A 52898-nucleotide genomic window follows, 5' to 3' on the forward strand; every position below is an offset into this window, starting at 1 on the left:
GCCTCACGCTGTTTCCTGCCTGTGGCCTGGGCGTCTATCAACCCCAAACGACGAAGCGGGCTTCGAGCCCGCCTCTCGTCCATCAACCCCGAATGACGAATGACCGAGATGTTCACGCTCGTCCGGACCCTCAACCAGGAAGGACTGCCGATCATGCTGGTGGAACAGAACGTGGTGCAGTCGCTCGACCTCGCGACCCGCGCCTACATCCTGGAGAACGGCACCGTCGCGCTCGAAGGCGAGGCCGCGACGCTCGCCGCCGACCCGGCCCTGCGCCGCACCTATCTGGGGCTCTGAGCCATGGGCATCGTCACCCCCGGCATCGTGCCGGCCACCACGCTGATGGCCGAGCCCGTCCCCGCCTGGCTCGGGCGCTGGACCGCCTTCGCGGCCGACCTCCGATTCTCCGACCTGCCCGAGGCGGCTCTCGACCGCGCCCGCCTCGTCCTCCTCGATTCGCTCGGCGTCATCGCCGCCGGGATGCGCGAGCCGGAGTGCCTGGCACTCGCCGAGCGGCTGGCCGCCCGCCGCACGGGCGCGGCCCCGGCGATCGGCAGCGGCCTGTCGCTCGATCCGCGCGACGCGGCCTTGGTCAATGGCGCGGCGGGCACGACGCTGGAGCTCGACGAGGGCAACCAGTACGCCCGCGGCCACCCGGCGATCCACGTCCTCCCGGCCGCCCTCGCGGTCGCCCAGGAGATCAAGGCCTCCGGCGCCGACCTGATCGCGGCGCTGGTCCTCGGCTACGAGATCGGCGCGCGGATCGGCATCGCCTCGAAGCTGCGGGTGACGATGCACCCGCACGGCACCTGGGGCACCGTCGGCGCGGCGCTCGCGGTGGCGAAGCTGCATGGCGCCGATGCCGCGATGATCGGCCGGGCGATCGGGCTCGCCTCGTCGCTGGGTCTGAGCACCAGCCGGCGCACGATGCTGGAGGGAGCGACCGTCCGCAACACCTATGCGGGCTTCTCCAACCAGCTCGGGCTCACCGCCTGGGACCTCGCCGAGAGCGGCTTCCTGCCCGAGCGCGACGGGATCGGCACGGTCTATGGCGGCATCCTCGCCGACGATTTCTCCGCCGACGCGATGGTGGAGGAGCTGGGCACGCGCTGGGAGATCGCCCGCAACTACTTCAAGCGCCACGCCGCCTGCCGCTACACCCACGGCGCCCTCGACGCCCTGGCGCAGATCCGCGCCGAATCCGGTCCGCTCGACCCGGATTCCGTCCGCTCGGTCGAGGTCGCCACCTACGTCTGGGCGGCGCAGCTCGACCACCCGGCGCCCGAGACGATGCTGGCGGCGAAGTTCTCCCTGCCCTTCGCCCTCGCGGCGGCCCTGGTGCGGGGCGAGGCGAACACCGACGCCTTCCGGGACGAGGCGCGGGCCGACCGCCGCATCCTCGCGCTCGCCCGCCGGGTGATGGTGCGGGAGGACCCGGCGATGACGGCGCAGCTGCCGTCCCTGCGGCCCGCCACCGTCACCCTGACGCTGGCCGACGGCCGCAAGCTCTCGGCGAAGGCGCTCACCAACCGCGGCGACACCGAGGACCCGTACTCGGCCGACGACGTGCGGGACAAGTTCCGGGCGCTCGCCGGGCCGGTCTGGGGAGCGGAGCGGAGCGAAGACATCATCCGCGCGGTCGCCGGGATCGAGAAGGCGGAGAGGGTCGGGGCGTTGCTGGCGCTGGTGGCGTGAGACGCGCCATCTGGATACCTAAATAATATTACATTTTTGGCAAATATATCCCGCCGATAAATTCGGAAAACTCTCTACTGCATTCAGAACGGCAATAGCATACGCGCTCCCCTCCCCCTTGTGGGGAGGGGCTATGGGGATCGAAGATCCCACGTGGGGGTGGTGCCGCGTAGAGCGCGCGCTTCATCCGGCACCACCCCCACCTCCGGCTCCTCCCCACACGGGGGAGGAGAGGTGCCCCGCCTGCGGGAAGAGGGGAAGCGCGCACCACGAACGTGATGAAACCGAACGAGGAACACCCCGCGTCATGTCCCTGAAGTCCCGCCTCGCCGAGGACCGCGTCCTCGTCGCTCCGGGCGTCTACGACGCCCTCACGGCCTCGCTCGCCACGGATGCGGGATTCGAGGCCTTGTACCTCTCGGGCGCGGCCATCGCCTATACGCGGCTGGGCCGGCCCGATATCGGCCTCGTCGCGATGACCGAGGTCGCCGAGACGATCACGCTGGTGCGCGACCGGGTGGCGACGCCCCTCGTGGTCGATGCCGACAACGGCTACGGCAACGCGCTCAACGTCGAGCGCACCGTGCGTCTGTTCGAGCGGGCCGGCGCCAGCGCGATCCAGCTCGAGGACCAGAGCTACCCCAAGCGCTGCGGCCACCTCCAGGACAAGACCTTGATCGGCCAGGGCGACATGGTCGGCAAGATCAAGGCGGCGCTCGACGCCCGCGTCAGCGCCGAAACCCTGATCGTCGCCCGTACCGATGCGGTGGCGGTCGAGGGCTTCGAGCGCGCCATCGAGCGGGCGCAAGCCTATGCGGAGGCCGGTGCCGACGTGCTGTTCGTCGAGGCGCCCCGCTCGGCCAACCAGCTCGCCGAGGTCACGAAGGCCCTCGGCCACACCCGCCCGCTGCTCGCCAACATGGTCGAGGGCGGCGACACGCCGCTGGCCTCGGCCGCCGATCTCGGGGCGCTCGGCTTCCGGCTGGTGATCTTCCCCGGCGGCATCGTCCGGGCGCTCGCCCGCACCGCCCAGGCCTATTACGGCTCGCTCGCCAAGGCCGGCACCAACACGCCGTTCGCCGACCGGATGTTCGATTTCGGCGAACTGAACGCACTCATCGGCACGCCCGAGATGCTGGCCCGCGGCCGCGCTTACGAGGGGGCAGAACGCGCCCCTGCGGGCGCTATGGAGGGAAGCGCCCAATGACCCCGATCGATCCCGTCACCCTGGCGGTGCTGAAGGGCCGCCTCGAGCAGATCGCCGACGAGATGGACGCGACGCTCTACCGTTCGGCCTTCAACCCGATCATCGCCGAGGCCCGCGACGCCTGCCACGGACTCTACCACGCCACCACCGGCGACACCCTGGTCCAGGGCACCAAGGGCCTGCCGATCTTCGTCGGCGCCATGGCGTTCGCGGTGAAGGCGGTGATCGCCAAGGTCGAGCGCGAGGGCGGCCTGGAGCCCGGCGACACCTTCCTGTTCAACGACCCCTATAGCGGCGGCACCCACCTCAACGACTTCCGCCTCGTCCGCCCGGTCTTTCGCGATGGGCAGCTCTTCTGCTGGCTCGCCTCGGTCGGCCACTGGCTCGACATCGGCGGCAACGTGCCGGGCGGCTACAACCCGAAGGCGACCGAGAGCTTCCAGGAGGGCGTGCGCTTCCCGCCGGTGAAGCTCTTCTCCGCCGGGCGCCTCAACCAGGACATCGTCGATATCCTGGCCGCCAACACCCGCGTCCCGACCTCGAACTGGGGCGACCTCAACGGCCAGCTCAACGCCCTCGATCTCGGCGAGCGCCGCTTCACCGCGCTCCTCGACGAGTACGGCGACGCCACGGTCGATGCCGCCTTCGCGGCCTTCTCCGACCGGGCCGAGGCCCTGATGCGCGCCGCGATCCGGGCCCTGCCGGACGGCCATTACGGCTTCTCGGACGTGCTCGACAACGACGGCATCATCGACGAACCGCTGACCATCGCCCTCGACCTCACCATCGAGGGCGACAGCATGGTGCTGGACTTCTCGCGCTCCTCGGCGCCGGCGCAAGGCCCGATCAACATCTCGCACGCGACGACCGTGGCGGCCTGCTACGTCGCGTTGAAGCACGTCTTCACCGAGGTGCCGGCCAATGCCGGCTGCCTGCGTCCGATCACCTTCACGGTGCCGGAGACGACCCTGCTGGGGGCCGGCGCCCCGAAGCCGATGGCGGGCTACACCGAGACGATCCTGCGGCTGATCGGCGTGGTGCTGGGCGCGCTGGCCGCCGCCGATCCGGACCGGGCGACCGCCGCGCCCTTCGGAACCATCAACGCGCTCTCGCTCGCCGGCCACCGGGCCGACGGCTCGCGCTGGGTGATGTTCTCGTTCTTCGGCGGTGGCCTCGGGGGCAACCCCGAGACCGACGGCCTGAGCCACGCCAACAACCCGATCTCGACCGCGACGATTCCCCCGGTCGAGATCCTGGAGGCAGCCTATCCCGTGGTCTTCACCCAGTGGGCCTTGCGGCCCGACAGCGCCGGGGCCGGCGCCCATCGCGGCGGGCTCGGCGCGGTCTACGAGATCGAGACCCTGACCGATGCCGACGTGTTCCTGCTCGGCGAGCGCGGCAAGGTGGCGCCGTTCGGCGTCAAGGGCGGGCAATCCGCGGCGCTCAACCGCTTCGGCTGGCAGACGCAAGACGGCTGGGCGAGCCCGCCGATGGTCTCGAAGGTGACGGATGTCCGCATCAAGGCCGGCGAGCGGGTGCGGCTCGAGACCCCCGGCGGCGGCGGCTTCGGCCACCCGGCCGAGCGGAACCGCGACGCCCTGCAGCGCGACCTGCGTCTCGGCTACGTGAGCCCGGAGGCCGCCGCCCGCGACTACGCCCTGACGACCGGAGACGAGCAATGACCCCCCGTGCCATCGTCGGCGTCGATGTCGGCGGCACCTTCACCGACCTGTTCTACTACGACGAGGCCGCCGGCCGCTTCCAGACCGGCAAGGTCCCGTCGAACCGCGGCGACGAGGCGGTGGGCTTCCTCGCCGGCCTGAAAGGCTTCGGCCCGGTCGCCGGCCTCGCCTCGATCGTCCACGGCACCACGGTCGGCACCAACGCGCTCCTGGAGCGGAAAGGAGCCCGGATCGGCCTCATCACCACGCGCGGTTTTCGCGACGTGCTGGAGATGCGCCGGCGCGACCGGCGCCACACCTGGGGCCTGTGGGGCGATTTCGTCCCCGTGGTCGACCGCGACCTGCGGCTGGAGGTCGACGAGCGCACGCTCGCCGACGGCACGATCCGGGAGGCGGTGAACCCGGATCAGGTGGCCGAGGCCGCCCGCGCGCTGATCGCCAACGGCGCCGAGGCCCTGGCGATCTGCTTCGTCAACGCCTACGCCAACCCGGAGAACGAGCGGGTCGCGATGGAGGCGGCCTCCGCCGTGTGGCCGAACGCCAACGTGGAGCGCTCGTCCGGCATCCTGCCGGAGATCCGCGAGTTCGAGCGCACTTCGACGACGGTGCTCAACGCCTACCTGCAGCCGGTGGTCGGCAGCTATCTCGGCAAGCTCGACCGGGCGCTGGAATCCGAGGGGTTCGAGGGCCGCTTCCACATCGTCCAGTCGAACGGCGGCGTGATGTCGACCGCCACCGCCCGGCGTCTTCCCGTCCGCACCGCCCTGTCGGGGCCGGCGGCCGGGGTGATCGCGGCCGCCGCCATCGCCAAGGAGGCCGGCTTCCCGAACGTGATCACGGGCGACCTCGGCGGTACCTCCTTCGACGTGTCGCTGGTGGTCGAGGGCGAGACGGCGCTCGCCGCCCAGACCACCATCGATTTCGGTCTCGTCATCCGCACGCCGATGATCGAGATCAGCACGATCGGCGCCGGCGGCGGCTCGATCGCCCATGTCGATGCCGGCGGCCTGCTCCAGGTCGGGCCGGAAAGCGCCGGCTCGCGGCCGGGCCCGGTCTGCTACGGCCAGGGCAACACCCGCCCGACGCTCACCGACGCCAACGTGGTGCTCGGCCGGATCAACGCCGAGCGGCCGATCGGCGGGGCGCTGAAGCGCCTCGACGTGGAAGCCGCCAAGGCCGCGATCCGGGAGCGCGTCGCAGGCCCCCTCGGCCTCGACGTGATGGCGGCGGCCGAAGCCATCGTGCGGGTGGCCGACGGCAAGATGGCCGGCGCGATCCGCCTCGTCTCGATCGAGCGCGGGCACGACCCGCAAAAGTTCGCCGCGGTGCCGTTCGGCGGCGGCGGGGCGCTGCATGTCGGCGCGCTCATCAAGGATGTGGGCCTGCGCGGGGCGCTGGTGCCGCGCTATCCCGGCGTCACCTCGGCCCTCGGCTGCGTCATCGCCGATATCCGGCACGACCAGGTCCAGACCCTCAACCTGTTGCTGGCCGGCCTCGACGCCGCCGCCCTCGACCGGCGGATGGTGGCGGAAGCGCAAGCCGCCCGGGAGGTCGTCGAGGCCGCCGGCCTCACGGTGTCGCGCATCGACACGGTGTTCGAGCTCGACATGCACTATGTCGGGCAGACCCACACCGTGGCGGTGGCCCTCCCCGTGACGGTCGAGAACGGCACCACCGGCGTCACGGTGGCGATCATCCAGGAGGCGTTTGAGGCGGCCTACCGCACCTCGTTCAGCCGCCTGCTCCCGGGGTTGGGCACCCGGATCGTCAACCTGCGCACCGCCGCGATCGGCCGGCGGCCGCATTTCGACCTCGCCGCGCTCGCGCCGGGGGCGGATGCGTCGCTGGAGGCCGCCCGCACCGGCAGCCGGCCGGTCTGGTTCGCCGGCGCCTGGCACGAGGCGGCGGTCTATGCCCGCCTCTCGCTTCCCGTCGGCGCCGAGATCCGCGGCCCGGCGATCCTGGAGCAGCCGGACGCCACCACGGTGGTCGATCCCGACCTGACGGCGCGGGTCGACCGGCTCGGCAACGTGGTCGTCACCCGCACGGGAGCTCCCGCATGAGCCATGCCCCGATCCCGATGGAGCGCACCGCGCTGCTGATCTGCGATCTGCAGAACGACTTCCTGCATCCGGACGGCGCCTATGGCCGGGCCGGTCAGGCGGCACCCGAGATCGCGGCCGTGCCGGCGACGGTGCGCCCGCTCGCCGAGCTGATCCGGGCGCGGGGCGGCTTCATCGTCTCGACCCACTTCACGCTGGTGCCGGGCAAGGGCGGCGAGCCGATGATCTCGCCCCATCTGCGCGAGCTGCGGCCGTTCCTGCGCAAGGGCGATTTTCTGCCCGGAGCCTGGGGCCACGCGCTGGTGGACGAACTCCAGCCCGCCGACCTCACGGTCGAGAAGGTCGCCTACTCGGCCTTCTACATGACCCGGCTCGAATGGGTGTTGCGCAAGGCGGGAATCGAGCGGCTGCTGGTCTCGGGCATCGTCACCAACGGCGGCGTCGCCTCGACGGTGCGCGACGCCCATGTCCGCGACTTCTCCGTGACCGTGCTGTCGGATGCCTGCGCGGCCTTCTCGCCCGCCGTGCACCGGACCGCGATCGACGCGCTCAAACCCGTCTGCCGAGTGGCGGAGGTCGCCGAGATCCTGGCGGAGCTGTCCGCATGACGATCGAAGCCGCCAAGGGAGTCGCCTTCGACATCGAGGTCCCGGTCGCGGTGATCGGCGCCGGCGCCGCCGGGCTGGTGGCGGCACTCGCCGCGCACGAGGCCGGGGCCGAGGTGCTGGTGATCGAGCGCGATCCCGTGCCCCGCGGCTCCACCGCCCTCTCGGCCGGGCTGGTCCCGGCCCCCGGCACCCGCTGGCAGCGGGAGGCTGGCCTGGAGGACAGCCCGGCCTTGTTCTCCGCCGACATCATGGCGAAGGCCAAGGACGAGCCCGATCCGGCCCTCGTCGCGCGCCTCGCCGGCAGCGTCGGCCCCGCCCTCGAATGGCTCGCCGATCGCCACGGCCTCCCCTTCTCGGTCATCACCGATTTCCGCTATCCGGGCCACTCGGCGAACCGCATGCACGGCCTGCCGAGCCGGTCCGGCGAGGAGCTGGTCGACCGTCTCGCCCGCGCCGTCGAGGAATCCGGCATCCCGATCCTGTGCGAGGCCGCGGTCGACACCCTCTACGCCGAGGACGGCGCCATCCGGGGCCTCGGCCTCGTGCGGCCCGACGGCTCGCGCGAGCGCGTCGCCTGCCGGGCGCTGGTGCTGGCCTGCAACGGCTACGGCGGCAACAAGGCCCTGGTGGCCAAGCACGTCCCGGACCTCTCCGGTGCGCTGTATTTCGGCCACGAGGGTAACCAGGGCGACGCGCTGCTCTGGGGCGCGGCGCTCGGTGCCGCCACCCGCCACCTCTCGGGCCACCAGGGCCACGGCTCGGTGGCGCATCCGCACGGCATCCTGATCACCTGGGCGACGGTCACGGAGGGCGGGTTCCAGGTGAACGCGGAGGGGCGACGGTTCTCGAACGAGAGCAAGGGCTATTCCGAGCAGGCGGCGGAAGTGTTGCGCCAGCCCGGCGGGAGCGTCGTCACGGTGTTCGACGCGCGCATCGCCGGGATCGCCCGCCAGTTCGAGGATTTTCGGAAGGCCGAGAGCGCCGGGGCGATCGTCGAGGCGGAGACCATCGCCGAGCTCGCCGCGCGCCTGCACCTGCCGGAGGATGCCCTGGCGGCGACCCTGGCCGAGGTCGAGGCGCTGAAGCGCGACGGGGGGCGGGATGGCTTCGGGCGCTCCTTCGCGGGCGTGCCGGCGCTCGGGGCGCCCTACCGGGCGGTGCGGGTGACGGGGGCGCTGTTCCACACCCAGGGCGGCCTCGTGGTCGATGACGACGCGCGGGTTCTCACGGAGAACGGCGCCGCGATCCCGAACCTGTTCGCCGCGGGCGGGGCGGCCTGCGGCGTCTCCGGGACGGGGCCGGGCGGGTATCTCTCGGGCAACGGGCTGCTGGCGGCGGTGGCGCTCGGGCGCATCGCGGGCCAGGCGGCGGGGGCGATGGGGGTTTGTTAGCTCCTAGATCCTCACCATCTCTTTAGTCCCGCGTCATGAAACCCTCCCCTTTCCCGGACGACTGCAGCGAAGCGGAAGGAGATCCGGGATCCAGCGAAAGAAGTGCCGCGAAGCGGCTCTGCCTACTGCACCGTTGCAGACAAGAGGACGCTTCGCGACTTTTCGTGCTGGATCCCGGATCTCCTTCCGCTGACGCTTCAGTCGTCCGGGAAAGGGGCGGAGTTCGATGATCCAATTCCCCATGAACACGGCGGAGGACGCCCGATGACCTCGCAACCCCGCACCCTCTTCGACAAGGTCTGGGACGCCCACGTCATGGCGACCCGCCCCGACGGCCAGGCGCTCCTCGCCATCGACCGGCACCTGCTGCACGAGGGCTCGTTCCACGCCTTCGGCATGCTCGACCATGCCGGCCGCCAGATCCGCCGGCCGGAGCTGACCTTCGCGGTGGCCGACCACTACGTCCCCTCCCGCGACCGCGACGGGCCGATCCCCGATCCCGAGATCGCCAACATGGTCTCGACGCTCGCCGACAATGCCGGCCGGCACCGCATCCGGCATTTCGGCCTCGACGACCGCCAGCAGGGCATCGTCCACGTTCTCGCCCCCGAGCAGGGCCTGACGCTGCCGGGCCTCACGATCGTCTGCGGCGATTCCCACACCTCGACCCACGGCGCCTTCGGAGCGCTGGGCTTCGGCATCGGGGCGACGGAAGTGGCGCACGTGCTGGCGACGCAGGCCCTGTGGCAGCGCCGGCCCAAGACCCTGCGGGTCACCATCGACGGGGTGCTCGGCCCCCACGTCACCGCCAAGGACGTGATTTTGGCGATCATCGCGGTCATCGGGGCCGGCGGCGCGGTCGGGCACGTGCTCGAATATGCCGGCAGCGCCATCCGCGGCCTGTCGATGGAGGGGCGGCTCACCATCTGCAACATGTCGATCGAGGCCGGGGCGCGAGCCGGGATGATCGCGCCGGACGACACCACCTTCGCGTTCCTGGAGGAGCGCCCCTACGCCCCGAAGGGCGCGCTGTTCGATCAGGCGGTGGCGGCCTGGCGGCAGCTGCCGAGCGACGCGGGCGCCCGGTTCGACCGCGAGGTGACGCTCGATGCGGGCGCCATCGCCCCGACCGTGACCTGGGGGACCAGCCCCGAGACCGCCCTTCCCGTCACCGCCGCGGTGCCGGATCCGGGCCTCGAACCCAACTCTACCAAGGCCGGGCAGATGCGGGCGATGCTCGACTATATGGGCCTCACCCCCGGCATGCCCCTCGAAGAGGTCGCGATCGACCGGGTGTTCATCGGCTCCTGCACCAATTCGCGCATCGAGGATCTGCGCGCCGCGGCCGGTGTGCTGCGCGGCCACAAGGCCGCGGTGCCGGGCCTCGTCGTGCCGGGCTCCGGCCCGGTGCGGCGCCAGGCCGAATCGGAAGGGCTCGACCGGGTGTTTCGCGACGCCGGCCTCGAATGGGGCGAGCCGGGCTGCTCGATGTGCGTCGGCATCAACGGCGACCTCGTGCCGGCGGGCGAGCGCTGCGCCTCGACCACCAACCGCAACTTCCCGGGCCGCCAGGGCCCGAACGCCCGTACCCACCTGATGAGCCCGGCCATGGCGGCGGCGGCCGCCGTCACCGGCCGCCTCACCGATATCCGCCGCCTCGGGAGAAGCTGAGATGCAGCCCTTCACGACCCTCCAGGCCGTCGCGGTGCCCCTCGACGTCGCCAACGTCGACACCGACCAGATCCTGCCGGCCCGCTTCCTCAAGAAGCCGAGGAGCGCCGGCTACGGCAATTTCCTGTTCCACGACGAGCGCCGCCGCAGCGAGGCCTATCCCCTCGACGCGCCCGCCTATGCCGGGGCGGGAATCCTGGTCGCCGACCGCAACTTCGGCTGCGGCTCCTCGCGCGAGGGCGCGGTCTACGCACTGGTCGATGGCGGCATCCGCTGCGTGATCGCCCCGAGCTTCGGCGACATCTTCGCATCGAACGCGGCCAAGAACGGCCTCCTGACCGTGACCCTGCCCGAGGCCGCGGTCGCGGCCTTGCGCGCGCGCCTCGCGACGGCGCCGGGCGCGGCGCTCACGGTCGACCTGCCGGCCCAGACCGTGACCGACCCGGACGGCGCGGCGGTATCGTTCGAGATCGATCCGTTCAAGAAGCGCTGTCTCGTCGAGGGGCTCGACGACGTGGCGCTGACGCTCGAACACGCCGAGGCCATCGCGGCCTTCGAGGCCCGGGTGGCGGCCGAGCAGCCGTGGCGGGTGCCGTCCATCGCCGGATGATCCGGCCAGGGAGCAAGCCATGCACCCACGCGATGGCTCGCTCGCGCTTTGATGCAATATTCGATCAGCATCTTGTGATCGAAGTCTCTCCCGCTACACTACCCCTCCGAGCCGCGACGCCATCAATCAAACAGCGGCCCGAAGAGGGAACGTCATGCTGGAATGCGCATCCGTCGCCAGGCGGCGGCTCGTCCGCGCGTTGCTTGGCTCAACGGTTCTGTTGGCCGCCAATGCCTCGCTCTCGACCGTTCAAGCCGCCGACCCGATCCGCATCGCGGTGATCGCGGAGGCGCAGGCCATCGCCGGGGCCTCGATTCCCCAGGCTGCCCAGCTCGCCGCCGACGAGATCAACGCCAAGGGCGGGAGGGACGGCCGCAAGATCGAGATCATCACCTACGACAACAAGAGCTCGGCCGCGGATTCCGTCCGCGCCTTCCAGCGCGCGGCGAGCGAGGACAAGGCCCACGTGGTCATCGCCAGCTACATCAGCGAGGTGGTGCTGGCGCTCCAGCCCTGGTCGGCCCGGCTGAAGCTGCCCTTCGTCACCCCCGGCGCGGCCTCGAACGAGATCCCGCTCAACGTCCACAAGGACTACGCCCGTAACAAGTATTCCTTCCACGGCTACCTGACCTCGAAGGCGCAGTCCCAGGCCGTCTGCGACGCCGCCAAGGCGATCCTGGTCGAGGGGCGGCAGATGAAGACCGCAATCATCATGAGCGAGGACGCGGCGTGGACGAAGCCGCTCGACGAGGGCTACAAGGAATGCCTGCCGAAGGTCGGCCTCAAGGTGCTCGACCATATCCGGTTCTCGCCGAGCACCACCGACTTCAACCCGATTTTCAGCCGCATCGAGGGCGCCAAGCCCGACGTGATCGTCACCGGCATCTCGCATGTCGGCGTGCAGCCGACGGTGCAGTGGCGCAGCCAGCAGGTGCCGATCCCGATGGTCGGCATCGCCTCGCAGGCGACCAACGCCACCTTCTGGAAGGAGACGAACGGCGCGACGGAAGGCGTGCTGTTCGAGATGTTCGCCGCGCCCGGCACCAACGTGACGCCGAAGACCGCCCCCTTCGCGGAAGCCTTCAAGGCGAAGTACGGCAACTATCCGGGCTATGCCGGCTACACGGCGTATGACGAGGTCTACTACATCGCCGATGCGGTGAAGCGGGCGGGCTCGACCGACCCCGACAAGCTCGTCGATGCGCTCGAGAAGACCGACTGGGAGGGTACCCTCGGGCGCATCCAGTTCTACGGCAAGGACGACGAGTTCACCCACTCGATCAAGTATGGCGCCGGCCTCGTGTCGGGCATGATGATGCAGTGGCAGGACGGCAAGCAGCTGGCGGTCTGGCCTCCGACCGTCGCCAATGGAAAGATGACCTTTCCGAGCTTCGTCAAGGCCGGGACGGCGGCGAACTGAGGTCGATCCAGCCGACGTCGGACTGCTTCACCGCCTGATCTGGCAGATTGGCGCTCCAGGTTGCGAGCATCTCCCCTCTCCCCGCGGGCGGGGAGAGGGCTGTGTCCCCGTTCAGGGGACGCAGCGAGGCGGCAGCCGACGGTGAGGGGGTGGTGCCGGAGGAGCCACCTCCGGAAACACCCCCTCACCCTCGCTTCGGCTTCGCCTCCGCTTGCCGTGTCTCTTGAACAGAGACACGGCCCTCTCCCCGCCCGCGGGGAGAGGAGAAGTCCCGCGCCTCAGAAGTCCCGCGCCTCGCTCGGCGATGCGTGGATGCGTCAGCCTGCTCGGGAGTGGCGCCCCTCGCCCCCCCCACATTTTCCCCGCGAGCCCCATGACCGCGATCCAGATCCTCATCGACGGCTTCGCCATCTCGGCGCTCTACGCGCTCGGCGCCACCGGCTTCACCCTCATCTTTGGCGTCTCGGGGGTGCTGAACCTCTCGCACGGAGCGCTGATGGTCACCGCCGCCGTGATCGCCTGGGCGGCCTCCAGCGAGTTCGGCCTCGGATCTTACGCGGGTGCGGCCGCCGGCATCGTCGTCTGCACCGGGCTCACCCTCGCCACCTACGGCGTCGTGGTGCGCCCCATCGACAAGTCCCGGGCGATCCCGCCGGAGGAGAAGGAGATCTTCATCCTCACCGGCACCCTGCTCTGGGGCATCATGATCCAGGAGTTCATCGCCTACCTGTTCACCAGCAACGCCAAGACGGTGATGCCGATCGTCGAGGGCGTGGTGACCATCGCGGGCGTGCGCACGCCGTGGAACCAGGTCTTCACCGCGGTGGTGTGCTGGGCGACGATCGGACTGCTGTGGCTGCTCGTGAACCGCACCCGCACCGGCAAGGTGCTGCTCGCGGCCTCCATGAACCCGCGCGGCGTGACGCTCCTCGGATTCGAGCTGTCGAAGATCTACGTGGCGATCTGGCTCATCTACGGCGTGCTCGCGGGCATCGCCGGGGTGCTGCTCGGCCAGTTCCTCGGCGTGTCGAGCTACAGCGTCGGCCCGCTCACCGCGAGCGCCTTCTCGATCGTCGTTCTGGGGGGCTTAGGCAGCGTCTCGGGCTCGCTGATCGCGGCCTACGTCGTCGGCTACCTCGAGACGCTGACCGCCTATCTCGTCTCCCCGGCCTACCGGACCATCCCCGCGCTGCTGCTCCTCGTCGCCGTGATGTATGTCCGGCCGCAAGGCCTCCTCGGGCGCCGCTGACCCCGGCCCCCCGCGTCATCCGAAGAAGAGGCCTGAATGTTCGCCAAGACTCTTCGCAATCCGCTGTTCTGGCTCTGCCTGATCGGCCTCGCGCTCGCCAGCGTGCTGCCGCTCTGGGTCTCGGGCTACATCCTCGGGCTCCTCACCGTCGCGTACTATTTCGGCGTGTTCTCGATGGCCTGGGACCTGCTGTTCGGCTTTGCCGGCGAGGTCAATTTCGGCCCGACCTTCCTGATCGGGCTCGGGGCCTACACCGCCGGCATCCTCAACGGCCACGGGGTCGGCATCCCGCTCTGCCTCTTGGCCGGCACGGTCGCGGCGGTGATCGGCGGCCTCGTCCTGGCCCTTCCCGCGCTCCGGGTGCGGGGCCCGTATTTCGGCCTCACCACCGTGGTGGCGGTGTTGATCCTGCAGAACCTGATCGTGGTCTTCGCCGACACCACCGGCGGCGAGATCGGCCTCACCGTGCCCGACGTCATCAGCATCGACGCCGCGACGAATTACTGGATCGCGCTCGGCTTCATGGGGGTGAGCGGGCTCGTCCTCTACGCCATCGCGGTCTCGCCGGTGGGGCTGATCCTCCAGGCGAGCGGGCAGGACCCGGTCGAGGCCGGCGCGCTCGGCTTCAACGTCGCCAAGCACAAGCTCGCGGCGTTCTGCGTGAGCGCGGTCTTCTCGGGGCTCGCGGGCGCGTTGTTCGTCTTCTACATGGGCACCGCCTCGGTTGGCACGCTGGTCGACGTCTCGGTCGGCGTCCAGGTCATCATCGGGGCGGTGCTCGGCGGGCGGCGCACCATCGTGGGCGGCGTGCTCGGCGCGGTGTTCCTGATCGCCGCCGGCGAGTTGCTGCGGCCGCTCGGCTCGCTCTCGACCTTCGTGGTCTCGGCCGCCGCGCTCGCCGTCATCCTGTTCGTGCCGTCGGGCCTCCTCGGGATCCTCACCCGGCAGGGACGCCACGCCTGATGGCCTCCGCTCCTCGCGTCACAAGGGTTGCGTCATGAGCGTTGCGTCCACGAGTGCTGCGTCCATAGGTGCGGCCGGCCCCGCCCCATCCCCCCTGCCCTCCGCCGCGGGCGCCGTGCCCGACGGAGCTCCGCCGCTCCTCGCGGTCGAGGGGCTGACCAAGCGCTACGGCGGCCTCGTCGCGGCGAAATCGATCGGCTTCACGGTGCGGGCCGGCGAGATCGTCGGGCTGATCGGGCCGAACGGCTCGGGCAAGTCGACGGTGATGAAGCTGATCATGGGGCTGGAGCGCCCGAACGGCGGCAGCATCCGGCTCGACGGCACCGAGATCGCCGGCTGGCCCTCGCACAAGGTGGCGCGGGCCGGCATCGGCCTCGTCTTCCAGCATTCGCGGCCGCTGCACCGCCAGACCGTCTTGGAAAACATCAAGCTCGCGCTCCTGCCCGACAGCCTGGTGCGGCTCTTCGCCGATGCCGGCGTCGAGAAACGGGCGCGCGCCATCGCCGAGCGGGTGGGTCTCGGGGCCGTCATGGACCGGCGCCCCGGTACCCTGCCCTTCGCCGACCTCCGCCGGATGGAACTCGCCAAGGCGATCGCCCGCGACCCCAAGGTGGTGCTGGTCGACGAGCCCTTCGCCGGCCTCACCTCCGGCGAGGTGGCGGATTTCTCCGCCCTGATCCGCGGTTTTCGCGACGAGGGCAAGGCGGTGCTCCTCGTCGACCACAATGTGAAGAGCGTCTCGGCCCTCGTCGACCGGGTCTTCGCGATGTATCTCGGCGAGCGCGTCGCCGAGGGCAGTGCCGCCGAAGTGATGCGCAACGAGACCGTGCGCCGGGTCTATCTCGGCGGCAGCATCGAGACCGCGTCGCGGCCCGAGGCGCGCTTTGCCGGCCGGCCCCTGCTCACCGTCGAGGGCCTCGACGTGCTCTACGGCAAGGCGCAGGCGCTGCGGCAGGTGAGCCTCCACGTCCACGAGGGCGAGTTCGTCTCGGTGGTCGGCCTCAACGGCGCCGGCAAGACCACCCTGTTCAACGCGATCTCCGGCCTCGTCCCGCATTCCGGACAGATCAGCTTCGCGGGGGAATCACTGGCGAAGCGCACGCCGGCGAGCATCGCCAAGGGCGGCATCGTCCAGGTGCCGGAGACCCGCGAATTGTTCGGCGAGATGAGCGTGCGCGAAAACCTCGATCTCGGCGGCCAGCACCTGCCCAAGGCGGAGAGCGCACGCCAGCTCGACTGGCTGTTCGAGCTGTTTCCGATCCTCAAGAGCCGCGGCGGCCAGATGGCCCGCACCCTCTCGGGGGGAGAGCAGCAGATGCTCACCATCGCACGCGCCCTGATGATGAAGCCGCGCCTGCTGATCCTCGACGAGCCGACGCTCGGCCTCGCCCCGGTGATCCTCGAACAGCTCTCGAAGGCGCTGGAGCGCCTGCGCCAGACCACGCCGATCACGGTGCTGCTCGGCGAGCAGAACGTCACCTTCGCCCTGCCCCATGCCGACCGGGTCTACGTGCTGGAGCATGCCCGCGTCGTCTGGGAGGGCCCGCCCGACCGCTTCGCCGCCGAGGCGGGGGCCGGCTACCTGTAGGGGGCCGGGACGGCCCGCGCTGGGCAATCCGAAAACCCTTGACTCGGGTTAAGGCGGCCGGAGACGAGCCATCGTATTCAAAGCAGAACAACCACCTCATGGAGGCGCGGGATGTCCTGCTACTACTTTCACTTTCAGGTGGGCAGCCGCCTCATCCGCGACACGCGCGGCGTCGAGCTCGCCGAGCCGGGCGAGATCATCAACTGCTCGGAGCATATCGCGGTCCTGCTGCGGCGGCGGGCCTGCCGCGAGCCGGAGTGGAAGGAGGCGATCATCCACGTCGAGGACAAGGAGCGCCGCTTCAGCCTGTTCCTGCCGATCGCGCGGTTCGCCGGGGCGATCCCGCGCCTGCAGGCCTGAGGGGAGAACGTCGCGCAACCTCGGCGGCGGGCCTCCCACCGCTGCCTGGATCTGCGCCGGCGCCGCGCGGCCGTCCCGACGATGGCGGGCGGCCCCCCGGACGGTTCCCCGAGCGCCGCCCGGGGCGAACCCGCCTCAGCCGTAGGCCGCCAGCATCCGGGTCTGGCCCGGCTCGGCCACCGTGATGCCCGCACCCGTATACTCGTTGAGCTTGTTGCGCAGGGTGCGGATCGAGATCCCCAGGATCTTGGCGGCGTGGGTGCGGTTGCCGAGGCAGTGGTCGAGGGTGTCGAGGATCAGGTCGCGCTCGACGTCGGCCAGCGAGCGGCCGACGAAGCCCCGCGTCACGGCCTCGGCGGCCTGGACCGCCCGCGCGGCGGCGCCCGCCCCGGTCGCGCCGGTCGAGAGGGCGTCGCCCTCGGGCGAGCGGATCGCGTCGGCGTCGATCTCGGGGCCGCTCGCCAGCAGCACCGCCCGGTGCAGGGTGTTTTCCAGCTCGCGGACGTTGCCGGGCCAGGGGCTCTGGGTGACGAGCCGGCGCGCCTCCGCGGAGAGCGGCCGGGCGGCGAGTCCGTTGGCCTCGGCGTACTTGCGCGCGAAGTGCTCGGCGAGCGCCAGGATGTCCGCCGGGCGGTCGCGCAGGGGCGGCAGGCGCAGGTTCACCACGTTGAGGCGGTAGAGCAGGTCCTCCCGGAAGGTGCCCTTGCGCGCCTCCTCGGCGAGGTTGCGGTTCGAGGTGGCGAGCACCCGGATGTCGACCTTCACCGGCTGGGTGCCGCCGACCCGGTCGATCACCCGCTCCTGCAGCGCCCGCAGGAGCTTGGCCTGGAGCCGGACGTCCATCTCGGAGATCTCGTCGAGGAGCAGCGTGCCGCCGCTCGCCTCCTCGAACCGGCCGATGCGTCGGGCCACCGCGCCGGTGAAGGCGCCCTTCTCGTGCCCGAAGAGCTCGGATTCGAGCAGCGCGTCGGGGATCGCCGCGCAGTTCACGCTGACGAAGGGCTTGTTGGCCCGGTTGGAGCGGGCGTGGACGTGGCGCGCCAGCACCTCCTTGCCGGTGCCGCTCTCGCCGGTGATCAGCACCGAGGCGTCGGAGCGCGCCACCTGCTCGGCGAGCTTGACCACGCGCTCCATCGACGGGTCGCCCCACACGAAGGAGCGGGCGTCCGACGCCACCGCCTCGAGCACCGCGGCGATCAGCTCGGGGTCGGGCGGCAGCGGGATGTATTCCTTGGCGCCGGCCCGGATCGCCGCCACCGCGGCGTTGGCGTCGGTGCCGGTACCGCAGGCGACCACCGGGGTGCGGATGCGCTCGTCGGCGAGCGCCGTCACCAGCACCCGGACCGGCAGCGACACGTCGACCATGACGAGGTCGGCGCCTTTGGCGCGCAGCGCGTTGAGCCCCTGCTCGATCCCGTCGGCCTGGGTCACGGCGGCGCCGCGGCTCATGGCAATCCGGGAGGCGGTGATGAGTTCGCCGTTCAGGCGTCCGATGATCAGCAGCCGCATGGCGGGCACTCCGTGGCGTCTCGTGTCGGGCAGGATGGGGACGGCGTCCTGCCTCAGCCGTCGACCTTGACGATCTCGGTCATCGTCACGCCGAGGCGCTCCTCGACCAGCACCACCTCGCCGCGGGCGACGAGGCGGTTGTTGACGAAGATGTCGATCGCCTCGCCGACCTTGCGGTCGAGCTCCAGCACCGTGCCGGGGCCCAGCCGCAGGAGATCGCCGATCGGCATCCGCGACGAGCCGAGCACCGCCGAGACCATCACCGGCACGTCGAAGACCTGCTCGAGGTCGGCCGCCGACTTCGCCGCCACCGGCGCGTCGCGCATCGTGCTGGCCGCCGCGGTGTCGAAGGCGAGGTCGGCCTCGTTGAGCTGGGGCAGTCCGAGATCGTTGTCGGAGGACATCGGGGTTACCTTTGGGGCGAAACCAGAACGGGAAGAGGTCCGGAAAGCGGAAGCAGGCGCCGGCGTCAGGCCGGCGCGAGGGCGGAGAGCACGGCCGCCTCGATGGCCGCGCGGTCGCGCACCACGCCGCCGTCGGCCCACTCGATGCGGGCGTCGCCCGGCGCGAGGCCCGGATCGCCGAGCACGATCAGGCGGCCCTCGTAGCCGCGCTCGCGGGCGAGCCGCGCGACCTGCCGTTCGGTCTCCTCGACGAGGTCGTCGTGGACCCGGATCGCCAGGTGGGGCACGCCGCGCAGGTGCTGGAGCGCGCGGCCCGCGGCCTCGGCGATCGCCGCGACCGGCTGGCTGTCGAGGGCGGCCCCGGCGATCTTGCGCCCGAGCGCCACGGCGAAGTCGAGGGCCTGGGCCTCGCGCGCGGCGTCGCGCTCGTCCGCCGCGGCGATCATGCCGGCTGCCGCCGCCGCGACCCGGTTGAGGGCGTCGGCGAGGCGGGCCTGGACCTGCGCCTCGGCCTGGGCGCGGCCCTCCTGCAGGCCGCGGGCGAAGGCGGAGGCTTCCGACGCGGCGCGGGCCGAGGCCTCGGCCTCGGCCGCCGCCTGGGCCGCCGCGGCGCCCGGCGCGCCGGGATCCTCCCGCTGCGGCTTACCGCCGGGGGGGCTGAAATCGGTGTCGAACAGGAAGCGCCTGATCTGGGCCATCAGTAGACCAGCTCCTCTTCGGCGCTGTTCTTGGCGATCATGATCTCGCCCTTCTCGGCCAGGTCCTTGGCGAGGTCGGTCATCTTCGACTGGGCCTCGTCGACGTCCTTGAGGCGGATCGGCCCGAGCGAGCCCATCTCGTCCTGCATGTTCTTGGCCGCGCGGCTCGACATGTTGGCGAAGAAGAAGTTGCGCACCGGGTCCGACGCGCCCTTGAGCGCGCGGGCCAGCACGTCGCGGTCGACGCTGCGCATCAGGGTCTGGACGCTGCCGGCATCGAGCTTCATCAGGTCGTCGAAGGTGAACATCAGCTGGCGGATCTTCTTCGCCGAGCCGCGGTTCGCCTGGTCGAGGGCGGTGAGGAACCGGATCTCGGTCTGGCGGTCGAAGGCGTTGAACACGTCGGCGAGCAGCTCGTGCGCGTCGCGCCGGGTGGTCTGGGCGATGGTCGAGACGAACTCGACCCGCAGGATCTCCTCGATGTGGCGCAGGGCCTCCTTCTGCACCGTCTCCATCCGCAGCATCCGGTTGAGGACGTCGATGGCGAAGTCCTCCGGCAGGATGGTCAGCACCCGGGCGGCGTAGTCGGAGCGCACCCGCGACAGGATCACCGCGACGGTCTGCGGGTACTCGTTGCGCAGGAACGAGGCCAGGATCTCGGGGTCGATCTGGGTCAGGCTGGCCCAGACCCGGCGACCCGACGCGCCCTTCACCTCCGCCATGATCACCGAGACCTGCTCGGGCGGGAAGATCTTCAGGAGCAGCGACTCGGTGCGCTCGAAGCTCGAGGTGATGCCGCCGCTCGCCGAGAGCCGCGACACGAAGTCGATGATCAGGTGCTCGACCACGTCCGCCTCGAGCGAGCCGAGCTGGACCATGGCGTGCGAGACCTTCTTGATCTCGTCCTCTTCCAGCATGCGCCAGATCGGCGCGCCGTCCTCGTCGCCGAGCAGGAGCAGCAGCGCGGCGGCGCGCTGGGTGCCGGGCATCTCGGCGTAGCCCGCGGCCCCGGCGGTCGGGAGGGTGATCGGCATCGGGGTCGCGGCCATGACGTTCGGTCGTCCTCGGTCGAATCGGGGGCGCGAAGGCGGCCGGCCGCGGCGCGGCGGCCCTCGCGGGGCGGGTCAGCGGTCGTCGGTCCGGATCCGCGTCAGCGGTCGTTGATCCAGGTACGCAGCACCTCGACGGTCTCGGTCGGGTTGGACTTCACCACGTCGACCACGCGCTCGACGGTCTGGGCCTGGATCTTGCCGTTGATCTTGGCGAACTCGACGAGGCGGCCGGCCTGGCTCTCGGGGATCGCGATCTCGGCCGGCATGGCCGCCTTGGCCGTCCCGCCCTCCACCGCCATCACGCGGCCGCTGGCATCGGTGAGCACCGTCACCTGGCCCATGGCGAGCGCCGGGGTCTCGGCGGCGACGACCTTCGCCACCAGCGGGCGGACCACGGTCATCACCACGACGAGGCCGAGGAGGAAGAGGACCGTCATCTCGGCGACGCGCAGCACGTCCTCCTTGGTCGGCTGCAGCAGCGAGGCGAGGAGGCCGGCCTCCTGCAGCTCGGGCACCGCCGGGGTGTCGGCAAAGCGCAGGTTCACCACCTCGACCTGGTCGCCGCGGGCCTTGTCGTAGCCCACCGCGGTGCGCACCAGCGCGGTCAGGCGCTCGAGCTCGGGGGCGGGCCGCGGGGTGTAGGCCGCCTTCCCGTCGGGCCCCGCCGCGTAGGTGCCGTCGACCAGCACCGCCACCGACAGGCGCTTGACCCGGCCGCCCTCGTTCACCTCGGTGCGGGTGACCCGGGAGATCTCGTAGTTCGTGGTCTCCTCGTTCTTGTTCGAGGCCTCGCGCGGGCCCTGGTTCTGCTGGCCCTGGTTGGCGCCCGGCAACTCGTTACCGACGGTGACGCCGTTCTCGTTGCTCTGCGTCTGCTGCGTCTCGGTGCGGGTCTGGGTCGAGCGCACGACGCGGCTCTCGGGGTCGAAGGTCTCCGAGCGGCTCTCGATCCGGTTGGCGTCGAGCTCGGCGGTGACCTGGACCCGGGCGCGGCCGGAGCCGACGATGCCGGCGACGATCTCCTCGACCTGGTTGCGCAGGCGCCGCTCGAGGCCGGTCTGGCGCTCCTCGAGGCCGATCCCCGCCTGGTCCTCGGCGCCCCGGGCGCCGTCGGCGAGGAGCCGCCCGCGCTCGTCGACGATCGAGATGCGCTCGGGCTTCAGGCCCTCGACCGCCGAGGCGACGAGGTGGCGCACCGCCCGGACCTGGCCCGGATCGAGGTCGCCGGCGAGCCGCACCACGATCGCGGCGCTCGGCGCCTCGCGGTCGCGGGAGAACAGCCGCTTCTCGGGCAGGACAAGGTGGACGCGCGCCGCCTGGACCCGGCCGATCGCCCGGATCGAACGGGCGAGCTCGCCCTCGAGCGCCCGCAGGTGGTTGACGTTCTGGACGAAGCTCGTCGACGAGAAGGCGTCGCCCTTGTCGAAGATCTCGTAGCCGACGCCGCCGGCGCTCGGCAGGCCCTTGGCGGCGAGGTCCATGCGCAGCCGGGCGAGGTCGGCGCGGGGCGCCATCACGGTCTGGCCGGCATCGCCCCGGGTCTCGTAGCGGATGCCCCGGGCCTCGAGGTCGCGCACCACGGCGCCGGCATCCTGCACCGAGAGCTCGGTGTAGAGCACGCCCATCTCGGGGCGCGAGACCCGCAGGATGACGAAGGCGAAGAAGCCGACGAGCGCGAGGGTCACCGCCCCCATCGCGGCGAGGCGCGAGGGCCCCAGCTTCGCTACCAGATCGAAGACCGGCTTCACGACGTCACGCACCCGCCATCCGGAGCCGGAAGCGGCCCCAGGGCAAAATTTGCCGGGTCGTGGTTATGACTTGGTTAACGCGGCAGCAATTGACGTGCGCAGACCCGGGACGCCCGCGGCTTCGAGGCGAAGCCGGGCGTCCCGGATGGGCCGATCAAACTGGGCCGGAGGCGCGGCCAGGGACCCGGGCCGCGCGCGGCATCGCGCGCCGGATCCCGGCCAAGCCGGGAGCGGCGGACGATCCGGTCCTACTGGCGGTAATGCTGGATCCGGGTCGTGCGCAGGCCGGCCAGGCCGTGCTGCTCGATCGAAAACTGCCAGCTCAGGAATTCCTCGGTCGTCAGCGTGTAACGCTGGCAGGCCTCCTCGAGGCTCAGGAGACCGCCGCGGACGGCGGCCACCACCTCGGCCTTGCGCCGGATCACCCATCGGCGGGTATCGGTCGGGGGTAGGTCCGCGATGGTTAGCGGGCTTCCGTCCGGGCCGATGACGTACTTCGCCCTCGGGCGATGCGGTTCGGTCATGATACGCTCTACACTCGACTGACCTGTCGAGACCGAAGCTAGGGACCCGCGCTTAAGATTGGTTGAATCATTTCCCTCGCATGTGATTCGTAATCCACAGCAATCCACCGAATCAGTTGCTTGCGGTCCCACCGATCGCCTCGACGCTGCTGAGGGCCACGGTGCGGTCGCCGATGGTCAGGACCGGTTCGGCGCCGGAGACGTCCACACTGGAGATCGTCCCGGAGATCTTGGTATCGACGGCGACGTTCGCCCCGGTGGCGTCGAGGGCCTGGATCTTCAGGGTGTACTTGCCGTCCGGGGCGAGCTGCCCTGTCGAGCTGCGCCCGTCCCAGGCGAAGCTCTGGCTGCCGGCGGCGAGCGCCTTGGTCTGGGTCGCCACCACGTTGCCCTTCGGGTCCGTGATCGTCAGGACCGCCTTGGCGGCGGCCCGCGCCGGGTCGAGGGTCCAGGTTGCCTTGCCCTCGGCGAGCGACGCGGTGGCGCCGTCCGCCGTCACGGTCTTGCCGATGAGGCCCGAGGCGGTCGCCGCCGCCGACGCCTTGCTGGCGGTGATCAGGTTGCCGAGCTGGTCGTTGGTCTTGAGCTGCTGCTCGACCGAGGCGAACTGCACCAGCTGCTGGGTGAACTGGTTGGTGTCGAGGGGATCGAGCGGGTTCTGGTTCTGCAGCTGGGTCGTCAGCAGGGTCAGGAACTGGTTGAAGTTCCCGGCGATCGTGCTGGCGTCGCTCGCGGTCTTGCCGGCGCTGGCGCCGGAGAGGCTGGTCAGGCTGCTGATGCCGGCGGTCATCGGGACCTCTCTCTGTCACGCGTCATCGGGATGGTCTTCTTCAGATTCTCAGGTCGAGGGGCCGGGCGAGGCTGCGCACCGGCGCGAGCGCCGCCTGCCGCTCCTCGGGCGCCTCGACGCCGGGGCGCTCGGACCCCGCCGGCCGTTCCGCCCGCTCGCGCTGCGGGTTCTGGCCGCCGTCGTCGCGCAGGGAGAAGCTGAGGGCGCCGTCGCCCGGGTTGAGCCCGGCCTGGGCCAGCGCCTGCTGCAGGCTGCCGGCGTCGCGCTGGAGCAGTGCCAGGGTCTCGGGCCGCTCCACCACCAGGTGCGCCTTCACGCCGTGCTCGCGGTCGATGTCGAGGCGCACGTCGATGCGCCCGAGCTCGATCGGGTCGAGGCGGATCTCGAAGCGGTTGGTGCCGGACAAGGCCCGCATCCCGACCGTCATCGGCACGGCGCTCAGCGGCGCCTGCACCGAGACCGCAGGTCGGCCCTGAGGCGCGTCCGCGGCGCCGGTGCCGGTTCCGGCCCGGGCGTCGGTGGCCTTGGCGTCGACGGCTCCGGCGTCGATGCTTCGGGCGCCGATCCCGTCGGCGCCCATCCCGGCGATCCTCGCGCCGGCCTGCGCCGCCGACGGGTCGGGGACCGGCTGCCCGGCCGCCGACCCGGCGCCCTCCCCGGTCTCGGCCCGGCGCTCCGTCGCCGGATCGGCGGCGACCGGGACGGCCGGCTTTCCGGCCGCCGCGATCCCGGCGTCGCTCGCCGCCGCGCCGGCCGCCGAGGCCCCCGGGGCTGCACCGATGGCCGCGCTCGCCGGAGCCGTCGCGGCCAGGAGCGCCATCAGCGACCCGGACGGAGCATCGCCCGCCGCGTCCTCGCCGTCCTCCTCCGCCTCGTCGTCGGGATCGACCTCGGCGCCCGTATCCCCGGCCGCCGCGGCCGCATGCGCCGCCTCGGCCTGCGCCGCGGCCGTGGCCTGGGCGGGTGGAGCGGAGGCAGGACCGGAGGCGGCCTTGCGGGCCTGCGTCTGCTCGGTGCGGTCGTCCTCGCGCCGCCCGGCGGGATCCGCCGCGCCGCCCCGGGCGGACGTCCTGCGGGCACGGGTCTCGTCTGCGCGAGATTCCTGGATGCGAGATTCCTGGGCGCGGGCCTCCTGAGCGCGGGCCTCGTCGCGAACATCCTGGGCGCGGGACCGGGCCTGCGCCGCGGAGGCCTCGGTCCGCGAACGGTCGGGGGCATGGGCCTCGCCGCGATCCTGCTCGGCGCGGGCCCGCGATGCGGCGTCCGCCCGGTCGAGGCGGGACGCGCGGGCGGACCGGGCGGCCTCGTCGGCCGCCGGGCGGAACGGCTCGTGCGCGCTAGCCCGCACCGGCCGGGCCGGCTCGCGGCCCGCCACCCGTCCCCCCTCACTGGCTGCGCTGATCTGCATCGCCGACCTCAATGCCGGCCCGGTGGGCCGACCTCCTGGGATGGGACGGGAGCAAGCCGCCTGCCAGTCCGGGCGTAAGCGCAAGCCATTGATATCATGAGATGATTTTTGCGGCTGGGCCCGGTGGCGGCAGGCACCCGGTCGAAATCTGCCGGGGCCCCGGCAAGAACTGCCGCCCCGCAATGCCGGTGGGGCCTTACCCTGCCGCCCTGGCAGAACCCGGGCCGGATCGCTATAGACTCCCTCGCGCGCCGTGGACTGCTTCCCGGAGCGCCGTCCGAAACCCCGCGCATGGTCATGAACTCGCTCGATCTGCCCAAGGCCCCGGAAGAGACCCGCGTCGTCGTGGCGATGTCCGGGGGCGTCGATTCCTCCGTCGTCGCCGCGCTGCTGAAGCGCGAGGGCTACGACGTGGTCGGGATCACGCTGCAGCTCTACGATCACGGCGCGGCGACCCACCGCCGCGGCGCCTGCTGCGCCGGCCAGGACATCCACGACGCCCGCCGCGCTGCCGAGACGATCGGGATCCCGCACTACGTCCTCGACTACGAGGACCGCTTCCGCGAGGCGGTGATCGACCGCTTCGCCGACAGCTACCTCCAGGGCGAGACGCCGATCCCCTGCGTCGAGTGCAACCGCTCGATCAAGTTCCGCGACCTGCTCTCGACCGCCCGGGACCTCGGCGCCGACGTGCTGGCGACCGGCCACTACGTGGCGAGCCGGGCGCTGCCGGGCGGCGGCCGGGCGCTCCACCGCGCCCTCGATCCGGCCCGGGACCAGAGCTACTTCCTCTACGCGACCACGCCCGAGCAGCTCGACATCCTGCGCTTTCCGCTGGGCGAGCGGCCGAAGGACGAGACCCGGGCGCTGGCCAAGGAATTCGGCCTGTCGGTGGCCGACAAGCCCGACAGCCAGGACATCTGCTTCGTGCCCCAGGGGCGCTACCAGGACGTGATCGCCCGCCTGCGCCCCGACGCGGTGCGTCCGGGCGAGATCGTCCACCTCGACGGGCGCCGGCTCGGCCGCCACGACGGCATCATCGGCTTCACGGTCGGCCAGCGCCGCGGCCTCAACGTGGCGGCGGGCGAGCCGCTCTACGTCGTGCGCCTGGAGCCCGGCGAGGCCCGGGTGGTGGTCGGCCCGCGCGAGGCGCTCGCCACCTCGGTCGTGCGCCTCGCCGACCCGAACTGGCTCGGCGACGCGGCCCTCGAGGCCGCCCGCGACCTGCCCGTCGCGGTGCGGGTCCGCTCCACCCGCGAGCCCCGCCCCGCCACCCTGACCTGGAACCCCGACACGTCCTGCGCCGAGGTCGCGCTGGCGACCCCCGAGGACGGGGTGTCGCCCGGCCAGGCCTGCGTCATCTACGCGGATGACGGCCCGCGGGCCCGGGTGCTGGGCGGCGGCACCATCCGGCGGGTCGAGGCGGAGAGCCTCGCCGCCGCCTAGGGCAGTGCCCCAGGCTGTTGATTTTGCCGCATTTTCCGCGACGGAGCGGTACCCGCTTCCTTGGAAGATGCTCTAGGACGATTTCCGAAGATTTCCTCGGGAAACCGTAGCACAAGCGCGCGCGTCACAGCCCGCGAGACGATCGACCTCGGAGACGATACCGACATGCTGAGCGAGCCGCGAGAGGCGGGGCCCACCACCGCCTTGATGCGCAAGGCCTATGCGCGCTGGGCGCCGGTCTACGACGTGGTCTACGACAAGCTCACCGAGCCGGCGGCGCGGGACGCGGTCCAGGCGGCGCTCGTCGGCGGGCGGCGCATCCTGGAGGCCGGCGTCGGCACCGGCCTGTCCCTGGGCTACTACCCGAAGGACGCGGAGGTCTACGGCGTCGACCTGTCGGAGGACATGCTCCGCCGCGCGAACCGCAAGGTGGCGCGGCGCGGCCTTACCCACGTCAAGGGCCTCCAGGTGATGGACGTCTGTCGCCTCGGCTACGCCGACGCGCGCTTCGACGCGGTGGTGGCGCAGTTCCTCATCACCCTGGTGCCGGACCCCGAAGGCGCCCTCGACGAGTTCCTGCGGGTGGTCCGCCCCGGCGGCATGATCGTACTCGCCAACCATTTCGGCCAGGACAGCGGCACCATCGCGAAGGTCGAGGAGATCGTCGCGCCGCTCTGCGAGAAGATCGGCTGGAGCTCGGCCTTCAAGGCCGCCCGGATCGAGGCCTGGGCGAAGAGCCGCGGCGTGACCTTCCTCGGCGTGCGGCCCACCTTCCCGGGCGGGTTCTTCAAGATCCTGCGCATGCAGAAGGCCGGGTGAGCACGCCCCCCCGGCCCGACCGGGACCCGCCGCCCGATGCCCCGGAGGAGGCCGGCCCCGAGGCGGTGGCGGCCCCGGCCTGGCGCGGCTGGCTGCGGGTGCTGCCCCTCGTCGCGCTGGTGGCGGTCTCGATCGGGCTCCTCGTCGGCGGGTTCACCCGCTGGTTCAGCCTCGACCAGCTGCTGGCCTCCCGGGCCTATGCCAAGGCCTGGGTCGCGGAGGGGTTCTGGCGCGCCTATGCCTGCGCCTACCTGGCCTACGTCGCCACGGTGATCGTGTCGCTGCCGGTCTCGGTGGTGATGACGACCCTGTGCGGCTTCCTGTTCGGCCCGGTGGCCGGCGCGCTGGTCTCGATCTCGGCCGCCACGACGGGCGCCGTCGTGGTGTTCTCGATCGGCCGCACCGCCGCCGGCGAGGTCCTGCTGCGCCGCGCCGGCTCGCGGCTCGGGCGCCTCGCCGAGGGGTTTCGCCGCGACGCGTTCTCGTACGTGATGGTCCTGCGGCTGCTGCCGGTCTTTCCGTTCTGGATGACCAACCTGGCGCCGGCGATCTTCGGGGTCAGGTTGCGCACCTTCGCGCTCGCCACGCTCATCGGCATCAGCCCCGGCGCCTTCATCTACGCCTCAGCGGGTGCGGGGGTGGAGACCGTGGTGGCGGCCCATCAGGCGGCGAAGGAGGCCTGCCTCGTCGCCGGCGGCATCGCCTGCGACGCCGCCCTGTCGCTCCGGGCCATCGTCACGCCCCAGCTCGTCGCCACCCTGCTGGGCCTCGGCGCCCTGGCGCTCATGCCGGTCGCCTGGCGGCGCTGGCGCCGCAAGACGATCTGAACCAGGCGCTGGTGCCGCAAGATCGCTTGCATCAGGCGCTGTCTCGCCCCCGATTCGTTGGGTGACGACTGGATTTTCGGCAATCCGGGGATAGCTTCCGCCGGGCCCCGCCCCTCCGGCGACCGGGGCCCGGCAGGTGTGTTAGGCTTAAGCGCGCCCGGGACGGAACGGCGCCGGTGAGCGGGAGGCGTCGGGACGGTGAGGGATGACGCGGCGAGGCAAGGTGGCATCCGGCGCCTCGCCGGCCGCATCGGCCTGTCCGGCCGCCTGCTGCTGCTCACGGTGGTGTTCGTCCTCATCGCCGAGGTGCTGATCTACGTCCCCAGCGTCGCGAGCTACCGGCGCGCCTGGCTCTCCGACCGGGTCGCCGCCGCCCAGGTCGCCGCCCTGGTGCTCGACGCCGCCCCCCAGCAAAGGGTTTCCGACGACCTCGCCCGGCGCCTGCTGATGGGCGTGGGCGCCCAGGCGATCGCGCTCAAGGCCGGTGGAGCGCGGCGCCTCCTCAACCTCACCCCGATGCCGCCGGAGGTGGGCGAGACCGTCGACCTGCGCGGAGCCGGCTGGTTCGAGGGCATCGGCGGCGCCTGGCGCACCCTGACGCGGGCGAGCCCCCTGCCCCTTCGGGTGATCGGCCACGGCATGGAGGGGGTCGACTTCGTCGAGCTCGTCCTCGATCCCGCGCCCCTGCGGCACGCGATGATCGCCTTCTCGGGCCGCATCCTCGCCGCCTCGCTGGTGATCTCCGGCATCACCGCCGGCCTCGTCTTCCTGGTGCTCCAGCTCTCGATCGTGCGGCCGGTGCGGCGGCTCGCCCGCAACATCGCGTCCTTCGCGGAGGATCCCGAGGATCTGTCGCGGCGCATCAGCCCGTCCTGGCGCAGCGACGAGATCGGCGCCGCCGAGACGGCGCTCGCCCGGATGGAGACGATCCTGTCGGGGGAGCTGCGCCAGAAGCGCCGGCTCGCCGATCTCGGCCTGTCGGTGAGCAAGATCAACCACGAGCTGCGCAACCTCCTGACCACCGCGCAGCTGCTGGTCGACCGGCTCGAGCACGTCGCCGATCCCGGCGTGCAGCGGGTGGCGCCGCGCCTCGTCGCGACCCTCGGCCGGGCGATCCGCTACTGCGAGGGCACGCTGGCCTACGGCCGCGCCGCCGAGCCTCCGGCGCAGCGGCGTCCGACGCCGCTGCGGCCGATCCTGCGCGACGCCCTCGACCTCGCCGGGCTGGCGCCGGGCGCCGCCATCACCATCGCCGACCGGACCCCCGAGGGGCTGACCGTCGACGCCGATCCCGATCAGCTGTCGCGGGTGCTGGTCAACCTCGTGCGCAACGCCGTCCAGGCGATCGGGCTCGCCGGCAGCGGCGACGGCCCTCCCGTGGTGGCGATCGAGGCCGGGCGCACGGGTGCGACCGTCACGATCCTCGTCTCCGACAACGGCCCCGGCCTGCCGGAGCGGGCGCGCGCCCACCTGTTCGAGGCGTTCCAGGGCTCCGGCCGCTCCGGCGGCACGGGGCTCGGCCTCGCCATCGCGGCCGAGCTGGTGCGGCTCAACGGGGGTACGTTGAGCCTCGACGAGACCCGCAGCGGGGCGCGCTTCCGGATCGTCCTGACCGACCGGGAGGCGTGAGCGCGGCGGTTGCCAGCCCGCCCGCGCCGACGCATCGTTGCGTCATGTCCCTGCGCGTCCCCCTCTCCGCCGTCCGCTCCTTCGAGGCCGCGGCGCGCCGCCGCTCGTTCAAGGACGCGGCGGCGGAGCTGAACCTGACCGCGAGCGCCGTCAGCCACGCCATCCGCAAGATGGAGGCGTCCCTCGGCGTGACCCTGTTCGAGCGCCAGGGCCAGGGCGTGGTGCCGACCGCCGCCGGCGAGGCCCTGCTCGAGCATGTCGGCCGCGCCTTCGACGAGCTGCATCGCGGCCTCGACCTCGTGGCGGCGCGCGGGCCCCAGCTCCTGCGCCTGCACTGCGCGCCGAGCCTCGCGGCGCAGTGGCTGACCCCGCGCCTCGCCCGGTTCCTGGCCGCCAATCCGGGCTTCGAGGTCCGGCTCGCCGCCGGCATGGACTATGCCCGCTTCGTCGGCGACGAGTTCGACGCCGACATCGTCTACGGCCCGCCCCGGGGCGAGGGCCTGGTGAGCGTGCCGCTCTGCGCCGAGACGGTGATGCCGCTCTGCGACCCCGAGCGGGCGGCCAGAATCCGCCGGCCGGAGGACCTCCTCGACCAGGTGCTGATCCAGAGCGACAACAAGCAGGTGCGCTGGCCGCTCTGGTTCGCCCGCAACGGCCTGCCGGCGCCCCGGCCGCTGGGGGTGCGCTTCGACCGCAGCTTTCTCGCCATCGCGGCCGCCGCCGACGGGCTCGGCGTGGCGCTCGAATCGACCCTGCTCGCCGAGCGCGAGATCGCCAGCGGCCGCCTCGTCGCGCCCCTGCGCGGCCTCTCGCAGGACGTGACCTACGTCGGCCACCACCTCGTCTATCCGGCGACCACCCGGCGGCGCGCCCCGCTGCGGGTCTTCGCCCGCTGGCTCGGGCAGGAGATGGGGATCGCGCTGCCGGACGACCTCGCGTGATCCGCGCGACGTCGTCCCGTCACCGCCGCGCCGTCGAGCCCCGGGCGATCAGCCGGCCGCTCAGCACCACCTTGCGCACCGGCTGGTCCGGGTGCTTCAGCCGGTCGAACAGCAGGTCCATCGCCTGGGCGCCGATCTCGGTCACCGGCTGCTCGATCACCGTCAGGCCGGGCTCGACCAGATCGGTCCAGGGCTCGTTGTCGAAGCCGGCGAGCGCGATCCCGCCGGGCCAGGGGATTCCGGCGGCGCGGGCGGCCCGTACCGCACCCATCAGGATCAGGCCGTTCGAGAGCACCAGGGCCTCGGGGCGGTCGGCCTCGGCGAGCCAGCGCGCCACCTCTCCTTCCGCCGGCTCGGCCTCCGGGAGCACGGTGCGGACCTGCGGCGCGAGGCCGTGCCGGCGCATCGCCGAGAGGTAGCCGTCGCGCCGCTCCTCGGCGGTCGAGCTCGTCGAGCCGAACAGGCCGCCGATGCGGGAAAACCCCTGCTCGACCAGGTGGTCGACCAGCAGGGCGCCGGCCGCGACGTTGTCGAGCACCACGCCGTCATGGCCGCCGGGCGGGCCAGTCCGGTCGATCAGCACCAGCGGGAACGGAAAATCCTCCGGCCGCAGCCGCTCGGCGGTGCGCCGCGTCGGCGCGAAGACGACGCCGGTGACCCGCTCCTCCTGCATCAGGCGCAGGTACAGCGCCTCGCGCTCGGCATCCTCGCCGGTGTTGCACAGGATCAGCCGCATCCCGGCCCGGTAGGCCGCGTCCTCGACCGCCCGGCTCACCGCGGTGAAGAACGGGTTGCGGATGTCGGCGACGATGAGCCCGATCGTCTGCGCCGATTGCGAGCGCAGGCGGCGGGCCGAGAGGTTCGGCCGGTAGCCGGTCGCCCGCACCGCCGCCTCGACCTGCTCGCGCAGGGCGTCGCTGACCGGGCCCTTGCCCAGGGCCCGCGACACGGTCGCGGTGGAAACCCCCGCCGCGCGGGCGACGTCACGGATGCCGACGGCCATGTTCTCGTAAACGTTTTCATATCGATCTGGCGATCGTGCCAGCCTACGGCGCATCAAGCAAGTCCTTACGGCTCGAAACCAGCTCCGGCACGGGCGCATCGGTTGACAAGGGATGTGAAAACGTTTTCATAAGCAGCAAGCAAAACCGCCTATCGGGAGGAAGCCTGCCATGCTCGCGCCGAACGCGCCGCGCGTCCTGATCCGCACCGCCGCCACCCCTGCCGACAAGGACGCGGCGATCCGCCAGGCGGCCCAGCTCCTCGTCGCGGCCGGCTGCATCGACCCGGCCTACGAGGCCAGCATGCTGCGCCGGGAAGGCGTGGCGAACACCTATCTCGGCCACGGCGTCGTGATCCCGCACGGCATGGTCGACGATCGCGCCCTGGTGCGCGAGAGCGGGCTCGCCGTGCTGCAGGTCCCCGGCGGCGTCGCCTGGCACGACGGTCAGGACGCCCACCTGGTGGTAGCGATCGCCGCCCAGTCCGACACCCACATCACCATCCTGCGCCGCCTCACCCGCCTGATCCAGGACGAGGCGCGGCTGGCGCGCCTGCGCACCACGCAGGACCCCGCCGAGATCGCCGCGGCGCTGTCCGAGGACGCGCCCGCCCCCGGCACCGCCGGCCCGGCCGCCGACCTGCCCTACGCCTTCACCTGGACCGTCGACTACCCGACCGGCCTGCACGCGCGGCCGGCTTCCGCCTGGGTCGAGGCGGCGCGCGGCGGGAGCGCCCGGATCCAGGTCCGCCACGGCGCCGAGGTGGCGGACGCCAAGAACCTGATCGCCCTGCTCCAGCTCGGCCTGCGCGCCGGCGACGAGGCGGTGATCTCCGCCGAGGGCGAGGACGCCCCGGCGGCGCTCACCCGGCTGAAGGCCGTCGTCACCGGCCTCTCGGCCGGCGAGAAGGCCGCCGCCGCCCGCGCGGCCGAGGCCGCCGCGAAGGCCGCCGCCCCGGTGGCCGGCTGGAACCCGGCCGATCCGTGCCGGATCGTGTCCGGCATCGGCGCCAGCCCCGGCCTCGCCATCGGGCCGGTCCACGTGCTCGGCCCGACCGAGGTCGCGGTGCCGGACGAGCCCGAGCCGCTGACGAGCGGCGGCGACCGGCTGCATGCGGCCCTGGAGAGGACGGCGGCGCAGCTCAAGGCGCTCGCCGACGATACCGGGCGGCGCCTCGGCCAGGCCGATGCGGGGATCATCAAGGCGCAGAGCGACCTTATCGCCGACACCGACCTCATCACGCTCGCCTGCCAGCTGATGGTCGAGGGCCACGGCGTGGCCTATGCCTGGCAGCAGGCGGTCGAGCGGATGGCCGGCCGGCTCTCGGCCCTCGGCAACCCGGTGCTGGCCGCCCGCGCGGCGGATCTGCGCGACGTCGGCCGCCGGGTGCTCGCCCAGATCGACCCGGCGCTCCAGTCCGGCCACGCCCTTCCGGACCGGCCCTGCATCCTGCTCGCCCCCGACCTCGCGCCTTCCGACACCGCCGGCCTCGATCCGGCCCGGGTGCTCGGGCTCGCCACCGCGCAAGGGGGCCCGACCTCCCACACCGCGATCCTCGCCCGCACCCTCGGCATTCCGTCGGTGGTGGCGGCCGGCGCCGCCCTCCTGGCCCTGCCGGCCGGTGCGACCGCGATCCTCGACGGCACGACCGGGCGGCTCTACCTCGACCCGAGCGAGCGCGACCTCGCCGCGGCGAGGGCCTGGCGCGACGCCCTAAGGGCGACGCAGGAGGAGGAGGCGCGCGAGCGCGGCCTGCCGGCCCGCACCCGCGACGGCCACGCCGTGGCGATCGGCGCCAACGTCAACACGCCCGACCAGGTGCCCTTCGCCCTGGCGCAGGGCGCCGAGGGTATCGGCCTGATGCGCACCGAGTTCCTGTTTCTGGAGCGCGGCGACACCCCGGGCGAGGACGACCAGTACGCCACCTACCGGGCGATGCTGGAGGCGCTCGACGGCCGCCCCCTGATCGTGCGCGCCCTCGACATCGGCGGCGACAAGCAGGTGCCCCACCTCGCCCTGCCGAAGGAGGAGAACCCCTTCCTCGGCGTGCGCGGCGCCCGCCTGCTCCTGCGCCGGCCCGACCTGATGGAGCCGCAGCTGCGCGCCCTCTACCGCGCCGCCAGGGATTGCGTGTCGGCCGGCGCCCCCGCGGGCAAGGACGCGCCGCTCTCGATCATGTTCCCGATGATCACCTCGGTCCCCGAGGTCGCGGCCCTGCGCGAGGCCTGCGAGCGGATCCGCACCGAGATCGGCGCGCCGGAGGTGCCGCTCGGCATCATGATCGAGGTCCCGGCCGCGGCGATCCAGGCCGACGCGCTGGCCGCCCATTGCGACTTCTTCTCGATCGGCACCAACGACCTGACGCAATATGCGCTGGCCATCGACCGCCAGAACACCGAGCTGGCGCCGGAGGCCGACTCGCTGCACCCGGCGGTGCTGCGCCTGGTGCGGATGACCTGCGAGGGCGCCGCCCGCCACGGCCGCTTCGTCGGCGTCTGCGGCGGCATCGCGGGCGATCCGTTCGGGGCCGGGCTGCTCGCGGGGCTCGGCGTCCACGAGCTCTCGATGACGCCCCGCGACCTGCCGGCCGTGAAGGCGCGCCTGCGCGCCGCCTCGCTCGCCGATTTGAAGGCGCTGGCCGAACGGGCCTGCGCGCAGCCCGACGCCGCCGCGGTGCGGGCCCTCGACCGGGCGTCCTCGGGAACTGCGGAGGCGCGGCCGTGACCCGCATCCTCACCCTCACCCTCAACCCGGCGATCGACCGGACCGTCACCCTCGACCGGCTGGTGCCCGGCGCCGTCCACCGCGCCCGTGCGCTGCGCGACGACGCCGGCGGCAAGGGCGTCAACGTCGCGAGTTGCCTTGCCGATTGGGGCGTGCCCGTCACCGCCGCGGGCGTGCTCGGCACCGGCAACGCCGCGGCGTTCGAGGTGCTGTTTGCGGTGAAGGGCATCGCCGACCGCTGCCTGCGGGTGGCGGGCGAGACCCGCACCAACCTGAAGCTCGTCGATCCCGCCGGCACCACCGACGTGAACCTGCCGGGCCTCGCCCTGGCGCCGACGGATCTCGCCGCGGTGCGGGCGGTGCTGCGCGACGCGGCCGGGCCGGACACGCTCGCGGTGCTCGCCGGCAGCCTGCCGGCGGGCGCCGGGCCCGATCTCTATGCGGACCTCACCGCCGAGCTGAAGGCCGCGGGCGCCCGCGTGCTCCTCGACGCCTCGGGGCCGCCGCTCGCCGCGGCGCTCGCGGCGGACACCCTGCCCGACATCGTCAAGCCGAACCGGCACGAGCTGGAGGAATGGGCCGGGCGGCCGCTTCCCGCCCTCGCCGACGTGGTCGGTGCCGCGACGGACCTCGTGCGGCGCGGCATCCCGCTCGTCGTCGTCTCCCTCGGGGAGGACGGCGCGGTGTTCGTGCGCCGGGACGGCGCCGGGGTGCAGGCCCTGCACGCGCTCGCCCCGGCGGTCGCGGTCGCCAGCACCGTCGGGGCCGGCGACGCCCTGGTGGCCGGGCTGGTGGCGGGGCTCTCCGCCGACCTCGCTCTCGCCGACACCGCCCGGCTGGCGCTGGCCTTCGCGGCCGGCAAGCTCACCCGCGCCGGGGCCAACCTGCCGGCTCGGGCGGAGGTCGAGGCGATCGCGAAGGCCATCGAGATCCGCCCCCTTCCGAACTGACGCCGTCCCGATCGCCCACGCCGGTTCGGAGCCGAATCCCGGACGACCCCGACACGACCCAGAGACGAGACCCGAGGAGGAACAACCCATGACCCAGTTGGTGGCCGTCGTCGGGGGCGGCGAGCTCGGCACCCACGCGGTGCTGGCGGCCGAGGCCCTGCGCCGGGCGGCGGCGCGGCGCAACCGGCGCCTCGAGCTCGAGGTCCGGGGCCGCGGCACCGCCGGGACGCCGCTGAGCGAGGGCGCGATCCGGGGAGCCGACGCGGTGCTCCTCGTCGGCTCCGGCGATCTCGGCGCCGACCGGTTCGGGGCCTTGCGGCGCGCCGAGGCGGGAATCGAGGACGTGCTCACCGACGCCGACCGGGTGATCGAGCGGGCGCTGGCCGAGGCGTCACCCGCCCCAGGCCCCGCCGCCGACGGCGCGAAGCGCATCGTCGCCATCACCTCCTGCCCGACCGGCATCGCCCACACCTTCATGGCGGCGGAAGGGATCCAGGCCGCCGCCCAGGCGCTCGGCCATCGGGTCCGGGTCGAGACGCAAGGGTCGGTCGGCGCCCGCGACGCGCTGACGCCGGAGGAGATCGCGGCGGCCGACATCGTGCTCATCGCCGCCGATACCGGGGTCGACCGCGGACGCTTCTCCGGCAAGCGGGTCTACGCCACCACCACCAAGGCGGCGATCCGCGACGGCAAGGGGCTGATCGCCACCGCGCTGAAGGACGCCGAGCTGCAGGGCGCGGCTGCCGCGGAATCCGGCCCGGCCCGCCCGGCGGCGGCCGAGACGAAGGCCGGCGCCTACAAGCACCTGATGACCGGCGTGTCGTTCATGCTGCCCTTCGTGGTGGCGGGCGGCCTGCTGATCGCGCTCGCCTTCGCGTTCGGCGGCATCGACGCGATGGCGCCGGCCAACAAGGGCAGCTTGGGCTTCGCGCTGGGCGAGATCGGCGCCAAGGCGGCCTTCGCGCTGATCGTGCCGGCGCTCGCCGGCTACATCGCCTTCTCGATCGCCGACCGGCCCGGCATCGCGCCCGGCATGATCGGCGGCATGCTGGCGGCCAACCTCAATGCCGGCTTCCTCGGCGGCATCGCGGCGGGCTTCATCGCCGGCTACACGGTCTCGTTCCTCAACCGGTCGATCCGCCTGCCGAAGAACCTGGAGGGGCTGAAGCCGGTCCTGATCCTGCCGCTCGTCGGCACCCTCGTGACCGGCCTCCTGATGGTCTACGTCGTCGGCGTGCCGGTGGCGGCCCTGCTCGCCGCCCTCACCGGCTGGCTCAAGGGCATGCAGGGCGCGAGCGCCCTGGTGCTGGGTCTCGTCCTCGGCGGCATGATGGCGGTCGACATGGGCGGGCCGATCAACAAGGCGGCCTACGCCTCCTCGGCCGCCCTGATCTCCTCGGGGATCTACACTCCGATCGCCGCCGTGATGCTCGCCGGCATGACCCCGCCGCTCGGCATCGCGCTCGCCACCCGGCTGTTCCCGGGCCGCTTCACCGCCCAGGAGCGCGAGGCCGGGACCGCCGCGGCGGTGCTGGGCGCCGCCTTCATCACCGAGGGCGCGATCCCCTTCGCGGCCGCCGATCCCCTGCGGGTGATCCCGGCCCTCGTCGCCGGTTCGGCGGCGGCGGGCGCGGTGTCGATGACCTTCGGGGTGGCGTTGCGGGTGCCCCATGGCGGGCTGTTCGTGCTGCCGATCCCCAACGCCATCACGCCGGTGCTCGGCGCGGTCGCGGCCCTGGTCGCCGGCACGCTGATCACCGCCTTGCTGGTCGGGGTGCTCAAGAAGCGGGCGGCCTGAGACGCGACGGTCCGGCTCAGTCCGGGCGGCGCGGCCGTCACGAGAAGGATGCGGTCCGGGCAGCTGAGGCCGCCCGGCGCACTTCGGCATCCGGGAGAGCTGTTTTACCCCCGGCTTCTCGCAACGGCCCACATTTCCTGATAGTCGATGCGCACCCGCCTCTCGTCTGGCGGGTTGTCGGTCGAGAACTGTCGGAAACGGACGGCGCTGCGCGATGGCGGTGATCGGTCAGGTCACGCTGGACCTCGTCCAGACGGTCAAGGCGGCGCGCAGTGCCGCCGAGATCACGGCGGTGCTGGTGCGGGCCGGCGGGATCTTCGGCTACGAGCGCTTCGCCATCGCGGGCGTGCCGCAGAGCGCCGGCGAGAACCTGCCCGACCGGCTGCTGCTGATGCACTGGCCCGAGGAATGGGCCGCCCGCTACGTGTCGCGCGGCTACGTGCAGCACGACCCGGTGATGGCGCAGGTCCGGCGCACCACGGCGCCGTTCCTGTGGTCGGAGGTCGAGGTCGACCGCGACGCCGCCCTCGCCCGCCGTGTGATGGACGAGGCTCCGGCCTTCGGCCTCGGCAACGGGCTCTGCGTGCCGATCCACGACATCGACGGCACCGAGACCGCCGCCTCGTTCGGCGGCGCCCGCATCGACCTCTCGGACGAGGCCTGGGCCGGGCTGCACCTGCTCGCCATCTACGCCCATCTCGCCTCGCGGGGCCTGGGTCCCGCCCTTCCCTCCCGGATCGTGCGGCCGGAGGGCGCCACGCGCTGCACCCGGCGCGAGATCGAGTGCATCAAGTGGGCCGCGGCCGGCAAGACCGGCTGGGAGACCTCCGAGATCCTGTCCCTGTCCCAGCGCACGGTCGAGGATTACCTGAGCAACGCCGCCCGCAAGCTCGGCGCGGTCAACCGGGTGCAGCTCGTCGCCCTGGCGATGCGGGCGGGGTTGATCGACTAGATCGGTCTTCGCCGGCCTGCGGATGCATGCCCCGCCGCCCGGGTCGCCCGCCCGCGCCGGTACGGCGCGAGGGCCGCACAAAGACGATCGGATCCGCCCCCGCCGGCATGACGCAAGGGATGTCGCGAGGCTCCGATCGCGCCCGGCGTCAGCGACATCATTCCTAGTCCTCGATAATTTGAGTCGGCCCGCCTCGATCGCACCTTGAGTTGCAAAATAGCCTGGGCGCCCGAGCAAAATATTTCTCCCTACAGTTCGGAACAGTCTCTATTTTTCTTCAACACGTCACGAATGCAATCAAACGCAAGACGACGGCAAGATCCCCGTAAATTTACGGTCTTTCTCATTCTAGGTTTAAAGCTCAAGAAGTGCTCCAGAGCAAGGAGCCCTGATCTTGATCACGATCATCGATCGCGAAAATTACCGCGACCATGCGGCGCTTCTCGACCGGATATACTGCTTCCGGCATCGTCTCTTCGTCGAGACGATGCGGTGGGAGGCGTGCCGCAAGCCGGACGGACGCGAGCGCGACCAGTTCGACGGGCCGGACTGCATCCACGTCGCCGGAACCGACGACGGCGAGGTGGTGTCGTATTCGCGCCTGCTGCCGACGACCCGGCCGCACCTGCAGACCCACGTCTATCCGCAGCTGCTGCAGGGCGCGACGGCGCCGAGCGGGCCGCGCCTCTTCGAGTGGACGCGCTGCGGCGCCGCGCCGTGGCGGCGCGCCTCCGCCACCGCCAAGGACCCGATCGCCGGGCGCCAGTTCGTGGCGGTGGCCGAGCTGACCGGGACGCTCGGCCTCGACGGCTACCTGATCCAGGCCCACCCGATCATGATCACCCACCTGGCGACGATGGGCTGGGACACCGAGCCCCTTGCGCTGCCGATGATGTACGACGGCAACCCGCTGGTACCGTTCATCGCCCGCTGGACGCCGGCCACCGCCGACACCACCCGGGCGGTCTTCGGGCTGGAGGGCACCGCCTACGACGTGCCGCGCGGGCTCGGACGGGACGAACGCGACCGGGCGCGGCCGGACCTGCGGTTCGCCTGAGGCGGCACCGGCCCGCCGGGGCCCGCACCGGCTCGCCAGAGCCGGCTTTATTCCACCCCGGCCGGTGGCTTGAGGGTCGCGCCGATCCGCGAGGAGACGATCACCGCCTGGGTGCGGCTCTCCACGCCGAGCTTCTGCAGGATCGCCGAGACGTGGGCCTTCACGGTCGCCTCCGAGACCCCGAGCTCGTAGGCGATCTGCTTGTTGAGCAGGCCTTCGGACAACATCATCAGCACCCGCACCTGCTGCGGCGTCAGGGTGGCGAGGCGGCGCATCAGGTCCGCCGTCTCCTTGTCCTCGGAGGCCGACAGCTCGATGTCGGGCGGCGACCAGTTGCCGCCGGCCAGGACCTCGCCGATCGCCTCGCCGATGCGGTCGACCTCGAGGGATTTCGGGATGAAGCCGGCGGCGCCGAAATCGAGGGCGCGGCGGATCACCACCGGGTCCTCGTTGGCCGAGACGATCACCACGGGGATCGCCGGGTGCTGCGCCCGCAGGTAGATCAGCCCGGAGAAGCCCTGGACCCCCGGCATGGTCAGGTCGAGGAGCACGAGGTCGATCTCGTCCTCGGCATCGAGGACCTTCGTCAGCGGTTCGAGCCCGCTCGCCTCGATGATCCGGGCACCGGGCAGGATCGCCGTCACCGCGCCCCTGAGGGCGCCGCGAAACAGCGGGTGGTCGTCCGCGACGACGATGGTGGTCCCGGAACCCAACTCACTCCCCACCACGGCACCTGCGCTCCTTGGCGCCTCTCGGCCTACTTCTTTTGTCTCTATAGCTTTTTTGGTGGGGTTGAAACCGGAGGCTGTGAGTTCTCCACGCTGGTATGTGGCTGGCGGATTGCGGAGGCGGCGAAAGCTTATAACCACCCAGATTGCTGAGGAGCTGTTGCGCCGCAAGGGTTTATTTTTAAAATCAATAACTTATGCATTTTGCGGCATGCGTGGAATCTATCAACGCAACTTCAAATTGATATATCTGGCGGGCGGTATCAAATTTGTGGACTTTTCACGATTTTTGCAGATATGATCTTTATGGGCTCCGGGCCAGTGAGCAGGTGCATGTTACTCGCGTTTCGATTCAAGAATCACAGATCATTCTTAAAGGGAGGCGAATTATCCTTGCTCTCCCACCGTGCGGACAAGACACATCCTGAGTCCCTCATTCATCCCCCAAAAGATGCTAAAGTACCATCTCAAGTATTACCCGTGATTGCCATCTATGGTGCAAACTCGGCAGGTAAAACCAATGTTTTAGGAGCATTTTCTTATCTTAAAACAGCGGTCGTAGAATCTCAATCCGGATGGCGCCCCAATAGTGGGACTAAATCAGACCGATTTATTGGTCGCATAGGCGCCGAAAGTCCTATCAGCGTAGAGGCAGATATCATTTGCAAAGGAGAGAGATACAGATACGGTTTCGCGGCAAACTCCCGATCGTTTGAGGAAGAATGGCTTTATCATTACAAAAAAGGGAAAGAAAGTTTGATATTCATGAGAAATACGTCGTTAAGAGACGAAAAAAATATCACAAATGTTGAATTTGGAGACTTGTTTGGTGGCGATACTCTTTATCGTGAAGGTATCGAAAGAAGAGTTCGTGACGACAGTCTACTTCTTTCCGCCGCCGCACAAGACAACCATCCTGCCTGTATCGAAATTTATAACTGGTTCGACAATTATGTAAGCTCTTTAAGTTTAGAAACATCCTCCGATAGAGCTAATGCGCAAATAACGGCGTCTTTTTTGGCGCAACATGACGACGATTACATGAAAAAAAATGTAATTACACTTTTAAAACCTGTTGAGCCGAATCTAATTGATATAATTATTAGCAAAAACGCGAAGACAAAAATTCCAAATTCAATGCGTGAAATGTTACAGCCAGACGCGATCGCAAGCATTGAAAGTTTTCTAGCATATGAAATAGATTTTGTATTCAAGCGTGGACGCTCAAAGATACGACTTCCATTCAATAAACAATCAAAAGGATTTCAGAAATTTTTTAGCATGTGCGTGACGATTTATTTTGCTCTGCAGGCGGGTGAGGTTCTTCTTGTTGATGAACTGGAAACTAGTATTCATCCACATCTTGCGAGATTGATCGTTGAAATGTTTCAAAGCAAAGATATTAATTTTGGCGGAGGTCAATTGATATTTACGACCCACGATACAGGGCTACTTGACCAAGCCTTACTAAGGAGAGATCAAATTTGGTTTGTCGAAAAAAATCAAATGATATCCGATCTTTATTCTTTACTGCAGTTTAGCCCGAGGAAGGACGAAAATTTAGAACGAGGTTACCTACGCGGAAGGTATGGAGCTATACCCGCACTTGGGATTGATTTATCACTTCTCAGCAATTCTGGCTTAACCGCTGAGGCTTCCGATGCGTCAGCCGACTAACGGCTTCGGCAAATCGCTTAAGCCTCGCATTTCTGGGAAAAAGCGGTCAAAATCACGAGTAATCGCTGTCGCATATGACGGTGAGAGAACGGAAGATCGGTATTTTAAAGGCTGGAAAATTCAAATCGGAACTGCCGCCACCGAGATTAGGCCTTACTACGTAAAAAGCGGCGGCAATGTGCTGCAAGCTGTTGAGAAATGTGTGCAGTGGCTCGAACGAGAAGGGCCGTTCGAAGAAATATATTGCGTATGCGATACAGACGATACCACTGCAGAAAACCTTCGTAAGGCGATGGCGCTTGCTGCGAGTAAAAATATCAACCTCTGCCTCTCTACTCGGTCTTTTGAAGTTTGGATCGCCCTACATTGGGATGGAATGTCTTCGGCGCCGGTAAGCAGCGAGGACGATGCCATCGCGCTGGTGGCAAAGAATTATAAAGCCTACAACAAAAAATGCAAAGAAGTCGAATTTAATGTTCTATTTCAAAGAACTGATATCGCATGCCGCAACGCTGAAGCTCTTATCAAACGAAATCTTCCTAATCCGGCAACGGATGTCCATAAGCTAGTGAGAAAATTATTGAATATATATAATAAAATAAAAAATAATTCAAAAGTTAAGAAAAAATAAAAATTATTATATTAAATATTTTAATAAAGATCGTCAACACACCCTTTAGTTTTGTCTTTAAATTTCTGCCAAGTCTCTGGCTTGATATAGCTTAACGGTCCGATGCGCCAGCATCTTATGTCACTTGCACCCAGGAATTTACATTATTTCGCTTTCAAAAAGCAATGATATGATCTCGCGCCAACGCGGCCGGTCGCGATGCTCGATCAGATAAATGCCCCGCCGGGTGTCGAGCGCCAGGCGCCCCTCGACCGGCGGAATCATTAGCGCCACGTCGGTGAACAGAGTGCGGATATGCGCCAGTATGTCGCCCAAACATTCGCTACCGTGGACGTACCCGCGTGACGTGGCGCCAGACCGTCGAGAAAAGTCATCGGGTCGGCGCAGACGTCCGGGTTGGCATTCTCCTAAATCGTCAGTGCCGGCGAAGCTCAGTCGAGCGCGCCGGTGCGGGCGGCCGCGGCCGGCTCGACATATCCGCGCGCGACCAGCTCGGGCTGGGGCGCGGTCCGCCGGGGAGCGGCCGGGACCGGCTGGGGCGTCGTGGCGAGTTCGGCCCAGGGCCGCACGACCGCAGTCTCGCGGGCCATCTCGCGCATGATCGGCGGGAAGACGGTGACGGAGGATGCACGATCCTGCGCATGCGCCGAACCAGCCGACAAGACGAACAGAGACAGTGCACAATATTTCAGGGCCGACATCGCAATTCCCCATCGATTGATCGAATTTGATTTAAAAGAACATAGCTTTTTGTGCAGCGCAATATGCCAATCGAATATTTCTTTAGGATAGGATTTTGCGAATCATAACTCACACAAGCGCGCGGAACGGCAATAAAATGCCACGTTTCCGGAAGCCGACGATCTGCGGAAACTGAGGCTCGCGATTCGATCCGCGGAAACACGTCGAGGGCGGCGCGGCCGATCGTACAGTCGGGACATGTTGCAGATCATCCGCCACGAACGGCGCCGGCGCCTCGGCACGCCAAGGCCCGACACGACGGCGGATCGGGCGGGGACGGCCGATTCTGTGCCTTGCTCGACCTTCCCTGCCGCCCGCGAAACTCATGGCGAGCGCCGCCCCCGGGACAGGCTGGCGCGGGCCGATCCCCTCGCGAACCGCTCACGCCCCGGCGAGGTGCAGCACGATCTCGCGCCGGTGCGGCCGGTCGCGGTGCTCGATCAGGTAGATCCCCTGCCAGGTGCCGAGCGCGAGCCGCCCCTCGACCAGCGGGATCGTCAGCGCGGCGTCGGTCAGGAGGGTGCGGATATGCGCCGGCATGTCGTCCGGCCCCTCGATGCCGTGGACGTAGGGCACGTCGCGGGGCGCCAGCCGGTCGAGGGCGGTCATCAGGTCGGTGCGCACGTCCGGGTCGGCATTCTCCTGGATCGTCAGCGAGGCCGAGGTGTGACGGCAGAACACCGTCAGGAGGCCGTGGCGCAGGCCCGCCTCGCGCACGAAGCCCGCGACCTCCGCGGTGATCTCGGTGAAGCCCTGGCCGCGCGTCTCGACCACGAGGCGCCCGCTCGCCTGGCGGGTGACCGGGCCGCTCGCCAGCATCTCGACGCGTCTCATTCGGTGATCTCCCGTCCCGGATGCACTTCCGTCTCGCCGCGGGCGAGGATGCGCTCGAGCGCCTCGATCCGGTCGGCCTCGGCGGTCGGCTTGTCCCAGCGGATGCGGCTGACGCGGGGAAACCGCATCGCGACGCCGGACTTGTGCCGGGTCGAGCGCTGCACGCCCTCGAAGGCGATCTCCAGCACCAGCCCTTTGCCTAAGCCGTACTCTACCTCCCGCACCGGGCCGAAGCGCTTGGTGGTGTGGTTGCGGACGTAGCGGTCGAGCTTGGCCAGCTCCTCGTCGGTGAAGCCGTGATAGGCCTTGCCGACCGGCACCAGCTCCTCGGCCCCGTCCGGCGCCTCGCGCCAGACCCCGAACGTGTAGTCGGAGTAGAACGACGACCGCTTCCCGTGTCCGCGCTGGGCGTACATCATCACGGCATCGACGCGGTAGGGCTCGCGCTTCCACTTCCACCATGGGCCCTTCGGCCGGCCGGGCTGGTAGGGGCTGACGACACGCTTGAGCATCACGCCCTCGATCGCGTCGGCGTCCGGCCCCGCCCCGACCGAGGCCGGGTCGGCCCGGGCCGCGGCGAGCGCCGCCCAGTCGGCGAACGGCACCAGGGGCGAGAGGTCGATGCGGGCGTGGTCGAGCCCGCCGACGAAGCGCTCGAGCCGCGCCCGGCGCTCGCTGAACGGCAGCGGCCGCAGGTCCTCGCCGTTCTCGGCCAGGAGGTCGTAGGCCCGGACATGGGCGGGGAAATCCTGCAGCAGCTTGCCCGTCACCGTCTTCCGGTTAAGGCGCTGCTGCAGCACGTTGAAGCTCTGCACCCGCGCGTCGCGCAGGATCAGCAACTCGCCGTCGAGGGCGCCCGAGAAGGTGATCGCCTCGGCGAGGTCGGGAAAGGCGCCGGAGATGTCCTCGCCGGTGCGCGAATAGATTTTCTGGACCTGGCGCCCCTCGCCGTCGCGCCCGCCGGCGAGCTGGACGCGGATGCCGTCCCACTTCCATTCGGCCGAGAACGCCTCGGCGTCGAGCTTGTCGAGGTCGGCCTCCTCCTCGATCGGGTGCGAGAGCATGGCGGGGCGGAACGGCGCCGGGTTGATCGATTCCGGCGGCCCGGTCCTTCCCTCGACCCAGGCGAAGAGTTCCGGGTAGGGCGCCTGCAGCCCGTGCCAGACCTCCTCGACCGCATCGGCCTCGTGGCCGCCGAGGCTCGCCACCGCGGTCTTGGCGAGCCGCGCGGAGACGCCGACCCGCAATTCCCCGGTGATGAGCTTGAGGAGCGCCCAGCGCCCGGTCTCGTCGAGGGCGTCGAGCCAGGCGGCGAGCCGGGCCGGCAGCTCGCTCTTGCCGATGGTGGCGAGGCTCTCGACCACCTCCGACAGGGTCGGGACCGGCGGGTTGTTGTGGCCGGGGCCCGGGCTGCCGTCGCGCTTGGGCCAGATCAGCGCCGTCGTCTCGGCGAGGTCGCCGACGTAGTTGTAGGACAGGCGAAACAGCACCGGATCGACGCGGGCCTCGACGAGGCCGCGGATCAGGCCGGGCTTGGCCTCGCGGAAGCTGAGCGAGCCGGTCATGGCGGCGAGCGCGTAGCCGCGGTCCGGGTCGGGGGTGTGCCGGAAGAAGTCCTGGAGCAGGCGCAGCTTGGCGTTGCGGCGCGGCTCGTAGGCGAGGCGGTCGAGGAGATGGGCGAAGTCGTTCACGCCGCACTCTCCTTGGCCCTGGTCTTCCGGGCGCGGCCTCTCGCGGGCTTGGCGGTGCCGGGCTTGCCCGCTTCCGGCTCGGCATCCCGGGGCTCTGCATCCTCAGGCTTGGTGTCGTCCGCCTCGCCCTGCTCGGACCTCTTCTCCTCGGACTTGTTTTCCTCGACCTTGCCCTCCGGCTCCGCCTCGCCCTCGTCGCCGTAGCCTAGCATGTGCAGGGGCTTGGCCCGGATCCCTTGCGTCTCGCACCAATGGACCAGGGCGTCCTCCTGGCCGTGGGTGACCCAGACCTCGCCGGCTCCGGTGTCCTTGATGGTGCGGCAGAGGTCGTCCCAGTCCGAATGGTCGGAGACGATGAGCGGCAGCTCGACGCCCTTCTGGCGGGCGCGGGCCCGCACCTGCATCCAGCCCGACGCGAAGGCGGTGACGGGATCGGGAAACTTTCGCGACCACAGGTCCTGGATCGCCGAGGGCGGGCAGAGCACGATCCTGCCGCCGAGCTTCGGCCGCTCCGCCGCCACGACCTTGATCGTCTCGCCGACGTGGATGCCCTCGCGGCGATAGAGGTCGGTCAGCTTCTCCATGGCGCCGTGCAGGTAGATCGGGTCGGAAAATCCTTCCTCGCGCAGGAGCGCCATCACCCGCTGCGCCTTGCCGAGCGCGTAGGCGCCGACGATGTGGGTGCGCTCGGGAAACAGCCGGACCGAATCGAGCAGGCGGCGCACCTCGTCGCGGGCCTCCGGGTGGCGGAAGACCGGCAGGCCGAAGGTCGCCTCGGTGATGAACACGTCGCAGGGCACGACCTCGAAGGGCCGGCAGGTCGGATCCCGCGCCCGCTTGTAGTCGCCCGAATTGACGATCCGGCAGCCGCCCTGCTCGATCGCGATCTGGGCCGAGCCCAGCACGTGGCCGGCCGGATGGAAGCGCACCGTGACGTCGTTGAGCCGGATCTCCTCGCCGAGCCGCGCCTCCTGGCGGGTGCGGCAGAACTCCTCGCCGTAGCGCACCGCCATGATCCGCAGGGTCTCGGGCGTCGCCAGAACGGCGCCGTGGCCGGCCCGGGCGTGGTCGGCATGGCCGTGGGTGATGAGGGCGCGCGGGACCGGGCGGACCGGATCGACGTGGAAATCGCCCGGCGGGCAGTAGAGCCCCTCGCGGGTCAGGGTGAGGAGGTCGGTGGGGCGCGGCGCCATTGACCCTCGTTTCGGAGGACTAGCCTCTTCTCGGCTGCGGAGCCGGGTATATAGGCGGTCCTTCCCGTCCGTCCCGCGATCCCGAGACCCCCGCCGCGATGCCCGCCCCCACCCGCTCCTCCGGCGACCTCCTCGCCGACCGCCGCTACGCCTGGGCGGAGGCGGCCCTCGGCGAGGGCGACGCGGAGGCCGCGGCCGACCTCGCCGCCCAGGTGCTGGAGATCGCCCCCGGCTACGCCCCGGCCTGGCTGCTGCTCGGCCGCGCCCGCATGCCCGATCCGGCGCAGCGCGAGGCGGCCGCGGCGGCGTTCCGGGCGGCGCTCGCCCTCGATCCCGACGACCCGCTCGGCGCCCGGCTGTACCTCGCCGAGCTCGGCGAGGCCGACGGCGCGGCGAACGCGGAGGCGATCTCGCCGGCCTACGTGCGGGCCCTGTTCGACGGCTACGCGGGTCGCTTCGAGCGCCACCTCGTCGAGGGCCTGGGCTATTGCGGCCCGGCCCTGATCCGGGCGGCCCTGGAGCGGCTGCGGGGCCCCGACGCCCGCTTCGCCACCGTGCTCGACCTCGGCTGCGGCACCGGCCTGATGGCCGCGGCGCTCGACGGCCTCGCCGGAACCCTCGTCGGCGTCGACCTCTCACCCGGCATGCTGGCCGAGGCGCGCCGCACCGGCCGCTACGCCCGCCTGCACGAGGGCGACCTGCGGGGCTTCCTCGCCGCCGAGCCCGCGGCGAGCGCCGACCTCCTGGTGGCCGCCGACGTGTTCATCTACCTGCGCGAGATCGGCCCGGTGCTGCGCGAGGCCGCCCGGGTGCTCGCACCCGGCGGCCTGTTCGCCTTCACGGTCCAGGGCCATCCGGGCGCGCACGGCGCCGTGCTCGGCCCCGACGGGCGCTACGCTCACGGCGTCGCGACGGTGCGGGACGACGCGGCCGAGGCGGGGCTGATGGTGTCTGTGTTGGAACCGGCCGAGATCCGGCGCCAGAACGGGGCCGGGGTGCCGGGGTGGCTGGTGGTGCTGGGGCGGTAGGTTCTCGCCTTCTCGCCACTCCGCGTCCGTGCCGGCGAAGCCCGGACGGACGATCGAGAGCTTTCGCGACGGTGGATCCGACCCTCATCCGACCCTGCCGCCGCCCTCCCCGCCGATCCGCTCCGCCGCGAAGCGGTCGCGCAGCCAGGCCGCGGCGGGGCCGCAGGGGCGCTGCTTGTGCCAGACGAGTTCCAGCGCAACCGGCCAGTCGCCCTCGTCGAATTGCAGGTCCGGCGTGACGAGGTAGGGCGCGGTGAGCGAGGCGGCGATGACGTGGTCGGTGACGAAGGCCCAGCCGATCCCGTGCTTGACCATCTCCAGAATCACCCAGTGGCTCTCGACCCACCAGACCTCGGCGGCGATCCGCAGGCGGCGCTTCTCCGGCCCGTCGCTGCGGGCGGCGACCAGGATCTGGCGGTGGCGCTTCAGCTCCTCCCACTCCACCCGCGCCTTGGCGAGCGGATGGTCGCGGCCGCAGACGAGCTTGAGCGGCACCCAGCCGATGGTCTGGAAGCCGAGCTCCGTCGGCAGCACCTCCTGGCGCCACATCACCCCGAGGTCGGCGGCGCCCGACTGCACCATGCGGCTGACATCCTCCATCAGCGGGAAGAGCAGCTCCAGTTCCACGTGCGGGAAGGCCCGGGCGAATTCGGCGAAGAGGGCGCCGAGCGCGTGCTCGGGATACAGTTCGTCGATGGCGACGACGAGCCGGTTTTCGATCCCCTGCTCCAGGCTGCTCGCCACGCCGATCAGGTGCTCGCGCCGATCGAGCACGACCCGCGCCTCCTGGAGCAGACGCTCGCCGGCCGGGGTGAGCACCGGGTTGCGGCCGGCCCGGCTGAACAGCGCCAGGCCCAGATCCGCCTCGAGATTCGCGACCTGCACGCTGACGGCCGACTGCGCCTTCCTCAACGTCCGGGCCGCACCGGAGAACGAGCCGGCCTCGGCCGCCGCCACGAAGGCCTGGAGCTGATCGAGCGAGACCGTCATCTATCCGATTTCCCGATATGTCCCAACTTGCGACCGGGAGCATCGCAGATAGAACGCGGCGCATCCATCACCGCACCGGGACCGCCACCATGCGCAGCACGCGCGACCGCATCCGCCACGCCATCCTGTTCGAAGTCATCGGCCTCGCGCTCATCATCCCACTCGGAACGCTGGCGTTCGGCCTGCACGCCTCCGCGATGGGGGTGATCGGGATCGGCAGCGCCGTGACGGCGACGGCGTGGAACTACGTCTACAACCTGGGCTTCGACCACGCGATGCAGCGGCTCAAGGGCCATACGCGCAAGAGCCTGCCGCTGCGCGTAGGGCACGCGGTGCTGTTCGAGGCCGGGCTGCTGGTGATCCTGCTGCCGCCGATCGCCTGGTATCTCGGCATCGGTCTGCTCGAGGCCCTGGTCATGGATCTGGCGATCGCGGCCTTCTACGTGGCCTACGCGTTCCTGTTCAACCTCGCCTACGACCGGGCCTTCCCGGTGCCGGGCTGGGCCGGGGCCGCCCCGGCGCGCTGAAGGCGCGCCTTTCAGGGCACCATGGGCGCTGAAGGCGCGCCTTTCCAAGGCATCATGGGCGCTGAAGGCGCGCCCATTCAGGGCGTCATGCATGGTCGAGGCGCGCCGGCCGTCGCATCGCCGGGCGCCCTCGGCGATCAGCGCCGCTTCCCCTCCCCGGCGGCCTCGGACATCAGCCGGCCGAGGCCGCGCTGGTCGTAGGCCTTGTCGGCGCGGCGGGGCGCGATGGCGCCGGTCGTCGCCGGATCGACCACGGAGGCGAGGGCCGGGCCGGGCGCGCGGTCTTGCTCGCGTACCGCGATCCAGTTCGCCGCCGTGGTCAGAGCCGCGATCGCGATGATGACTTTGATTCCACCCAGGAGGAGGCGCCACATGGCTGGTCGAGACCCACGATCGGTGTGCGGCCGGCAATCCGGCCCGTCCCGACATCCTTGAGCCACAGGACTTAACGGGCGGCCTTCACGGTCCCGGGGCGGGCCGTCCCACATCGGGAGAGTGGGCGAGGCCGGCGGGACAAGTCTGGTGGGCCTTGCGCCAGGATCGCGGTTCCTGTTCCCCGGAACCCTGACGCTCCGGCGACTGCTCGGCCCACTGAGCCTCACAGGAATGAGTTGCAGAGAACTGGTCCGCCCCACCCCGTCATCGCCGACCTCTTTGCCGCACAGCCCGGACGGGTTCCGGAAGCCACCGGGCGCGCCGGCATCGAGGACGGTCCGTGTAGGACAGACCGGGCCGGAGGGGCAACCGGAATGCGGGCGGCGGCCTTGCGTCGAAACGCGCCTGCCCCGTGCCCTTGACCGGAGGACGCCAAGAGCCCGGGGGCAAAAAACCCGGCGGGGACTTGGCCCGCCGTGTCGATTCATCCCGCCATCCTGCAGCGCGGCGCGCTCAGCGCAGCGAGCCGCAGAAGCGCTGGATGCGGCGGCAGGCCTCTTCCAGCAGCTGGTTCGAGGTCGCGTAGGAGATGCGCAGGTTGGGCCCGAGGCCGAAGGCCGAGCCGTGCACCGAGGCGACGCCCTCGGCCATCAGGAGCTCGGTGACGAAATCCTCGTCGGTCTCGATCACCTTGCCCGACTCGGTGCGCTTGCCGATCAGCTCGGCGCAGGACGGGTAGACGTAGAACGCACCCTCCGGTGTCGGGCAGCGCAGGCCGTTGGTCTGGTTGAGCATCGACACGACGAGGTCGCGCCGAACCTGGAACGCCGCCCGGAACTCGGCCAGGTGGTCCTGCGGCCCGTCGAGGGCGGCAACGGCAGCCCATTGCGAGATCGTCGCCGCGCCCGAGGTCTGCTGGCCCTGGACGAAGTCCATCGCCTTGATCAGCTGCTCGGGGCCGGCGGCGTAGCCGATGCGCCAGCCGGTCATGGCGTAGGACTTCGAGACGCCGTTCATGGTCAGCGTGCGCTCGTAGAGCGCCGGCTCGACCTGGGCCGGGGTGACGAAGGTGAAGTCGCCGTAGACCAGGTGCTCGTACATGTCGTCGGTGAGCACCCAGACGTGCGGGTGGCGCACCAGCACGTCGGTCAGCGCCTTCATCTCGGCGTGGCTGTAGGCGGCGCCCGACGGGTTCGAGGGCGAGTTCAGGATCACCCACTTGGTCTTCGGCGTGATGGCGCGCTCCAGCTCCTCGGGCTGGAGCTTGAAGTTCGTCGCCATCGTGGTGTCGGCGAAGACCGGGGTGCCGCCGCACAGGCCGACCATCTCCGGGTAGGACACCCAGTAGGGCCGCGGGATCACCACCTCGTCGCCCGGGTTCAGGGTGGCGAGCAGCGCGTTGTAGATCACCTGCTTGCCGCCGGTGCCGACGATGGTCTGGCTCGGCTTGTAGTCGAGACCGTTCTCGCGCTTGAACTTCTTGGCGATGGCCTCGCGCAGCGGGACGATGCCGGAGACCGGCGGGTACTTGGTCTCGCCGCGGGCGATGGCCTCGACCGCCGCCTGCTTGATGTGCTGGGGCGTGTCGAAATCCGGCTCGCCGACCGACAGGCTGATGACGTCGCGCCCCTGGGCCTTCAGGTCCCGCGCCTTCTGGGTCATCACGATGGTGGCGGAGGGTTTCACGCGCGAGAGGGCGTCGGCCAGAAAGCCCATGATGATCGACTCCAGAACCTGTGAAAGACGCCCGGTCGGGCAGGGTCCTGGCCGTCCGGGTCTTCGAGCGGGCCGGACCCTAGTCGCGCGCGCCAGCGCGAGCAAGCCGCGCCTTGCTCGAAGAACGGGCGCCGGAGCCCGCAATGCATCGGTAGCCTGGACAATTGCCGCGCCCGCGTGACACCGTTTCCGCCCCGGGGCGACGGCCCCGGGCGGACGGGGTCGGCGGCGATGGGCGAGGCGGAGCGCCTGCGGGCGGTGAGCGAGGAAATCGGCCTCGCGATCGACCACGCCGCCTGCGACCCCGGCGCCTGGGACGGGGTGATGGCCACGATCGGCCGGCTCATGCCCGGCATCTGGCCGGTGCTCCAGGTCGTCGACGCCGCCGCCGGGACCGGGCTGCCCCTCGTGCACTGGGGCTGGGACCCGGCCGACGTCGCCGCCTACGAGGCGCATTACGGCGCGGTGAACCCGTGGATCTCGGTGATCCTGTCGACGCCCGAGATGGTGTCGATGCATTCCGAGGAGCGGATGCCGGCCGCCACGCTGCACCACACGGAGTTCTACACCGACTGGCTGTCGCGGCTCGGCGGCATGACGGCCTCGAGCGGGATCAAGCTCCTCGACGCGGACGGCCGCCTGGCAGTGCTGAACCTGCAGCACGAGCAGGCGCGGGCGGCGCGCGAGCAGGGGCGGCTCGGCGAGGTCATGGCGCGGATCGGGCCGCGGATGCGCCGGGCGATCGAGACCAACCGGGCCTGCTTCTCCCCGGGCGCCGCCCGCGGGCCCGGGGAGACGCTGCTCGAGCGGGTGGCCGACCCGGCCTTCGTGGTGACCCGCGACCTGCGCCTCGTCGAGGCGAGCCGGGCCGGCCACGACCTCCTCGCGGAAGGGACGGTCCTGCGGGTCGGCGCCCTCGACCGTGTGCAGGTGCGGGACCCGCGGCTGGCCGAGACCGTGGCCCGGGAGGTGGCGCTCGCCTGCGGCGGCGTGCCGGGGCCCGCCGTTCTCCCGGCGACCCAGGGGCCGGTCCGGATCGGGGCGACGCGCTGGCAGGTCACGGCGATCGGGCTGCGCCAGGACCTGCGCGGAGTCGTCGGGATGGCGCGGCTGCTGGTGCCGGACCAGCTCGCCCTGGTGGTGCTGCGCGGCAGCGCCGCGGACGAGGCCCGGGAGCGCGACCGTCTCGCCGCCCTCGGGCTGTCGCCGGCGGAGACCCGCCTCGCCCTGCTGATGGACGGGTCGCGCTCCCTGGTGCAGGCGGCCGAGGCGCTGGGCATCCGCCACGAGACCGCCCGCTCGCAGCTGCGCCAGGTCTTCGCCAAGCTCGGGGTATCGCGGCAATCCGAGCTCGCGGTGTTCGTGCTCCGGCTCAGGCAGCGCGCCTGAGCCGGCGCGGCCGGCCTCAGGCCGGGATCACGTCCACGATCTCGTAGGTGTCGGGATCGATGATGACGATGTCGTCGCCGACCAGCACGTACTGGAAGCCGCGATAGGCCGGGACCAGGGTGAGGATCGCCGGCGGCAGGGCGTGCAGCGTCACCGAGCGCGGCACCGCGACGCCGGCGCGCAGGGCGAAGTTGACCCCCGTCAGCGGCCGAACACCGGAGCGCACGATGGTCTGGCGGAACTCGGTGCGCCGGGTGGTGTCGAGGCGCGAGACGGCGCCCCGGGCCTCGGCGCGACCGCCACCGCGCTCGCCGCGTTCGGCCCCACGCTCGCCCCGCTCGGCTCCCCGTTCTCCGCGCTCACCACGCTCTGCGCCGCGCTCACCGCGCTCTCCCTTCTCGGTGCCGCGCTCACCGCGCTCGCCTCTCTCGGCGCCGCGCTCACCACGCTCTCCCCGCTCCGCCCCACGCTCGCCGCCCGGCTCGGCCCCGCGTCCGCCCCGTTCGCCCTGCTCGGCCCCGCGCCCGCCGGCACCTGGCTGAGCGCCCTCGCCACCGGCCCGGCCACCGGGGGCACCCGGCTGCTGGCCTGCGC

At 70.7% G+C, this 52898-nt stretch carries 48 protein-coding genes and 1 pseudogene; 30 read left to right on the forward strand and 19 right to left on the reverse strand.

Annotated features, from left to right (window positions below; genetic code table 11):
- The first annotated feature begins 99 nt into the window (after positions 1-99).
- The 14 genes from HPY23_RS24460 (at position 100) to HPY23_RS24525 (ending at position 16507) form a co-directional block, all read left to right on the forward strand.
- Positions 100-297, forward strand: a complete 198-nt coding sequence (locus tag HPY23_RS24460) for a P-loop NTPase family protein (protein ID WP_236012881.1) — start codon at positions 100-102, stop codon at positions 295-297.
- 3 nt (positions 298-300) lie between these two features.
- Positions 301-1695 carry an MmgE/PrpD family protein gene (locus HPY23_RS24465; protein WP_091885285.1) on the forward strand — a complete coding sequence of 465 codons (1395 nt, stop codon included), beginning with the start codon at positions 301-303 and terminating at the stop codon, positions 1693-1695.
- A gap of 307 nt (positions 1696-2002) precedes the next feature.
- Positions 2003-2902 (forward strand): isocitrate lyase/PEP mutase family protein, encoded by a 900-nt coding sequence (locus HPY23_RS24470; RefSeq protein WP_060845729.1) that lies wholly within the window; start codon positions 2003-2005, stop codon positions 2900-2902.
- Positions 2899-4584: a hydantoinase B/oxoprolinase family protein gene (locus HPY23_RS24475; RefSeq protein WP_200601993.1), complete on the forward strand. Its 1686-nt coding sequence runs from the start codon at positions 2899-2901 to the stop codon at positions 4582-4584. Before HPY23_RS24470 ends, HPY23_RS24475 begins: the two co-directional genes overlap by 4 nt.
- Positions 4581-6647: a hydantoinase/oxoprolinase family protein gene (locus HPY23_RS24480; protein WP_091885279.1), complete on the forward strand. Its 2067-nt coding sequence runs from the start codon at positions 4581-4583 to the stop codon at positions 6645-6647. The genes HPY23_RS24475 and HPY23_RS24480 overlap by 4 nt, the downstream gene beginning before the upstream one ends.
- Positions 6644-7255: a cysteine hydrolase family protein gene (locus tag HPY23_RS24485; protein WP_060845726.1), complete on the forward strand. Its 612-nt coding sequence runs from the start codon at positions 6644-6646 to the stop codon at positions 7253-7255. The genes HPY23_RS24480 and HPY23_RS24485 overlap by 4 nt, the downstream gene beginning before the upstream one ends.
- A complete protein-coding gene (locus HPY23_RS24490) occupies positions 7252-8646 on the forward strand; it encodes an FAD-dependent oxidoreductase (RefSeq protein ID WP_091885276.1) in 1395 nt (464 codons plus the stop codon). The genes HPY23_RS24485 and HPY23_RS24490 overlap by 4 nt, the downstream gene beginning before the upstream one ends.
- Before the next feature lie 264 nt (positions 8647-8910).
- A complete protein-coding gene (gene leuC / locus HPY23_RS24495; protein ID WP_091885273.1) occupies positions 8911-10317 on the forward strand; it encodes a 3-isopropylmalate dehydratase large subunit in 1407 nt (468 codons plus the stop codon).
- A 1-nt stretch (position 10318) separates the two neighbouring features.
- Positions 10319-10927: a 3-isopropylmalate dehydratase small subunit gene (gene leuD / locus HPY23_RS24500; protein ID WP_060845723.1), complete on the forward strand. Its 609-nt coding sequence runs from the start codon at positions 10319-10321 to the stop codon at positions 10925-10927.
- Between the two features lie 154 nt (positions 10928-11081).
- Positions 11082-12347: an ABC transporter substrate-binding protein gene (locus tag HPY23_RS24505; RefSeq protein ID WP_091885271.1), complete on the forward strand. Its 1266-nt coding sequence runs from the start codon at positions 11082-11084 to the stop codon at positions 12345-12347.
- Positions 12348-12720: 373 nt separating this feature from the next.
- On the forward strand, positions 12721-13596 hold the full coding sequence (locus HPY23_RS24510; protein ID WP_060845721.1) for a branched-chain amino acid ABC transporter permease: 876 nt from the start codon (positions 12721-12723) through the stop codon (positions 13594-13596).
- Positions 13597-13632: 36 nt separating this feature from the next.
- On the forward strand, positions 13633-14559 hold the full coding sequence (locus HPY23_RS24515; protein WP_060845720.1) for a branched-chain amino acid ABC transporter permease: 927 nt from the start codon (positions 13633-13635) through the stop codon (positions 14557-14559).
- Positions 14560-14674: 115 nt separating this feature from the next.
- Entirely contained in the window at positions 14675-16147 is a 1473-nt protein-coding gene (locus HPY23_RS24520; RefSeq protein WP_244537551.1) for an ATP-binding cassette domain-containing protein, read from the forward strand.
- Positions 16148-16258: 111 nt separating this feature from the next.
- Positions 16259-16507, forward strand: coding sequence for a DUF6894 family protein (locus HPY23_RS24525; protein WP_060845718.1), 249 nt, complete (start codon positions 16259-16261; stop codon positions 16505-16507).
- A gap of 135 nt (positions 16508-16642) precedes the next feature.
- Here the strand turns inward: HPY23_RS24525 and flbD are convergent, their stop codons facing one another.
- The 8 genes from flbD to HPY23_RS24565 all read right to left on the reverse strand — a co-directional run bounded on the left by flbD (position 16643) and on the right by HPY23_RS24565 (position 24640).
- Complete coding sequence (gene flbD, locus HPY23_RS24530; RefSeq protein WP_060845717.1) at positions 16643-18016, reverse strand: sigma-54-dependent transcriptional regulator FlbD; 1374 nt, start codon at positions 18014-18016, stop codon at positions 16643-16645.
- Between the two features lie 53 nt (positions 18017-18069).
- A complete protein-coding gene (gene fliN, locus HPY23_RS24535) occupies positions 18070-18420 on the reverse strand; it encodes a flagellar motor switch protein FliN (protein WP_048425912.1) in 351 nt (116 codons plus the stop codon).
- A 65-nt stretch (positions 18421-18485) separates the two neighbouring features.
- A complete protein-coding gene (locus HPY23_RS24540) occupies positions 18486-19118 on the reverse strand; it encodes a FliH/SctL family protein (protein ID WP_091885265.1) in 633 nt (210 codons plus the stop codon).
- Entirely contained in the window at positions 19118-20167 is a 1050-nt protein-coding gene (fliG, locus tag HPY23_RS24545; protein ID WP_048425914.1) for a flagellar motor switch protein FliG, read from the reverse strand. The genes HPY23_RS24540 and fliG overlap by 1 nt, the downstream gene beginning before the upstream one ends.
- Before the next feature lie 101 nt (positions 20168-20268).
- Positions 20269-21918 carry a flagellar basal-body MS-ring/collar protein FliF gene (gene fliF / locus HPY23_RS24550; protein ID WP_060849188.1) on the reverse strand — a complete coding sequence of 550 codons (1650 nt, stop codon included), beginning with the start codon at positions 21916-21918 and terminating at the stop codon, positions 20269-20271.
- Positions 21919-22166: 248 nt separating this feature from the next.
- On the reverse strand, positions 22167-22442 hold the full coding sequence (sciP, locus tag HPY23_RS24555) for a CtrA inhibitor SciP (protein ID WP_048425916.1): 276 nt from the start codon (positions 22440-22442) through the stop codon (positions 22167-22169).
- A 112-nt stretch (positions 22443-22554) separates the two neighbouring features.
- Positions 22555-23232 (reverse strand): flagellar hook assembly protein FlgD, encoded by a 678-nt coding sequence (locus HPY23_RS24560; RefSeq protein WP_060845715.1) that lies wholly within the window; start codon positions 23230-23232, stop codon positions 22555-22557.
- Positions 23233-23272: 40 nt separating this feature from the next.
- Positions 23273-24640 carry a flagellar hook-length control protein FliK gene (locus HPY23_RS24565; RefSeq protein ID WP_139234935.1) on the reverse strand — a complete coding sequence of 456 codons (1368 nt, stop codon included), beginning with the start codon at positions 24638-24640 and terminating at the stop codon, positions 23273-23275.
- 297 nt (positions 24641-24937) lie between these two features.
- On the opposite strand from HPY23_RS24565, the gene mnmA reads away from it, so the two are divergent.
- The 5 genes from mnmA to HPY23_RS24590 all read left to right on the forward strand — a co-directional run bounded on the left by mnmA (position 24938) and on the right by HPY23_RS24590 (position 30302).
- Entirely contained in the window at positions 24938-26086 is a 1149-nt protein-coding gene (gene mnmA / locus HPY23_RS24570) for a tRNA 2-thiouridine(34) synthase MnmA (protein ID WP_091885565.1), read from the forward strand.
- A gap of 165 nt (positions 26087-26251) precedes the next feature.
- Positions 26252-26905, forward strand: a complete 654-nt coding sequence (locus HPY23_RS24575; protein ID WP_060845713.1) for a class I SAM-dependent methyltransferase — start codon at positions 26252-26254, stop codon at positions 26903-26905.
- Positions 26902-27732 carry a TVP38/TMEM64 family protein gene (locus HPY23_RS24580; protein WP_091885259.1) on the forward strand — a complete coding sequence of 277 codons (831 nt, stop codon included), beginning with the start codon at positions 26902-26904 and terminating at the stop codon, positions 27730-27732. Before HPY23_RS24575 ends, HPY23_RS24580 begins: the two co-directional genes overlap by 4 nt.
- A gap of 198 nt (positions 27733-27930) precedes the next feature.
- Positions 27931-29361 (forward strand): sensor histidine kinase, encoded by a 1431-nt coding sequence (locus HPY23_RS24585; RefSeq protein WP_060845711.1) that lies wholly within the window; start codon positions 27931-27933, stop codon positions 29359-29361.
- Positions 29362-29405: 44 nt separating this feature from the next.
- Positions 29406-30302, forward strand: a complete 897-nt coding sequence (locus HPY23_RS24590; RefSeq protein ID WP_091885255.1) for a LysR substrate-binding domain-containing protein — start codon at positions 29406-29408, stop codon at positions 30300-30302.
- 19 nt (positions 30303-30321) lie between these two features.
- On the opposite strand, the gene HPY23_RS24595 is transcribed toward HPY23_RS24590, so the two are convergent.
- The gene (locus tag HPY23_RS24595; protein WP_091885252.1) at positions 30322-31305 is read right to left on the reverse strand and encodes a LacI family DNA-binding transcriptional regulator; all 984 of its coding nucleotides are present in this window, start codon (positions 31303-31305) and stop codon (positions 30322-30324) included.
- Between the two features lie 169 nt (positions 31306-31474).
- On the opposite strand from HPY23_RS24595, the gene ptsP reads away from it, so the two are divergent.
- The 5 genes from ptsP (at position 31475) to HPY23_RS24620 (ending at position 38784) form a co-directional block, all read left to right on the forward strand.
- Positions 31475-34027, forward strand: coding sequence for a phosphoenolpyruvate--protein phosphotransferase (gene ptsP / locus HPY23_RS24600; protein WP_091885249.1), 2553 nt, complete (start codon positions 31475-31477; stop codon positions 34025-34027).
- On the forward strand, positions 34024-34977 hold the full coding sequence (gene pfkB / locus HPY23_RS24605; protein WP_091885246.1) for a 1-phosphofructokinase: 954 nt from the start codon (positions 34024-34026) through the stop codon (positions 34975-34977). The genes ptsP and pfkB overlap by 4 nt, the downstream gene beginning before the upstream one ends.
- Before the next feature lie 88 nt (positions 34978-35065).
- Complete coding sequence (locus HPY23_RS24610; protein ID WP_091885243.1) at positions 35066-36775, forward strand: PTS fructose transporter subunit IIC; 1710 nt, start codon at positions 35066-35068, stop codon at positions 36773-36775.
- 214 nt (positions 36776-36989) lie between these two features.
- Positions 36990-37727, forward strand: coding sequence for a LuxR family transcriptional regulator (locus HPY23_RS24615; RefSeq protein ID WP_091885240.1), 738 nt, complete (start codon positions 36990-36992; stop codon positions 37725-37727).
- Between the two features lie 394 nt (positions 37728-38121).
- Complete coding sequence (locus HPY23_RS24620; protein WP_236012469.1) at positions 38122-38784, forward strand: acyl-homoserine-lactone synthase; 663 nt, start codon at positions 38122-38124, stop codon at positions 38782-38784.
- 47 nt (positions 38785-38831) lie between these two features.
- Here the strand turns inward: HPY23_RS24620 and HPY23_RS24625 are convergent, their stop codons facing one another.
- On the reverse strand, positions 38832-39497 hold the full coding sequence (locus HPY23_RS24625; RefSeq protein WP_060845703.1) for a response regulator: 666 nt from the start codon (positions 39495-39497) through the stop codon (positions 38832-38834).
- Between the two features lie 408 nt (positions 39498-39905).
- Between HPY23_RS24625 and HPY23_RS24630 the strand changes: the two genes are divergently transcribed.
- Both HPY23_RS24630 and HPY23_RS24635 read left to right on the forward strand, forming a co-directional pair.
- The gene (locus HPY23_RS24630) at positions 39906-41189 is read left to right on the forward strand and encodes an AAA family ATPase (RefSeq protein ID WP_200601507.1); all 1284 of its coding nucleotides are present in this window, start codon (positions 39906-39908) and stop codon (positions 41187-41189) included.
- Positions 41173-41820, forward strand: coding sequence for an RloB family protein (locus HPY23_RS24635; protein WP_091885235.1), 648 nt, complete (start codon positions 41173-41175; stop codon positions 41818-41820). The genes HPY23_RS24630 and HPY23_RS24635 overlap by 17 nt, the downstream gene beginning before the upstream one ends.
- Before the next feature lie 138 nt (positions 41821-41958).
- Here the strand turns inward: HPY23_RS24635 and HPY23_RS24640 are convergent.
- The 5 genes and pseudogenes from HPY23_RS24640 to HPY23_RS24660 form a co-directional block, all read right to left on the reverse strand.
- Positions 41959-42227 (reverse strand): annotated as a pseudogene (locus HPY23_RS24640) (YjbQ family protein); the annotation flags it as partial.
- 24 nt (positions 42228-42251) lie between these two features.
- Complete coding sequence (locus HPY23_RS24645; protein WP_236012470.1) at positions 42252-42521, reverse strand: hypothetical protein; 270 nt, start codon at positions 42519-42521, stop codon at positions 42252-42254.
- A gap of 421 nt (positions 42522-42942) precedes the next feature.
- Complete coding sequence (locus tag HPY23_RS24650) at positions 42943-43395, reverse strand: secondary thiamine-phosphate synthase enzyme YjbQ (RefSeq protein ID WP_060845702.1); 453 nt, start codon at positions 43393-43395, stop codon at positions 42943-42945.
- Positions 43392-45086 (reverse strand): cisplatin damage response ATP-dependent DNA ligase, encoded by a 1695-nt coding sequence (locus HPY23_RS24655; RefSeq protein ID WP_091885232.1) that lies wholly within the window; start codon positions 45084-45086, stop codon positions 43392-43394. The genes HPY23_RS24650 and HPY23_RS24655 overlap by 4 nt, the downstream gene beginning before the upstream one ends.
- The gene (locus tag HPY23_RS24660; protein ID WP_091885229.1) at positions 45083-46279 is read right to left on the reverse strand and encodes a ligase-associated DNA damage response exonuclease; all 1197 of its coding nucleotides are present in this window, start codon (positions 46277-46279) and stop codon (positions 45083-45085) included. Before HPY23_RS24660 ends, HPY23_RS24655 begins: the two co-directional genes overlap by 4 nt.
- Before the next feature lie 98 nt (positions 46280-46377).
- On the opposite strand from HPY23_RS24660, the gene HPY23_RS24665 reads away from it, so the two are divergent.
- Positions 46378-47307, forward strand: coding sequence for a class I SAM-dependent DNA methyltransferase (locus HPY23_RS24665; RefSeq protein WP_091885225.1), 930 nt, complete (start codon positions 46378-46380; stop codon positions 47305-47307).
- Between the two features lie 84 nt (positions 47308-47391).
- Here the strand turns inward: HPY23_RS24665 and HPY23_RS24670 are convergent, their stop codons facing one another.
- Entirely contained in the window at positions 47392-48297 is a 906-nt protein-coding gene (locus tag HPY23_RS24670; protein ID WP_091885222.1) for a LysR family transcriptional regulator, read from the reverse strand.
- 89 nt (positions 48298-48386) lie between these two features.
- Between HPY23_RS24670 and HPY23_RS24675 the strand changes: the two genes are divergently transcribed.
- Entirely contained in the window at positions 48387-48824 is a 438-nt protein-coding gene (locus tag HPY23_RS24675; RefSeq protein WP_091885219.1) for a PACE efflux transporter, read from the forward strand.
- A 137-nt stretch (positions 48825-48961) separates the two neighbouring features.
- Here HPY23_RS24675 and HPY23_RS24680 read toward each other — a convergent pair whose 3' ends face one another.
- Together HPY23_RS24680 and HPY23_RS24685 are read right to left on the reverse strand one after the other, a co-directional pair.
- A complete protein-coding gene (locus HPY23_RS24680; protein ID WP_060845697.1) occupies positions 48962-49198 on the reverse strand; it encodes a hypothetical protein in 237 nt (78 codons plus the stop codon).
- A 514-nt stretch (positions 49199-49712) separates the two neighbouring features.
- Positions 49713-50915 (reverse strand): pyridoxal phosphate-dependent aminotransferase, encoded by a 1203-nt coding sequence (locus tag HPY23_RS24685; RefSeq protein WP_091885216.1) that lies wholly within the window; start codon positions 50913-50915, stop codon positions 49713-49715.
- 258 nt (positions 50916-51173) lie between these two features.
- Here HPY23_RS24685 and HPY23_RS24690 point away from each other — a divergent pair, with 258 nt between their 5' ends.
- Positions 51174-52304 (forward strand): helix-turn-helix transcriptional regulator, encoded by a 1131-nt coding sequence (locus tag HPY23_RS24690; protein ID WP_139234934.1) that lies wholly within the window; start codon positions 51174-51176, stop codon positions 52302-52304.
- Between the two features lie 16 nt (positions 52305-52320).
- Here HPY23_RS24690 and HPY23_RS24695 read toward each other — a convergent pair whose 3' ends face one another.
- Complete coding sequence (locus tag HPY23_RS24695) at positions 52321-52530, reverse strand: DUF1236 domain-containing protein (protein WP_329618827.1); 210 nt, start codon at positions 52528-52530, stop codon at positions 52321-52323.
- On the opposite strand from HPY23_RS24695, the gene HPY23_RS24700 reads away from it, so the two are divergent.
- Positions 52447-52898, forward strand: a 452-nt coding sequence (locus tag HPY23_RS24700; protein ID WP_200649686.1) for a hypothetical protein, incomplete at its 3' end; no start/stop codon positions are given. The two genes, HPY23_RS24695 and HPY23_RS24700, sit on opposite strands and share 84 nt — an antisense overlap.

Source organism: Methylobacterium ajmalii (assembly GCF_016613415.1).
In the GTDB taxonomy this organism is placed as follows: domain Bacteria; phylum Pseudomonadota; class Alphaproteobacteria; order Rhizobiales; family Beijerinckiaceae; genus Methylobacterium; species Methylobacterium ajmalii.

What these genes read in the sequence shown, in the direction of transcription:
- leuC (WP_091885273.1), top strand. Translation starts at nt 8,911, where the DNA reads ATGACCTCGCAACCCCGCACCCTCTTCGACAAGGTCTGGGACGCCCAC.
- HPY23_RS24510 (WP_060845721.1), top strand. Translation starts at nt 12,721, where the DNA reads ATGACCGCGATCCAGATCCTCATCGACGGCTTCGCCATCTCGGCGCTC.
- sciP (WP_048425916.1), bottom strand. Translation starts at nt 22,442, where the DNA reads ATGACCGAACCGCATCGCCCGAGGGCGAAGTACGTCATCGGCCCGGAC.
- HPY23_RS24610 (WP_091885243.1), top strand. Translation starts at nt 35,066, where the DNA reads ATGACCCAGTTGGTGGCCGTCGTCGGGGGCGGCGAGCTCGGCACCCAC.
- HPY23_RS24465 (WP_091885285.1), top strand. Translation starts at nt 301, where the DNA reads ATGGGCATCGTCACCCCCGGCATCGTGCCGGCCACCACGCTGATGGCC.
- leuD (WP_060845723.1), top strand. Translation starts at nt 10,319, where the DNA reads ATGCAGCCCTTCACGACCCTCCAGGCCGTCGCGGTGCCCCTCGACGTC.
- HPY23_RS24485 (WP_060845726.1), top strand. Translation starts at nt 6,644, where the DNA reads ATGAGCCATGCCCCGATCCCGATGGAGCGCACCGCGCTGCTGATCTGC.
- HPY23_RS24460 (WP_236012881.1), top strand. Translation starts at nt 100, where the DNA reads ATGACCGAGATGTTCACGCTCGTCCGGACCCTCAACCAGGAAGGACTG.
- HPY23_RS24475 (WP_200601993.1), top strand. Translation starts at nt 2,899, where the DNA reads ATGACCCCGATCGATCCCGTCACCCTGGCGGTGCTGAAGGGCCGCCTC.
- HPY23_RS24650 (WP_060845702.1), bottom strand. Translation starts at nt 43,395, where the DNA reads ATGAGACGCGTCGAGATGCTGGCGAGCGGCCCGGTCACCCGCCAGGCG.
- fliN (WP_048425912.1), bottom strand. Translation starts at nt 18,420, where the DNA reads ATGTCCTCCGACAACGATCTCGGACTGCCCCAGCTCAACGAGGCCGAC.
- HPY23_RS24670 (WP_091885222.1), bottom strand. Translation starts at nt 48,297, where the DNA reads ATGACGGTCTCGCTCGATCAGCTCCAGGCCTTCGTGGCGGCGGCCGAG.
- HPY23_RS24645 (WP_236012470.1), bottom strand. Translation starts at nt 42,521, where the DNA reads ATGTCGGCCCTGAAATATTGTGCACTGTCTCTGTTCGTCTTGTCGGCT.
- HPY23_RS24515 (WP_060845720.1), top strand. Translation starts at nt 13,633, where the DNA reads ATGTTCGCCAAGACTCTTCGCAATCCGCTGTTCTGGCTCTGCCTGATC.
- HPY23_RS24675 (WP_091885219.1), top strand. Translation starts at nt 48,387, where the DNA reads ATGCGCAGCACGCGCGACCGCATCCGCCACGCCATCCTGTTCGAAGTC.
- flbD (WP_060845717.1), bottom strand. Translation starts at nt 18,016, where the DNA reads ATGCGGCTGCTGATCATCGGACGCCTGAACGGCGAACTCATCACCGCC.
- HPY23_RS24490 (WP_091885276.1), top strand. Translation starts at nt 7,252, where the DNA reads ATGACGATCGAAGCCGCCAAGGGAGTCGCCTTCGACATCGAGGTCCCG.
- HPY23_RS24665 (WP_091885225.1), top strand. Translation starts at nt 46,378, where the DNA reads ATGCCCGCCCCCACCCGCTCCTCCGGCGACCTCCTCGCCGACCGCCGC.
- HPY23_RS24595 (WP_091885252.1), bottom strand. Translation starts at nt 31,305, where the DNA reads ATGGCCGTCGGCATCCGTGACGTCGCCCGCGCGGCGGGGGTTTCCACC.
- HPY23_RS24560 (WP_060845715.1), bottom strand. Translation starts at nt 23,232, where the DNA reads ATGACCGCCGGCATCAGCAGCCTGACCAGCCTCTCCGGCGCCAGCGCC.
- HPY23_RS24470 (WP_060845729.1), top strand. Translation starts at nt 2,003, where the DNA reads ATGTCCCTGAAGTCCCGCCTCGCCGAGGACCGCGTCCTCGTCGCTCCG.
- HPY23_RS24635 (WP_091885235.1), top strand. Translation starts at nt 41,173, where the DNA reads ATGCGTCAGCCGACTAACGGCTTCGGCAAATCGCTTAAGCCTCGCATT.
- HPY23_RS24575 (WP_060845713.1), top strand. Translation starts at nt 26,252, where the DNA reads ATGCTGAGCGAGCCGCGAGAGGCGGGGCCCACCACCGCCTTGATGCGC.
- mnmA (WP_091885565.1), top strand. Translation starts at nt 24,938, where the DNA reads ATGAACTCGCTCGATCTGCCCAAGGCCCCGGAAGAGACCCGCGTCGTC.
- HPY23_RS24480 (WP_091885279.1), top strand. Translation starts at nt 4,581, where the DNA reads ATGACCCCCCGTGCCATCGTCGGCGTCGATGTCGGCGGCACCTTCACC.
- fliG (WP_048425914.1), bottom strand. Translation starts at nt 20,167, where the DNA reads ATGGCCGCGACCCCGATGCCGATCACCCTCCCGACCGCCGGGGCCGCG.
- HPY23_RS24565 (WP_139234935.1), bottom strand. Translation starts at nt 24,640, where the DNA reads ATGCAGATCAGCGCAGCCAGTGAGGGGGGACGGGTGGCGGGCCGCGAG.
- HPY23_RS24525 (WP_060845718.1), top strand. Translation starts at nt 16,259, where the DNA reads ATGTCCTGCTACTACTTTCACTTTCAGGTGGGCAGCCGCCTCATCCGC.
- HPY23_RS24685 (WP_091885216.1), bottom strand. Translation starts at nt 50,915, where the DNA reads ATGGGCTTTCTGGCCGACGCCCTCTCGCGCGTGAAACCCTCCGCCACC.
- HPY23_RS24660 (WP_091885229.1), bottom strand. Translation starts at nt 46,279, where the DNA reads ATGGCGCCGCGCCCCACCGACCTCCTCACCCTGACCCGCGAGGGGCTC.
- HPY23_RS24590 (WP_091885255.1), top strand. Translation starts at nt 29,406, where the DNA reads ATGTCCCTGCGCGTCCCCCTCTCCGCCGTCCGCTCCTTCGAGGCCGCG.
- HPY23_RS24680 (WP_060845697.1), bottom strand. Translation starts at nt 49,198, where the DNA reads ATGTGGCGCCTCCTCCTGGGTGGAATCAAAGTCATCATCGCGATCGCG.
- ptsP (WP_091885249.1), top strand. Translation starts at nt 31,475, where the DNA reads ATGCTCGCGCCGAACGCGCCGCGCGTCCTGATCCGCACCGCCGCCACC.
- HPY23_RS24615 (WP_091885240.1), top strand. Translation starts at nt 36,990, where the DNA reads ATGGCGGTGATCGGTCAGGTCACGCTGGACCTCGTCCAGACGGTCAAG.
- HPY23_RS24505 (WP_091885271.1), top strand. Translation starts at nt 11,082, where the DNA reads ATGCTGGAATGCGCATCCGTCGCCAGGCGGCGGCTCGTCCGCGCGTTG.
- HPY23_RS24540 (WP_091885265.1), bottom strand. Translation starts at nt 19,118, where the DNA reads ATGGCCCAGATCAGGCGCTTCCTGTTCGACACCGATTTCAGCCCCCCC.